The organism is Amycolatopsis sp. NPDC004378 (assembly GCF_053602455.1).
Genome location: NZ_JBSGDR010000018.1, coordinates 1 through 57,671 on the forward strand (window position 1 = coordinate 1; position 57,671 = coordinate 57,671).

At 70.9% G+C, this 57,671-nt stretch carries 47 protein-coding genes (1 of these 47 running past the window's edge); 33 read left to right on the top strand and 14 right to left on the bottom strand.

The window, feature by feature from the left end; all coding sequences use genetic code 11:
- Positions 1-87 precede the first annotated feature (87 nt).
- Positions 88-468 (bottom strand): hypothetical protein, encoded by a 381-nt coding sequence (locus ACWEN0_RS36660; protein WP_451984175.1) that lies wholly within the window; start codon positions 466-468, stop codon positions 88-90.
- Here ACWEN0_RS36660 and ACWEN0_RS36665 point away from each other — a divergent pair.
- From ACWEN0_RS36665 to ACWEN0_RS36675, 3 genes are all read left to right on the top strand, one after another.
- Positions 458-694 carry a hypothetical protein gene (locus tag ACWEN0_RS36665; protein WP_451984177.1) on the top strand — a complete coding sequence of 79 codons (237 nt, stop codon included), beginning with the start codon at positions 458-460 and terminating at the stop codon, positions 692-694. The genes ACWEN0_RS36660 and ACWEN0_RS36665 overlap by 11 nt on opposite strands.
- Before the next feature lie 355 nt (positions 695-1,049).
- Positions 1,050-1,841, top strand: a complete 792-nt coding sequence (locus ACWEN0_RS36670; RefSeq protein WP_451984179.1) for a hypothetical protein — start codon at positions 1,050-1,052, stop codon at positions 1,839-1,841.
- Positions 1,838-3,910: a serine/threonine-protein kinase gene (locus ACWEN0_RS36675; protein WP_451984181.1), complete on the top strand. Its 2,073-nt coding sequence runs from the start codon at positions 1,838-1,840 to the stop codon at positions 3,908-3,910. Before ACWEN0_RS36670 ends, ACWEN0_RS36675 begins: the two co-directional genes overlap by 4 nt.
- Here ACWEN0_RS36675 and ACWEN0_RS36680 read toward each other — a convergent pair.
- Positions 3,888-4,310: a hypothetical protein gene (locus ACWEN0_RS36680; protein ID WP_451984183.1), complete on the bottom strand. Its 423-nt coding sequence runs from the start codon at positions 4,308-4,310 to the stop codon at positions 3,888-3,890. The two genes, ACWEN0_RS36675 and ACWEN0_RS36680, sit on opposite strands and share 23 nt — an antisense overlap.
- Positions 4,311-4,592: 282 nt before the next feature.
- Here ACWEN0_RS36680 and ACWEN0_RS36685 point away from each other — a divergent pair, with 282 nt between their 5' ends.
- From ACWEN0_RS36685 to ACWEN0_RS36725, 9 genes are all read left to right on the top strand, one after another.
- Positions 4,593-5,147, top strand: a complete 555-nt coding sequence (locus ACWEN0_RS36685) for an AAA family ATPase (protein ID WP_451984185.1) — start codon at positions 4,593-4,595, stop codon at positions 5,145-5,147.
- 419 nt (positions 5,148-5,566) lie between these two features.
- On the top strand, positions 5,567-7,336 hold the full coding sequence (locus ACWEN0_RS36690; RefSeq protein ID WP_451984187.1) for a chitinase: 1,770 nt from the start codon (positions 5,567-5,569) through the stop codon (positions 7,334-7,336).
- A gap of 43 nt (positions 7,337-7,379) precedes the next feature.
- Positions 7,380-8,117, top strand: coding sequence for an IclR family transcriptional regulator (locus ACWEN0_RS36695; protein WP_451984189.1), 738 nt, complete (start codon positions 7,380-7,382; stop codon positions 8,115-8,117).
- A gap of 69 nt (positions 8,118-8,186) precedes the next feature.
- Positions 8,187-9,338, top strand: a complete 1,152-nt coding sequence (locus ACWEN0_RS36700; RefSeq protein ID WP_451984191.1) for a 4-hydroxybenzoate 3-monooxygenase — start codon at positions 8,187-8,189, stop codon at positions 9,336-9,338.
- Between the two features lie 270 nt (positions 9,339-9,608).
- Entirely contained in the window at positions 9,609-11,228 is a 1,620-nt protein-coding gene (locus tag ACWEN0_RS36705) for an FAD-dependent oxidoreductase (protein ID WP_451984193.1), read from the top strand.
- A 48-nt stretch (positions 11,229-11,276) separates the two neighbouring features.
- On the top strand, positions 11,277-12,332 hold the full coding sequence (locus ACWEN0_RS36710; RefSeq protein ID WP_451984195.1) for a LacI family DNA-binding transcriptional regulator: 1,056 nt from the start codon (positions 11,277-11,279) through the stop codon (positions 12,330-12,332).
- Between the two features lie 74 nt (positions 12,333-12,406).
- The gene (locus tag ACWEN0_RS36715) at positions 12,407-13,696 is read left to right on the top strand and encodes an ABC transporter substrate-binding protein (protein WP_451984197.1); all 1,290 of its coding nucleotides are present in this window, start codon (positions 12,407-12,409) and stop codon (positions 13,694-13,696) included.
- Positions 13,693-14,577, top strand: coding sequence for a carbohydrate ABC transporter permease (locus ACWEN0_RS36720; protein WP_451984199.1), 885 nt, complete (start codon positions 13,693-13,695; stop codon positions 14,575-14,577). The genes ACWEN0_RS36715 and ACWEN0_RS36720 overlap by 4 nt, the downstream gene beginning before the upstream one ends.
- Positions 14,567-15,394: a carbohydrate ABC transporter permease gene (locus ACWEN0_RS36725; protein WP_451984201.1), complete on the top strand. Its 828-nt coding sequence runs from the start codon at positions 14,567-14,569 to the stop codon at positions 15,392-15,394. Before ACWEN0_RS36720 ends, ACWEN0_RS36725 begins: the two co-directional genes overlap by 11 nt.
- Before the next feature lie 1,743 nt (positions 15,395-17,137).
- On the opposite strand, the gene ACWEN0_RS36730 is transcribed toward ACWEN0_RS36725, so the two are convergent.
- Both ACWEN0_RS36730 and ACWEN0_RS36735 read right to left on the bottom strand, forming a co-directional pair.
- A complete protein-coding gene (locus tag ACWEN0_RS36730) occupies positions 17,138-19,042 on the bottom strand; it encodes a sensor histidine kinase (RefSeq protein WP_451984203.1) in 1,905 nt (634 codons plus the stop codon).
- Positions 19,032-19,727 (bottom strand): response regulator transcription factor, encoded by a 696-nt coding sequence (locus ACWEN0_RS36735; RefSeq protein WP_451984205.1) that lies wholly within the window; start codon positions 19,725-19,727, stop codon positions 19,032-19,034. Before ACWEN0_RS36735 ends, ACWEN0_RS36730 begins: the two co-directional genes overlap by 11 nt.
- Before the next feature lie 156 nt (positions 19,728-19,883).
- On the opposite strand from ACWEN0_RS36735, the gene ACWEN0_RS36740 reads away from it, so the two are divergent.
- On the top strand, positions 19,884-23,018 hold the full coding sequence (locus tag ACWEN0_RS36740) for a GH92 family glycosyl hydrolase (RefSeq protein ID WP_451984207.1): 3,135 nt from the start codon (positions 19,884-19,886) through the stop codon (positions 23,016-23,018).
- 18 nt (positions 23,019-23,036) lie between these two features.
- Here ACWEN0_RS36740 and ACWEN0_RS36745 read toward each other — a convergent pair whose 3' ends face one another.
- Entirely contained in the window at positions 23,037-23,900 is an 864-nt protein-coding gene (locus ACWEN0_RS36745; RefSeq protein ID WP_451984209.1) for an esterase/lipase family protein, read from the bottom strand.
- A 115-nt stretch (positions 23,901-24,015) separates the two neighbouring features.
- Between ACWEN0_RS36745 and ACWEN0_RS36750 the strand changes: the two genes are divergently transcribed.
- From ACWEN0_RS36750 to ACWEN0_RS36760, 3 genes are all read left to right on the top strand, one after another.
- Positions 24,016-25,134: a PucR family transcriptional regulator gene (locus tag ACWEN0_RS36750; protein ID WP_451984211.1), complete on the top strand. Its 1,119-nt coding sequence runs from the start codon at positions 24,016-24,018 to the stop codon at positions 25,132-25,134.
- Between the two features lie 99 nt (positions 25,135-25,233).
- The gene (locus tag ACWEN0_RS36755) at positions 25,234-25,722 is read left to right on the top strand and encodes a hypothetical protein (RefSeq protein ID WP_451984213.1); all 489 of its coding nucleotides are present in this window, start codon (positions 25,234-25,236) and stop codon (positions 25,720-25,722) included.
- Complete coding sequence (locus ACWEN0_RS36760; protein WP_451984215.1) at positions 25,719-26,153, top strand: hypothetical protein; 435 nt, start codon at positions 25,719-25,721, stop codon at positions 26,151-26,153. The genes ACWEN0_RS36755 and ACWEN0_RS36760 overlap by 4 nt, the downstream gene beginning before the upstream one ends.
- On the opposite strand, the gene ACWEN0_RS36765 is transcribed toward ACWEN0_RS36760, so the two are convergent.
- Complete coding sequence (locus ACWEN0_RS36765; RefSeq protein WP_451984217.1) at positions 26,150-27,772, bottom strand: DUF885 domain-containing protein; 1,623 nt, start codon at positions 27,770-27,772, stop codon at positions 26,150-26,152. The two genes, ACWEN0_RS36760 and ACWEN0_RS36765, sit on opposite strands and share 4 nt — an antisense overlap.
- A 102-nt stretch (positions 27,773-27,874) precedes the next feature.
- On the bottom strand, positions 27,875-30,469 hold the full coding sequence (locus tag ACWEN0_RS36770; RefSeq protein WP_451984567.1) for a glycoside hydrolase family 3 protein: 2,595 nt from the start codon (positions 30,467-30,469) through the stop codon (positions 27,875-27,877).
- Positions 30,470-30,997: 528 nt separating this feature from the next.
- Between ACWEN0_RS36770 and ACWEN0_RS36775 the strand changes: the two genes are divergently transcribed.
- Positions 30,998-32,218 (top strand): pentapeptide repeat-containing protein, encoded by a 1,221-nt coding sequence (locus ACWEN0_RS36775; RefSeq protein WP_451984219.1) that lies wholly within the window; start codon positions 30,998-31,000, stop codon positions 32,216-32,218.
- Positions 32,219-32,225: 7 nt separating this feature from the next.
- Here ACWEN0_RS36775 and ACWEN0_RS36780 read toward each other — a convergent pair whose 3' ends face one another.
- Positions 32,226-32,759, bottom strand: coding sequence for an Lrp/AsnC family transcriptional regulator (locus ACWEN0_RS36780; RefSeq protein WP_451984221.1), 534 nt, complete (start codon positions 32,757-32,759; stop codon positions 32,226-32,228).
- A gap of 68 nt (positions 32,760-32,827) precedes the next feature.
- Here ACWEN0_RS36780 and pdhA point away from each other — a divergent pair, with 68 nt between their 5' ends.
- From pdhA to ACWEN0_RS36805, 5 genes are read left to right on the top strand one after another with little or no spacing between them, the layout of a single operon-like run.
- The gene (gene pdhA, locus ACWEN0_RS36785; protein ID WP_451984223.1) at positions 32,828-33,898 is read left to right on the top strand and encodes a pyruvate dehydrogenase (acetyl-transferring) E1 component subunit alpha; all 1,071 of its coding nucleotides are present in this window, start codon (positions 32,828-32,830) and stop codon (positions 33,896-33,898) included.
- Positions 33,898-34,893: an alpha-ketoacid dehydrogenase subunit beta gene (locus ACWEN0_RS36790; RefSeq protein WP_451984225.1), complete on the top strand. Its 996-nt coding sequence runs from the start codon at positions 33,898-33,900 to the stop codon at positions 34,891-34,893. The genes pdhA and ACWEN0_RS36790 overlap by 1 nt, the downstream gene beginning before the upstream one ends.
- A complete protein-coding gene (locus ACWEN0_RS36795) occupies positions 34,886-36,058 on the top strand; it encodes a dihydrolipoamide acetyltransferase family protein (RefSeq protein WP_451984227.1) in 1,173 nt (390 codons plus the stop codon). The genes ACWEN0_RS36790 and ACWEN0_RS36795 overlap by 8 nt, the downstream gene beginning before the upstream one ends.
- Positions 36,059-36,113: 55 nt before the next feature.
- On the top strand, positions 36,114-36,662 hold the full coding sequence (locus ACWEN0_RS36800; protein ID WP_451984229.1) for a hypothetical protein: 549 nt from the start codon (positions 36,114-36,116) through the stop codon (positions 36,660-36,662).
- Positions 36,659-37,645, top strand: coding sequence for a hypothetical protein (locus ACWEN0_RS36805; RefSeq protein ID WP_451984231.1), 987 nt, complete (start codon positions 36,659-36,661; stop codon positions 37,643-37,645). Before ACWEN0_RS36800 ends, ACWEN0_RS36805 begins: the two co-directional genes overlap by 4 nt.
- Before the next feature lie 96 nt (positions 37,646-37,741).
- On the opposite strand, the gene ACWEN0_RS36810 is transcribed toward ACWEN0_RS36805, so the two are convergent.
- The 5 genes from ACWEN0_RS36810 to ACWEN0_RS36830 form a co-directional block, all read right to left on the bottom strand.
- Positions 37,742-38,884, bottom strand: a complete 1,143-nt coding sequence (locus ACWEN0_RS36810) for an NAD(P)/FAD-dependent oxidoreductase (RefSeq protein WP_451984233.1) — start codon at positions 38,882-38,884, stop codon at positions 37,742-37,744.
- Entirely contained in the window at positions 38,881-39,201 is a 321-nt protein-coding gene (locus ACWEN0_RS36815; protein ID WP_451984235.1) for a bifunctional 3-phenylpropionate/cinnamic acid dioxygenase ferredoxin subunit, read from the bottom strand. The genes ACWEN0_RS36810 and ACWEN0_RS36815 overlap by 4 nt, the downstream gene beginning before the upstream one ends.
- 181 nt (positions 39,202-39,382) lie before the next feature.
- Complete coding sequence (gene betA, locus ACWEN0_RS36820; protein ID WP_451984237.1) at positions 39,383-41,041, bottom strand: choline dehydrogenase; 1,659 nt, start codon at positions 41,039-41,041, stop codon at positions 39,383-39,385.
- An 8-nt stretch (positions 41,042-41,049) separates the two neighbouring features.
- Complete coding sequence (locus ACWEN0_RS36825; protein WP_451984239.1) at positions 41,050-42,618, bottom strand: amino acid permease; 1,569 nt, start codon at positions 42,616-42,618, stop codon at positions 41,050-41,052.
- Positions 42,619-42,650: 32 nt separating this feature from the next.
- Complete coding sequence (locus tag ACWEN0_RS36830; protein ID WP_451984241.1) at positions 42,651-44,117, bottom strand: aldehyde dehydrogenase family protein; 1,467 nt, start codon at positions 44,115-44,117, stop codon at positions 42,651-42,653.
- Positions 44,118-44,276: 159 nt separating this feature from the next.
- Between ACWEN0_RS36830 and ACWEN0_RS36835 the strand changes: the two genes are divergently transcribed.
- Both ACWEN0_RS36835 and ACWEN0_RS36840 read left to right on the top strand, forming a co-directional pair.
- A complete protein-coding gene (locus ACWEN0_RS36835; RefSeq protein ID WP_451984243.1) occupies positions 44,277-44,855 on the top strand; it encodes a TetR/AcrR family transcriptional regulator in 579 nt (192 codons plus the stop codon).
- Positions 44,856-45,127: 272 nt separating this feature from the next.
- Positions 45,128-46,249 carry an aromatic ring-hydroxylating oxygenase subunit alpha gene (locus ACWEN0_RS36840; RefSeq protein WP_451984245.1) on the top strand — a complete coding sequence of 374 codons (1,122 nt, stop codon included), beginning with the start codon at positions 45,128-45,130 and terminating at the stop codon, positions 46,247-46,249.
- On the opposite strand, the gene ACWEN0_RS36845 is transcribed toward ACWEN0_RS36840, so the two are convergent.
- Positions 46,246-46,893 carry a GntR family transcriptional regulator gene (locus ACWEN0_RS36845; RefSeq protein ID WP_451984247.1) on the bottom strand — a complete coding sequence of 216 codons (648 nt, stop codon included), beginning with the start codon at positions 46,891-46,893 and terminating at the stop codon, positions 46,246-46,248. The genes ACWEN0_RS36840 and ACWEN0_RS36845 overlap by 4 nt on opposite strands.
- A 57-nt stretch (positions 46,894-46,950) precedes the next feature.
- Here ACWEN0_RS36845 and glyA point away from each other — a divergent pair, with 57 nt between their 5' ends.
- The 9 genes from glyA to ACWEN0_RS36890 all read left to right on the top strand — a co-directional run.
- Complete coding sequence (gene glyA / locus ACWEN0_RS36850; RefSeq protein WP_451984249.1) at positions 46,951-48,225, top strand: serine hydroxymethyltransferase; 1,275 nt, start codon at positions 46,951-46,953, stop codon at positions 48,223-48,225.
- On the top strand, positions 48,222-49,436 hold the full coding sequence (locus tag ACWEN0_RS36855) for a sarcosine oxidase subunit beta family protein (RefSeq protein WP_451984251.1): 1,215 nt from the start codon (positions 48,222-48,224) through the stop codon (positions 49,434-49,436). The genes glyA and ACWEN0_RS36855 overlap by 4 nt, the downstream gene beginning before the upstream one ends.
- 8 nt (positions 49,437-49,444) lie before the next feature.
- A complete protein-coding gene (locus ACWEN0_RS36860; protein ID WP_451984253.1) occupies positions 49,445-49,723 on the top strand; it encodes a sarcosine oxidase subunit delta in 279 nt (92 codons plus the stop codon).
- Positions 49,720-52,293, top strand: coding sequence for a 2Fe-2S iron-sulfur cluster-binding protein (locus ACWEN0_RS36865; protein WP_451984255.1), 2,574 nt, complete (start codon positions 49,720-49,722; stop codon positions 52,291-52,293). The genes ACWEN0_RS36860 and ACWEN0_RS36865 overlap by 4 nt, the downstream gene beginning before the upstream one ends.
- Positions 52,283-52,750, top strand: coding sequence for a sarcosine oxidase subunit gamma (locus tag ACWEN0_RS36870; protein ID WP_451984257.1), 468 nt, complete (start codon positions 52,283-52,285; stop codon positions 52,748-52,750). Before ACWEN0_RS36865 ends, ACWEN0_RS36870 begins: the two co-directional genes overlap by 11 nt.
- The gene (gene purU / locus ACWEN0_RS36875; protein ID WP_451984259.1) at positions 52,747-53,589 is read left to right on the top strand and encodes a formyltetrahydrofolate deformylase; all 843 of its coding nucleotides are present in this window, start codon (positions 52,747-52,749) and stop codon (positions 53,587-53,589) included. Before ACWEN0_RS36870 ends, purU begins: the two co-directional genes overlap by 4 nt.
- A 10-nt stretch (positions 53,590-53,599) precedes the next feature.
- Complete coding sequence (locus ACWEN0_RS36880) at positions 53,600-56,035, top strand: GcvT family protein (RefSeq protein ID WP_451984261.1); 2,436 nt, start codon at positions 53,600-53,602, stop codon at positions 56,033-56,035.
- A 3-nt stretch (positions 56,036-56,038) separates the two neighbouring features.
- Positions 56,039-56,575 carry a cyclodeaminase/cyclohydrolase family protein gene (locus ACWEN0_RS36885; protein ID WP_451984263.1) on the top strand — a complete coding sequence of 179 codons (537 nt, stop codon included), beginning with the start codon at positions 56,039-56,041 and terminating at the stop codon, positions 56,573-56,575.
- A gap of 134 nt (positions 56,576-56,709) precedes the next feature.
- Positions 56,710-57,671 carry the 5' portion of a S1C family serine protease gene (locus ACWEN0_RS36890; protein WP_451984265.1) on the top strand. The gene runs 382 nt beyond the window's last position, so the window shows 962 of its 1,344 coding nt (coding positions 1-962); its start codon is at positions 56,710-56,712; its stop codon lies off the right edge, out of view.

Sequence of the window (57,671 nt, forward strand, 5' to 3'; positions counted from 1 at the left end):
GGCTGGTGAAGAACGGCCGGGAAGAGGAGGCCCGGCGAGGCTGCCTATGCACGATAGGCAGCCAAACGGCTGCATGTCAACCGGGGATCACCGGAAGCGGATCACCGTGATGCCCGCGAGCACGAAGAACACCAGGACGACCAGCGTGCTCGTCTGCCCGCCGGACGACCGCGTCACGACCTGGTCGACGGTCCCGGTCAGCCGCACCCCGCACTCGGCGACGACGGTGTGCCGCCCGGCCTCGATCCGGGTGAACTCGACCGGCGCGGTGAAGGCGCCGGACGCGTCGGTGTAGGCGGAGCCGACCTCCGCGCCGTCGGCGGTCAGGGTGACCATCCGGCTCGGCTCGCAGCCCTTCCCGGAAGCGGAGAGTTCGTCGCCGGGCTGGACGCTCGGCCGGTCGAGCACCAGTTCCCCCGGCTTGGGCTCGGTGCTGGTGGTGGCCGGGGTGCCGGGTGTGGTGGACACGGGAGTGGTGGAGGTCGGCGGCGTGGTCGTGGTGCTCGGCGGGGTGGTGGTCGTGCGGGGCGGGGTCGTGGTGGTGCCGGGCCGGGTCGGCGTGGTGGTCACGACGGGCGGCGTGGTCGTCGGCGGCGGCGGGGTCGTGGTGGTGACCCCGGTGACGGTGAACCGGCTGCTCGCGGTGAGCGGCTGCTTGGTCCGCGCGTTGGTGCACGTGCCGGTGACCGGGTAGGTGCCGGGCTGGGTCCCCGCGGGCACCGTGGCCGCGACCGTGCCGCTGGTCTGCTGGAGGGTCGCGTTCGCCGTCCACATCGGCGTCCCGTTCCAGGAGAAAGTGATCGCAGTGCCGCATGGGTAGAAATTCCAGGAAATGGTGAAGGAACTCCCGGCCTGCCCGCTCGACGGTTTCAAACCAACCGTTGAGGTGTATTGTGCGTTGGCGTTACCCGCGAAGGCCAGAAGGAGCGTCGCTCCCGCCGCCGCTGCCAAAAACAGGCGAACCACGAATCGCATTGGGACGTCCCTCCCCGGTGTGTGCTCGCTGTAGCATTCCGGACCAGTCGGATAACGCAAGTAGGGGATGCCCAATGGGACGTGTCATCGCGGCGGGGGTTGCGTTGGGTTTGTGCGCGGTGGTGCTGGGCGCGCCACCGGCGTCGGCGGCGGATTCCGGCTCGCTCGGCGTGCAGGTCGCCATCGACCGGCAGCCGATCGCGGACGCGACCGTCCCGGTCGATCCGGCCAAGCAGGTCGAGTTGCGGGTCGTGGCCACCAACTCGGGCACCGCGCCGGTGCGGGTGCGCAGCGTGCGGCTCTCCGGCGTCGCGCTCGCCCTCACTTTCTTCGCCTACGACACGACAGCGCCGTTCGACGTGCCCGCGCGGGGCTCGGTCACCCGGACGTTCGTGCTCGACCTCGGCGACCTCGCCGGGCAGGCGACCGGGCTGCTGCCGTCGTCGGTCGAGCTGCTCGACGCCCAGCGCGGCACGCTCGGCGAAGCGACGACCGTCGCGGACGTCCGCGGTTCCTTCTGGTCGGTCTACGGCGTCTTCGGCCTGGCGATGCTCGTGCTCACGGTGCTCGCCTGGCTGACGGCGTTGCTCGCGCTGGCGCGGCACCGGCTGGCGCCCAACCGCTGGCGCCGCGGCCTGCGGTTCCTGCCCGCCGGGTTCGGGACCGGGCTGGTCGCGGTCATCTCGCTGTCCGTCCTGCGGCTGGTGCCGCCGGAGCCGGCGATCGAGATCCCGGTGGTGCTGGGCGCCGCGGCGATCGCGTTCCTGCTCGGCTACCTGACGCCGCACCCGGCGCCGCCGGCTGTCACCAGGAGTGACGAGACCGTGCGGATGGCTGTCCCCTCCACGCAGGAATTCACCCGATGAGCGCACCGGCCGAGCTGGTCGCCGCGCTGCCGCAGTACGACATCGGGGCGGAGATCGGCGAAGGCGGCATGGGGGTCGTCTTCGCGGGCGTGCACCGGTCGCTGGGGCGCAGCGTCGCGATCAAGCAGCTGCCCTGGGACGTGCTCAACCACCAGACGAGCAGCGAGCTGTTCGACCGCGAGGCCCGCGTGCTGGCCAGCCTCGACCACCCGCACATCGTGCCGGTGTACGACTACGTCCGCACCGGCCGCGAGCACCTGCTGGTGATGGAACGGCTCGACGGCGGCACCGTGCACAGCCGTTTCCACGGCGACGGCCTCAGCGGCGAGCAGTCCTGCGCGATCGGCCTGGCGATGCTCGCCGGACTGCACGCGGCGCACCGGGCGGGCGTGCTGCACCTCGACGTCAAGCCGCGGAACCTGCTGTTCAACCTGCAGGGCGTGGTGAAGGTGGCCGACTTCGGGATCGCGCGGGTGATCAGCGAGGGCGCCACGCTCGTCACGCACGGCGGCGAGATCCTCGGCACCCCGGCTTACATCGCGCCGGAGCAGGCGATGGGCAACGCCCTGAGCCCCGCGGCCGACGTCTACGCGGCCGGCACCGTGCTGTACGAGCTGCTGTCCGGCCAGCTGCCGTTCGACAACACACGCGGCGCGATCAGCATGATGCGCCAGCACATGTTCACCGACCCGCGCCCGATTTCCGGCGTGCCGATGCCGATCGCCGGAGTGATCATGCGCGGCTTGGCGCGCGAACTCGACTCGCGCTACCGCGAAGCCGAGTCTTTCGCAGCCGACCTGGCCGCGGCCGCGACGGCGGTGTACGGCCCGGGCTGGCTCGAACGTTCGGGCGTGCCGGTGCTGCACCTGACGCCCCGGGTGATCGCGGGCCTCAACTCGGCGACCGCACCGGCCCCGCCGGAGGAGGCCCGGACGCGCCGTGTCCAGCGACCGTCCGGCCCGAACGCGACGCTGGTCGCGCCGAGCGGCGCGGCGGACACCGCAGGCCCGGGCGGCTGGGGTGTCGGCTCACCCGGAGTTGCGGGCGGTGGTGCGGCTGGCGGCGGTGCCGGGGCCGGTGTGGTGGGCGGTGGCCCGGATTCCGCTTGGCCAAGCGGCAGTGCGGGGGTCGGCGTTGCGGGCGGGGGTGCGACTGGCGGTGGTGCCGGGGCCGGTGGTCCGAATTCCGGCTGGCCGGGGGCCGGTGTGGCGCGCGGTGGCCCGGATTCCGCTTGGCCAGGCGGCGGTGCGGGAGCCGGCGCGGCGAGTGGCGGCTGGGGCCCCGGCGCCGATGCGGCCGGCGGCGGCCCGGGTTCCGGCTGGGCCGGCGACGGTTCCGGCCCGCTCGACCCCGCGTCCCACCAAGCGCGCGGCTCGGCGGCCGTCCTGTGGCTGCGACTCGCCGCGGGGGCGGCCGCGATCGTGCTCGTCGTGCTCGCGCTGCTCAACCCGGCGCGGCTGCCGCACCCGGCGTCGTCCGCGCTGAACCTCGCGGGCTCGCCCGTGTCGTCGCCGGTGGAGGTGGACCTGAGCAAGCCGCTGACCTTGACCGGCGCCGGGAACCCGGGGCACGTCGCGCTTTCGCTGTCCGCGGCCGGCATCCCGCTCGGCTCGGCCGAAACTGACGCGAAACCGGCCGGAAACGGCTTCACCGCGCAGCTCACCCTGCCCGCGCTCGCGCGGTGGATCGTCGGCGGTGCCGTCACCGCGACGGTGCGAACCGGCACCGACACCCGGACCTTCACCCTGCTCACCAGCCAGCACCCGCTGGCCAGCGCGATGGGCGCGGGCAGTCTCATCCTGGCGCTGTTCGCGCTCGCCTACCTCGAGTCCGGGCTGCGGACGATCCGCAACGGCCACCCCTGGCGCGGCGCTTCGGTCGGCGCGCCCGTGCTGGGGCTGCTGTTCGGCGCGGTGGTCTGGTTGTGCGTTTCGGTGCTGCGCGTGCACGAGCCGTCGCCGGGGTTCGGCGCCGGGTGCGCGGTGGCCGGCGCGGTCGCGGCCGGGCTCGTCGTCGCGGCGGCGCGGCGCCGGGCGTCCACTGTGGTCAGTCGACCATCCGGACGGTGACCTGCGGGCTGTAGCTCTTGCGCCGGCTCCACCCGGTTTCGGCGCAGAGGCTCAGCTGGATCGCGCGGTCGGCGGGCGCCCAGTAGCCGGTGCGGACGAAGTAGCCCTCCATCGTGTTCAGCGCGCCGAGGCGCTTGCGGGCGGAGCACATCTCCCAGCCCCACTGGCGTCCGGACTTCTCGACGCCGTTGCGCCGCACGGACAGGCACGGGTTGCCGACGGCGCGGATGTCGGCGTCGCCCTCGGTGACGTAGACGACGCCGTCGATCTTGTAGAACCGGTTGTTGTCGAGCAGCGAGACCTGCCCGGAGAGCGTGACCCCGACCCGGCCGCCTTCGTCACCGGTGAGCGTCCAATCGAGACAGAATTCCTGGACCGGGAGTTCCAGCGACTGGGTCATGACTCGTTCCCCTTGTTCTCACTGTGCGTCCCTTTCAGAAGATAGGGAAAATCCGGACGCCGTGAAGAGGTGCGGACGATCTTCACCCGAAGGGTTCCCGGGCGTTGGATGCCTTGCCGTGCATGGGTTTTCAGGCAACCGGGTGACGTCGGGCACGCGAGGTGAGCACGGCTGCTCTTTCGGGGTGGTGTCCGCCGCACGGACGGGTCCCGCTCGATTTCGATCACGCTGGGTGAGCTGAAGGTAAAGGAACCATTACCTTTGCCGGGACGTTGGCAGGGCATGAGCGAGCCCACTGTCATCGAACTCGGGCCACGCGACATGCTCGTCGTGGCGGGCCTGCCCGGAGCGGGCAAGACGACGATGCTCCGCCACGCGGCGCCGGGCCTCCCGGTGCTGGACTCCGACGAGGTCCGCGCCCGCCTGGCGGCGGCGGTCCCGCGAGTGCCGTACCGCTGCTACCGGCCGGTGGTCCACGCGTGGCACCGGGCGCGAGTGGTCGGCCGCGCGTTGTCGGCGGCCGGGCCACTGGTGGTCCACGAGCCGTCGACGCGCGCTTCGACCCGCGCGCTGCTGGCTTTGGTGGGCGTGGTGAGCGGCCGCCCGGTCCGGCTGTTGTTCCTGGACGTGCCGGCGTCGCAGGCGCTGGCCGGCCAGCGCAGCCGCGGCCGCGTGGTGCGGCCGCGGTCGTTCGCCCGCCACGTCCGGCGGGTGGGCAAGTGGCGGGAGGAGTTGCTCGCTTCTCGGGTGCCGACGGGGTGGCGGAGCGTGCAGGTGATCGACCGCGCCCGGGCGGGCCGCACGCGGGTGGTGGCCAAGCTGCTGGTCGCCTGCTGAGGTCGGCCGCGGGCGGGCGGCGAAAGCCTGGCTCGCCGGGCCGCCGAGACTTGCACGGCGATCTGCCGGAGGCTGTCGAAGCTGCGGGCGGCGAAGGCGCTGAGGCTGGCACGGGTCGCCGAGGCCTGCGCGGCGGTCTGCCGGAGGCTGTCGAAGCTGCGGGCGGCGAAGGCGCTGAGGCTGGCACGGGTCGCCGAGGCCTGCACGGCGATCTGTCGGAGGCCGTCGAAGCTGCGGGCGGCTAACGCACCGAGGCTGGCACGGTCGCCGGTCGAAGGCGGGCCCGCCGAGGCTCGGCCTGTCCGTCACCGCCAGTGGATGCGGCAGGTGCACCACAGCCTTCCATCACTCTCGGTTGGTCTGGACATTTTACATATTGGTCTAGACAATAAGAGGTCTCTCCCCGACTGGAGGACCCGATGAGGCGTTCCAGACTGTCCGCAACCCTCGCCGCCGTTGTGCTGGCGCTCTCCGGTCTGGTGGCCGGGACGCCCGCGCAGGCCGCCAACCTCCTCGCCAACCCCGGCTTCGAAGCCGGCTCGCTCTCCGGCTGGACCTGCGCCAACGCCACCACCGTCAGCACTCCCGTGCACGGCGGCAGCTACGCCCTCGCCGGAACGCCCGTCGGGGCCGACTACGCCCAGTGCTCGCAGACCGTGTCCGTTCAGCCGAACACCACCTACACCGTGTCCGCCTGGGTGCGCGGGAACCCCGTCTACCTCGGGATCACCGGCGGTGCCTCGACCTGGTCCGGCAACTCCGGCGTCTACAACCAGCTCAGCCTCACCTTCACCACCGGCAGCCAGACCTCCGCCCAGCTCTACCTCCACGGCTGGTACGGCGCCGGCACCTACTACGCCGACGACGTCGTCCTCGACGGGCCCGGCGGCAGCACCCCCGGCACCCCCGGCGCGCCCGGGACCCCGGCGACCGGCGGCGTCACGACCAACTCCATCGCCCTGACCTGGGGCGCGAGCGCCGGGACCGTCACCGGGTACCGCGTCTACGAAGGCAGCACCGTCGTCGCGACGACCAGCGGGACCAGCGCCACCGTCAGCGGCCTGGGCGCCTGCACGACCCACAGCTACGCCGTCGCCGCCTACAACGGCGCCGGTGAATCCCCGAAGAGCGCGACCACCAGTGCCACCACCACCGGCTGCGTCGACACCGGCCTGCCGAAACACGCGCTCATCGGCTACCAGCACGCCAGCTTCGCGAACGGCTCCGGCTACATCCGGATGGCGGACGTCCCGGCCGCCTGGGACATCATCGACCTCGCGTTCGGCGAGCCGACGTCCGTCACCTCGGGGGACATCCGCTTCAATCGCTGCTCCGCCACCGAATGCCCGAACGTCGAGAGCGACGCCGACTTCGTCGCCGCGATCAAGGCGAAGCAGGCGCAGGGCAAGAAGGTCCTCATCTCCATCGGCGGCCAGAACGGCCAGGTCCAGCTGACGACGACCGCCGCGCGCGACAAGTTCGTCAGCTCCGTCTCGGCGATCATCGACAAGTGGGGCCTCGACGGCCTCGACGTCGACTTCGAGGGCCACTCGCTGTCGCTCAACGCCGGGGACAACGACTTCCGCAACCCGACCACGCCGGTGATCGTCAACCTGATCTCCGCGCTGAAGTCGCTCAAGGCCAAGTACGGCTCGGGGTTCGTCCTCACGATGGCGCCGGAGACGTTCTTCGTGCAGGTCGGCTACCAGTTCTACGGCGGCACGAGCGCCGGTGACGCGCGGACCGGCGCGTACCTGCCGGTGATCCACGCGCTGCGGGACTCGCTGACCGTGCTGCACGTCCAGGACTACAACTCCGGTCCGGTCATGGGCCTCGACAACCAGTACCACACCATGGGCGGCGCGGACTTCCACATCGCGATGACCGACATGCTCAAGGCCGGCTTCACCGTGGCGAACACCGGGCAGTTCTTCCCCGGGCTGCGGCCGGACCAGATCGCGATCGGCCTGCCCGCGGCGGTCAGCGCCGGCAACGGCTACACCTCGCCCGCGGACGTCCAGACGGCGGTGAACTGCCTGGTCAAGGGCAGTGGCTGCGGCTCGTACACGCTGCGCGGCGGCACGTCGTCGGCGCTGCGCGGGCTGATGACGTGGTCGATCAACTGGGACAGGTACTACAACTGGGAGTTCCAGAACAGCCACGAGCCGTTCCTGAACTCGCTGCCGTGACGCCGGGCGGTGTGCCCCGCCCCGGTGGGGCACACTGCCTGACGTGGTGAAACGCGACTCCGTGCTGACGCGCGTCGTCCGGATCTTCGAGACGTTCGAACCGGACGCGCCCGCGCTGCGCGTCACCGACATCGCGCGGCGCGCCGGCCTGCACGTCGCGACGGCGTCGCGGCTGGTCGAAGAGCTGGTCGGGCACGGCTGGCTGCGGCGCGACCCCGATCGGAGGGTTCGAGTGGGTGTCCGGCTGTGGGAGCTCGCGTCGCGCGCGTCGCCGACGCTCGGGCTGCGCGAGGCGGCGCTGCCGTTCATGGAGGACCTGCACGCCGTCGTCGGGCACCACACGCAGCTCGCCGTGCTGGAGGACCGCGAGGTGCTGTTCGTCGAGCGGCTTTCCGCGCCCGGCGCGGTCGTCAACGTGACGCGGGTGGCCGGGCGGCTGCCGCTGCACGCGTCGTCGTCCGGGCTCGTGCTGCTCGCCCACGCGCCCGCCGACCTGCAGGAACAGGTCCTCGCGGGCCCGCTCGGCGCGTTCCGCCGGACGACGCTGACCGATCCGGCGCGGCTGCGGCGGTTCCTCGCCGACGTCCGGCGCGACGGCTACGCGTACTGCGCCGGCTTCATCGACGAGGAGACGACCGGGATCGCCGTGCCGCTGCGGGGGCCGGGCGGCCGGGTCGTCGCGGCGCTGTCGGTGATCGTGCCCAACGACCGCAACGCGCGGATGCAGATCCCGGCGCTGCGCGCGGCGGCGCGGGGAATCTCGCGGACGCTCTCTCACTGAACGAGAATGTCGTAGAGTGCGGCCCGGTGGGTGGCCCATGCTCGGGCTCTCCGCGTGAAAGGACGTTCCGTGCGCACCCAGGTCGTCATCGTCGGCGCCGGCCCGGCCGGGCTGCTGCTGTCCCACCTGCTCGGGCTCGAAGGCATCGACTCGGTGCTCGTCGAGCGGCAGACCGCCGAGTACGTCCAGGCGCGGATCCGCGCCGGCATGCTCGAGGCGGGCACGGTCGAGCTGCTGCGCTCGGCGGGCCTCGGGACCCGGCTCGACGTCGAAGGCATGGAGCACCGCGGGATCCACCTGCAGTGGCCGGGGGAGCGTCACCACCTGGACTTCGTCGACCTCGTCGGGCGGTCGGTGACGATCTACGGGCAGACCGAGGTGACCAAGGACCTGATGGCGGCGCGGGAAAAGGCGGGCCGCCCGGCGTTCTACTCGGCGTCGGACGTCACCCTGCACGACGTCACGGGCTCGCCACACGTGACCTTTGTGGACTCTTCGGGGGCGGCTCGGCGGGTCGACGCCGACGTCGTCGTCGGGTGCGACGGGTTCCACGGGCCGAGCCGCTCGTCGATCCCCGCGCCGCAGCTCTGGGAGCGGACGTACCCGTTCGCGTGGCTGGGCGTGCTGGCCGATGTCGCGCCGTCGGCGGACGAGCTGATCTACGCCTGGCACCCGGACGGCTTCGCGATGCACAGCATGCGGTCGCCGCACGTGAGCCGGTTCTACCTGCAGGTCGCGCCGGACGAGGACATCGCCGAGTGGAGCGACGACCGGATCTGGACGGCGCTCTCGACGCGTCTCGCCCACTCGGGCTGGACGCTCGAGACGGGCACGATCACGGAGAAGAGCGTCCTGCCGATGCGGAGCTTCGTCGCGACGCCGATGCGGCACGGAAACCTTTACCTGGCCGGGGATGCGGCGCACATCGTGCCGCCGACGGGCGCGAAGGGCCTGAACCTCGCGGTCGCCGACGTCTCCCTGCTGGCGCGCGCGTTGACGGCGTCGTTCCGCGGCGACGACCGGCTCGCGGAGGCCTATTCGGAGACGGCGTTGAAGCGCGTCTGGCGGTGCACGCACTTCTCGTGGTGGATGACGTCGATGCTGCACCGCCACGGCGACGACTTCGACGCCCAGCTCCAGCTCTCCCAGCTCCGCCGCACCGCGAGTTCGACGGCCGCGAAGACCGAACTGGCCGACAACTACGCAGGCCTGCCCCTGTAACCCCGTGACGGGAGGGGCATCACGCGTGATCAGAAAGGCATCACGCGTGTCTGGAGGGGCATCACCTGTGATTGGCAGGGCATCAGCGTGATGCCCCGCCAATCACAGGTGATGCCTGCTCAATCACGGGTGATGCCTGCTCAATCACGGGTGATGCCTGCTCAATCACGGGTGATGCCTCTTGGTGCACGAGCCTGGGCTTGACGTCTTGGCCTCGTACGGCGCACCATACCTGCGTAGTAATTCGAATTATCAGTGCGGGAAGGCTTTATGAGGGAACTGGACACGGAGATTCTGGTGGTCGGCGGGGGGCTGGGCGGGGTGGCCGCCGCGCTGGCCGCGGCGTCCCACGGCCGCCGGGTCGTGCTCACCGAGGAGACCGGCTGGGTCGGCGGGCAGCTGACCGCCCAGGCCGTGCCGCCGGACGAAAACCCCTGGATCGAACGGTTCGGGTCCACCCGCACCTACCGCGACCTGCGCGCGGGCATCCGCGACCACTACCGCCGGCACTACCCGCTGCGCGCCGAAGCCGCGAAGCACCCGGAGCTGAACCCCGGCGCGGGGCGGGTCAGCAAGCTCTGCCACGAACCCCGGGTCGCGTTGGCCGTCCTCGAGGCCATGCTCGCGCCGCACGTCAGTGCCGGGCGGATCGACGTCCTCCGCCACCACCGCCCGGTCGGGGCGCACACCACCGGCGACCGCGTCGACGCCGTGACGCTCGAGAACGGCGAAGACCGCGTCACCGTCAAGGCCCGGTACGTCCTCGACGCCACCGAGAACGGCGACCTCCTGCCGCTCACCGGCACCGAACACGTCACCGGCGCCGAATCCCGGGCGGAGCACGGCGAACCGAACGCCCCCGAGCAGGCCGACCCCGCCAACCTCCAGGGCATCACGTACTGCTTCGCGGTTTCCCACCACGAAGGCGAAAACCACGTCATCGACAAGCCGGAGACGTACGGCTTCTGGCGCGACTACCAGCCGGACTTCTGGCCCGGCCCGCTGCTCGGCTTCGTCGCGCCCGACCCCCGGACGCTCGAGCCGGTCAAACGCACCTTCGTCCCGAACCCGCCGGGCGACCCGCTCGCCGTGAGCGCAGACCAGAGCGCCGACGCCGGTGACAAGGAACTGTGGGCCTTCCGCCGCATCCTCGCCCGCAACCTCCACACCGACGGCGCCTTCGACTCCGACATCACCCTGGTCAACTGGCCCCTCAACGACTACTGGCTCAAGCCGGCGCTGACCATCCCCGGCCACACGACCGAGGCGGACGTCGCGAAAGCGCACGAAGAAGCCAAGCAGCTCAGCCTGTCCGTGCTGTACTGGCTGCAGACCGAGGCGCCCCGCGCGGACGGCGGCACCGGCTTCCCCGGCCTCCGGCTGCGCCCCGACGTCACCGGCACGAAGGACGGCCTCGCGAAGTCGGCGTACGTGCGCGAAGCGAGGCGCATCAAGGCCGTCACGACCGTCACCGAGCACGACGTCTCGGCGGAGATCCTCGGCGTCGACGGCCGGGTCCGCCGCGAGGACGCCGTCGGGGTCGGGAGCTACCGGATCGACCTGCATCCCTCGACCGGCGGGGACAACTACATCGACGTCGCCAGCGTGCCGTACGAGATCCCGCTGGGTGCCCTGCTGCCGATCAGCAAGACCAATCTTCTGCCCGCGGGCAAGAACATCGGCACCACGCACATCACGAACGGCTGCTTCCGGCTGCACCCCGTGGAGTGGAACATCGGCGAGGTCGCCGGACTGCTCGCCGCGTTCGCGCTCGGCGAGGGTGCCGAGCCGCGAGACGTCAGAACCGACAGCAGGCTCTTCGAGGACTTCGCGCGTGTGCTGGACGCCGCCGGGGTGGAACGCCGGTGGCCGGAAGTGCGGGGGTACTGATCGTGCTGCCGGTAAGGTCCCGGACAGTCGCGCGGGAGGGAGTCACGGATGACCGCGGGTTCGGGCCGCGTCACGCAGGCCCAGGTGGCACGCCTGGCCGGCGTCTCGCAGGCCGTCGTGTCGATGGTGCTGAACGGCTCCGACAGCCTGCGCATCACGCCGGAGACCCGCGACCGCGTGCAGCAGGTGCTCCGCGAAACCGGGTACACCGTGGACATCATGGGCCGGCGCCTGCGCGGCGGGTCCAACCAGATCCTCGGCGTGTTCACCTACGAGTCGGTGTTCCCGTCCGGGGTGGCCGACTTCTACCGGCCGTTCCTGCTCGGCATCGAGGAGGAGGCCGAGGCGCAGGGGTTCGACCTGCTGCTGTTCACCAGCGGTGGCCGCCGCGACGGGCGCCGCCGGATCTACGAGGCGGGCACGAACCGGCTCCGCATCGCCGACGGCTCGATCCTGCTCGGCCGCCACAACGACCCGCAGGAGCTCGCGCAGCTCGTCGAGGAGCAGTTCCCGTTCGTGTTCGTCGGCCGCCGCGAGTCGCCGACCGGGCCGATCAGCTACGTCGGCGCGGACTACGTCGCGGCCACCCGTGAGGTCCACGAGTGGCTGTGGGGGCTCGGGCACCGCCGGATCGGGCTGCTCAGCGTGACCGAGGAGAACGAGCCGACGCTCGACCGCCGCGCCGGGTACGAAGCCGCGGCGCGCCGGCACCGCCGGACGCCGCTGGTGTTCCTGGAGGAAGACCCGGCCGTCGCGCTGCGACAGGCACGCGAAGAAGGTGTCACGGCGTTGCTCGTCGAGAGTTCGGCGATGGCGGACGCCATCCTGGCCTGCGCGCACGAGCTCGGCTTGGGCGTGCCCGAAGACCTGTCCATCGTGGTGCTCGGGGACGCCGACCCGTCGCAGCAGCCGCACGCGCACGCCGTGCCGAGCACCGGCACGGACTGGTCGATGTTCCGCATCCCGCGCCACGAAATGGGCGGGCACGCCGTGCGCGTGCTCGTCGGGCTGCTGAAGAACCCCAAGCCCCGCCAACTGCTCCTGCCGTGCACGATCCACGAGGGCGCCACCACGGCGAGACCCTCCACACCAGACTCCCGCTGAGGCCCGAGCGGCCTGTTGACAGCACTGGCGGCGGCACTTACCGTCGCTGATAATTCGAATAACCAGGAGGCATCGTGGCCTACCGGAGAATCCGGCTGCTCGCCGCGGCCCTGTCCGCCGTCGCACTGGCCTCGACGGCGTGCTCGGGCGGCGCCGGCGACGACAAGGACATCGCCCTGCGCATGACCGTCTGGACGACGGACAAGAACCAGCTCGCCCTCTTCGACTCCATCGCCGCCGAATACCGCGCGGCGCACCCGGAGGTCACGTCGGTCAAGTTCGACGTCGTCCCGGGGGACACCAGCGCCTACTCGGCCGCGCTCACCACCCAGCTCTCCGGCGGCAACCCGCCCGACCTGGCGTGGATCCTCGAGCGCGACGCGCCGGACTTCGTCCAATCCGGAGCGCTCACGAACCTCAAGCCCACTTTGGACGCTGCCGCCGGGTACAACGCGGGCGAACTGGTGCCGTCCGCGACCAAGCTGTGGACCAAGGACGACGGCCTGTACGCCTACCCGTTCTCGACCTCGCCGTTCGGCATGTTCTACAACAAGAACCTGTTGACCCAGGCGGGGATCACCGAAACGCCGGACCAGTTGCTCGCGAGCGGACGGTGGACCTGGGACGCGGCCAGGCAGATCGCCACCCAGGTCGCCGCGAAGGACACCGGCAAGGCCGGCCTGGTCATCCGCGAGTTCGAGTACAAGCAGTGGGTGCTGCTCGCCTCGGTCTGGCGGGGCTTCGGCGCCGACGCCTGGGGCCCGGACGGCAGGTCCTGCGGGTTCACCTCGCCGGAGATGACGTCCGCGATGACGTTCCTGCACCAGGCGATCTTCACCGACAAGGCGCTGCCCGGCCCGGGCACGACGGCGGACTTCTTCGCGGGGGAAAGCGGCCTGACCATCGCCCAGATCAGCCGGGCCGGGCTGCTGAAGAGCAAGCCGTTCGACTGGGGCATCGTCCCGCTGCCCGCCGGGCCGAAGGCGAACGCGCAGGTCATCGGCCAGGCCGGGATCGGCGTGCCGGTGAAGGGCAAGAACGCCAAGGCCGCGGCGGACTTCCTCGCGTTCTTCACCAACCCGGCCAACTCGGCGAAGCTCGGCCAGTACTTCCCGCCGGCTCGCGACAGCCTGCTGAACGCGGCGGCACTCGCCAAGGCGAACCCGCTCTTCAGCCAGGAGCAGCTGCAGAACGTCGTGGTGAACGGGATCAAGACCGGCGCGGTGCTGCCGTCGCACACCGGGAGCGCGCGGATCGCGTCGCTCGTCCAGTCCGCTTTGGACCCGATGTGGAGGCCGGACGCGAACGTGCCCGCCGCGCTGGCCGGTGTCTGCCAGGCCATCGACCCGGCGCTGAGCCGATGACGTGGACGACGAAGAAGCGTGACGAGCTGGCGGGGTGGCTCTTCGTCGCCCCGCAGGCCCTCGGGTTCCTCGCCTTCGTCGTCGCGCCGCTGGTCGCGGTGGTCTGGTACAGCTTCCAGGACGTCAACCTGCTGGCCGGGACGTCGTCGTTCGCGGGCGCGGGCAACTACGCGAAGCTCTTCGACGACCCGACCGCGCCGAAGGTAGCGCGCGCCACGGCGATCTTCTGCGTCGGCCTGGTCGTGCTCAACCTCGCGCTGGCGTTGTCGCTCGCGTTGCTGCTCAACCTGAAGCTGCGCGGCACCACGGTGTTCCGGACGGTCTTCTTCTCGCCGGTCGTCATCACGCTCGTCGCGTGGACGATCGTCTGGAACTTCCTCCTGCAGGACAACGGCGGGATCAACTCGCTGCTGCAGGCGATCGGCCTCGACGGCCCGAACTGGCTGCGCGGCAACGGCACCGCGATGCTGTCGGTGGTCGTGGTGCAGGTGCTGAAGAACGTCGGCCTCAACATGGTGCTGTTCCTGGCCGCGCTGCAGGGCATCCCGCAGTCCATTGTGGAGGCGTCCCAGCTGGACGGCGCCGGGCCGTGGCGCCGGTTCCGCTCGGTCACCCTGCCGATGATCAGCCCGACGACGTTGCTCACCGCGATCATCACCGTCGCCGGCGCGCTGCAGGTGTTCGCGCAGATCCAGGTGCTGACCCTCGGCGGGCCCGCGGACAGCACCAACGTGCTGGTGTTCTACTTCTACCAGCAGGCCTTCGCCAACCACGACCTCGGCTACGGCTCCGCGCTGGCCGTCGTGCTGTTCCTGGTGATCCTCGTGCTCACGCTGCTGCAGTGGCGGATGCGGAAGCGGTGGGTGTTCCATGAGTCGTAGGGCGAAGATCGCCTGCTACGCCGTGATGGTCGTGCTGGCCGTGCCGTTCGTGTTCCCCACCTGGTGGATGATCACGGCGTCACTGCTGCCGGCCAACGAGGTGCTCGCGTACCCGCCGAAGCTGTTCCCGGACCAGCCGCAGTGGGAGAACTACCGGGCCGCGTTCGCGGACTTCCCGTTGGCGCAGCAGTACTTCAACAGCCTCTACATCGCCGTGCTCGTCACGCTCGGCACGATGTTCTTCTCCTCGCTCGCCGGGTACGCGTTCGCGCGCATCCGGTTCCGCGGCGAGAAGCTGTTCGCGGTGATCCTCATCGGACTGATGGTGCCGAGCGAGGTCACGATCATCCCGCTGTTCCGGGTGGTCGACGACCTCGGCCTGACCAACACGCACTGGCCGCTCATCGTCGTCCCGGTCTTCGGGGCGCCGAGCGTGCTGGCGACGTTCGTGATGCGGCAGTTCTTCATCGCGATCCCGGGCGAGCTCGAAGAAGCCGGCCGGCTCGACGGCCTTTCGCGCTTCGGGCTCTACCGGCGCGTCGCCCTGCCGATCGCGAAGCCCGCGCTGGCCGCGGTCGCCATCTTCACGTTCCTCAACACGTGGAACTTCTTCCTGGAACCGCTGGTCTACCTGACCGACAAGAGCATGTTCACCCTGCCGGTGGCGCTGACGCAGTACGTCGACGTCTACGGCGGCCACCTCTGGAACGTCCAGCTCGCCGCCGCGACCACGACGGTCGTGCCGGTGCTGGTCGTGTTCGTCATCGCGCAACGCCAGTTCGTCGAAGGGCTCGCCCAAAGCGGCCTGAAAGGCTAGGAGGCAGTCGTGCTCGATCGCAGAACCTTCCTCGGCGGAGCCACGGCCGCCACGGTGCTCGGCCTCGTCGGCGCCCGCACGGCGGCCGCGGCGGTGCCACCCCCGGCCGGTCCGTACCCGCCGCTCGCCCCGCTCCCGGCCGGGGCGCCCGACCGGCGGCTCTTCACGCCCGAGGAGCAGCGCTTCGCGCCCTACCTCGCCATCTTGCCGGGCATTGTCAACGATGTCAGCACGGATCCGGGCCCCCTGGGGTTCTTCGGCGGCGGCTGGTGGCGCACGCCGAGCCAGCCGTACAACGCCCGCGTCCAGGAGCACGTCCACACGCTGAGCTGGTTCTACGCGAACCGGCGCCCGTGGAACCCGTATTACCTGGATCCCGCGCTGCGGAACCGGCTCGAAGCCGCGATCGTGCACTACCTGAACCTGCAGCACGCCGACGGGTCGTGGCCGGAGTACTCGGTCGACGAGAAGTCCAAGGCGGCCACCGGTTTCGGCATGGGCTACCTCGCGAAGACCCTGGCCAACCTGCGCCGGGTCAACGCGCTGCCCGCCCGGCGCGCCGAACTGGAAGCCGCGCTGCACCGGGGCATGACGTGGTTCCTGAACCCGGCCAACCCGATCTGGGCGCACCCGATCGAATTCGCCAACCAGAACACGTCCGGGCTTTCGTCGTCGCAGCTCGCCTTGACCCTGACACCCGACGCCACGCTGAGCCGGCAGCTGGCCGACCGGATCGAGTTCCTCGCCGCGAACGGCCAGAGCCCGGCCGGGTTCTTCTACGAACCGACCGGGATGGACGTCAACTACAACTTCGAGGTCATGCTCCCGGAGCTGGCCGAGATCCACGCGCTGACCCGCGACCGCACGGTCGTCGGGATGGCCCGGAAGTTCGCGGACTGGTTCGGCTACAACGTCGTGCGCGAACCGGACGGCTCGGGCTCGCTGACCTACGTCGCCACGTCGAGCCGCACGCACGTGACCTGCTACGACGACGTGATCCCGGACCCCGACCGGACCAACCTCGGTTCGCTGTTCGTGCCGGAGGTGCCGGACCTGGCCGCGTTCTTCACCACGCGCGAGGACCGAGCCGAAACGCGCAGGCAGTGGGCGAAGGTACCCGGCCCGGCGATCGGACCGGCCAAACAGGACACTTCACCGCGCATCCTCGCGCACGTCTCCTACGGCGAGGCGTTCCCGTCGCGCGGGGAGAAGCAGGCCTCGATCCGGCAGCTCCCGTACCTGCGTTCGAACGACTTCGCCGTCCAGCGCCGGGATGACGAGCTGAACCAGACCTACTGCTACGTCCGGCGCCCGCAGCTGTACCTCGCCGGGTTCTGGGGCACACGGGCATCGACCTACGTCCGGGGCGCGCAGGGCCTGCTCTGGCACCCCCGGGCGGGCATGGTCGTGGACTCGCAGCAGGACGACACCCAGTGCTGGGCCAGCGTTCTGCCCGGCGGCAGCCCGGACGCCCGCGGCCTCCTCGACGCGGAGTTCTTCATCGGCGACCGCCCGTGGGACGGCAGCCGCAAGGTGCCCGGTTCGGCCCCGGTCGTCGTCCGGTACACCTTGGACAGTCGCATCCGGACCGACTTGACGAACACGCGCGACACCGTCACCCGGGCCGTGCGGGGGACGACTCCGCTCACCGAGCAGATCCCCCTGGTCCTGCACCCGGGCGACGACGTGCGGTTCGCCGACGGCACCCCGGTCACCCCCGGCGCCGACGCGCACGCGACGGCGTCAGGGCTGACGATCCGCCGCGGGGGCACGACGATCGCCATCGGCTGGGGCACGGCCCTGGCCGCGACCGTCACGGCCACCGCCGTCACCTTCCTCCGCGACGGCGCGCGGCGGCTGCACGTCCTGCGCGTCCCGCACCCCGGCGTCCTCACCACCGGGATCCGGCTTCGGTAGCCGGACGGTGAACGTCGAGCCGACGTCCACTTCGGACTCGACGGTCACCGTGCCGCCGTGCGCCGACACCAGGTGCCGCACGATGGCGAGGCCGAGCCCGCTGCCGCCGGTCTGGCGGCTGCGGGACTTCTCGGCCCGCCAGAACCGGTCGAACACGTGCGGCAGGTCTTCGGCGGCGATCCCGGCGCCGGTGTCCGCCACGGCGAGCGTCACCGCGTCCACGGTGGACCGGACGTGCACGGTCACCCGGCCGCCGGGCGGGGTGTGCCGGATCGCGTTGGTCACCAGGTTGCCGGCGACCTGGCGCAGCCGGACCGGGTCGGCGTCGAGCCCGGCCGAGCCGATGGCCTCGACGGAGAGCGTGACGCCCGCTGCGGCGGCCCGGTCGGCGTGCGCGGCGGCGACGTGGCCGGCGAGCTCGGCCGCGTCGAGCGGCTCGGGGTGCAGCCGCAGGTGCCCGGCGTCGGCCGCGGCGAGGTCCTGCAGGTCGTCCACGATGTGCTGCAGCAGCACGGTTTCCTCGAGCAGCGACGCGGACAGGGCCCGGTCGAACGGCAGGTGCCCGTCCTCGGCGGCCTCCAGCCGGCCGCGGATGACGTTGAGCGGGTTGCGCAGCTCGTGGGCGATGTCGCTGACCATCGCCTTGCGCTGCTCCTCGATGCGTTCGCGGCGGGCGGTGAGGTCGTTGAACGCGGCGGCGAGGTAGCCGACTTCGTCGCGGGTCTTCACCGGTGCCGGCCGGTCCTGCTTCGCCGCCTCGGTCAGCGCGCGCAGCGGCCGGGACAGCCGCCGCGCGACGAGCACGGTGATCAGCGCGGCCAGCACCAGCACGCCGCCGGTCACCGCGAGGATCCGGGTGAGGTTCTCCCGCGAGAGCGTGAACGTCGGCAGCTGCGACCCGCCCGGGCCGAGCGTGAACAGCAACGCCGGCGGCGCGACGAACGGCGTCAGCTGCGCGCGGCGCGCGGAGTCGACGCAGGCCCGGCTGGGTCCCTGGTCCGCGACGCCGAGGGCGTCGAAGTCGAGGCCGAGCTTCACCGGCTCCGCGCCCTGGGCCTGCAGGCAGCGGTTCACGGCCTCGTCGAGGCTGTCGAGCGCGGCCTGCTCGGTCGGCGTCGGCTCGGCCAGCTCGTAGAGGCCGCACTTGGCCGCGAAGTAGCGGGCGGCCAGCGGGTCGAGGGCGGTGAGCTGGGCGCGGCCGCTCGCGCCGTCGCGCACCTGGCTGGGGAAGCCGAGCGCGGTGAGGCAGGCGGCCGCCTTCTGCGCGAGCGAGCCCAGGTCGGCGCGTTCCTTGGGCGGCAGCCGGAACGGGCCGGCCGCGCGCGGGTCGATGCCGCTCGTCCCGGCCTGGGGCAGCAGGACCGGGTCGACGTGCAGCGGGTCGACCGACGCCGTCGCCTTCACCGGCAGCGTGACCGGCGCGCCGCCGGAGTCGCCGAGGACGCGGCGGTCCAGGGTGGTCAGCACGATCCGGCGGCCGGTCTGCTCGGACAGCGCCTTCACCTTCGGCCCGACCTGCTCCCAGGTGTGGTTGGCCGCCGCGAAGCCGATCAGCTCGGTGTAGATCGTCGCGTCGCCCGAGAGCGCCTGGCCCTGCTCCTGCTGGATCGCGTGGGTGGTGGTCTGCACGGCGAGCCACGCGGTCGCGGCGATCGAGCCGAGCGCGATCAGCAGCGAGACGGCCGTCAGCCGGACGACCAGGCTGCGTCTGCGGGGGAAGCTACGCGTCATCTTCCGCCGTCAGCTTGTAGCCCACGCCGAACACGGTCCGCAGGTAGACGGGCTTCTGCGGGTCGGGCTCCAGCTTCTTGCGCAGGTTGAGGACGTGGACGTCGATGATCCGGGTGCTGACGAACCGGTCGTCGCCGCGGGTGAGCTCCAGCAGCTGACGGCGGGTGAACACCCGGCCGGGCTGCCGGATCAGCGTCTCCAGCAGCTGGAACTCGCCGGGCGTCGTCTCCACCGGGCGGCCGTCGATCGACACCTCGTGCCGCACCGGGTCGAGCCGCAGCGCGCCGGCGCGCAACGCCGTGTCGGGCGGTTCGTTCCGGGACGCCGTCCGCCGCAGCAGGGTCCGGACGCGGGCCATCAGCTCGCGGGGGCTGTACGGCTTGGTCAGGTAGTCGTCGGCGCCGAGGTCGAGGCCGAGGAGCAGGTCGTCCTCGGTCGCGCGGGCGGTCAGCATCAGCACCGCGACGTCGGACTCGCCGCGCAGGATCCGGCAGACGTCCAGGCCGTCGACCTTGGGCATCATCACGTCCAGGACCAGCAGGTCGGGCCGGTCGCGGCGGGCCTCGTCGAGGGCCGCGCGGCCGTCCGGGGCCAGCACCACGGTGTGACCTTCGCTCTCGAGGTAGAGCCGGAGGACCTCGGCCTGCTTCTCGTCGTCCTCGGCGACCAGTACACGTGCGCACACGGCGTCGAGGTTAGGCGTCCTGACAGCGCCGCCACCCGATCCTGACCGGATCTTCATACCTCCGGGCACGAGCCAGGTCTTTGTCAAAGTGTTGACCCGGGGGCCGGGCGCAGGCAAAGGTCGGATGACAAGGCTGTCAGCTCTGGGAGGCTCCGGGTGCGGTACAGGTTCATGGCGGCGCTGGTCGCGACGGCGGTGATCGGGGTGCCCACGGTCGCTTCGGCGGCGCCGACAACGATGTCATCGCTGGTCGGCGACCCTTCGGCGTACGTCGACCCGCTGATCGGCACCGGCCGGGGCGGCAGCTCGGTCGGCGAGATCAACAACTTCCCCGGCCCGGCGGCGCCGTTCGGGATGATGCAGTTCTCGCCGGACACCCAGGGCGCGTACGCCGGCTACCAGTACCACTCCGACCAGATCCGAGGTTTCAGCCTCGACCACGCGTCGGTCGGCTGCAACGCGTTCGGGGACGTGCCGCTCCTGCCGGTGACCGGCGACGTCGGCAGCGCGCCGTGGGACCGCACCGAGCACTTCAGCCACGACGGCGAGCAGGCCGAGCCGGGCTACTACGCCGTGACGCTCGCCGACTCGAAGGTCCGGGCCGAGCTGACCGCGACCACGCGCACCGGGCTCGCCACGTTCACCTACCCCGCCGGCTCGACGCCGCAGGTGCTGGTCAAGGGCGGCGCCAGCCTCGCCGGGAACTCCGCTGCCACACTGAAGATCACCGGCGACCGCGAAGTCAGCGGCTCGGCCACCACCGGCAACTTCTGCGGCAAGGGCAACAAGTACACCGTCTACTACGCCATCACGTTCGACCAGCCGTTCACCGCGCACGGCACGTGGGACGGCTCCAGCGTCAAACCCGGCACCGACAGCGTCGACTCGCCGCGGGCGGGCGCGTACCTGACGTTCGGTTCCTCGACCGTGCACGCGAAGGTGTCGATGTCCTATGTGGGCGTCGAGGGCGCGAAAGCCAATGCCGCCGCGGAAGTCCCGGGCTTCGACTTCGCCGCCGTCCGGAAGTCCACCCGGGACCAGTGGACGCAGGCGCTGGGCAAGATCCGCGTCGCGGGCCGCGATACCGCGCAGCTCAAGACGTTCTACACGTCGCTCTACCACTCGCTGATGCACCCCAACACCTTCGACGACGCCGACGGGCGGTACATCGGCTTCGACAACCAGGTCCGGACCCTGCCGAAGGGCCGGCACCAGTACGCGAACTTCTCCGACTGGGACACCTACCGCTCGCTCGCGCCGTTGCACGCCATGCTGTTCCCGAAGGAAGCCAGCGACATGGCGCAGTCGCTGACCAACGACGCCGTGCAGGGCGGCTGGTGGCCGCGCTGGCCGATGGCGAACGGCTACACCGGGCAGATGACCGGCGACAGCTCGGTCGCGCTGATCTCGAACCTGTACGCGTTCGGCGCGCGGGACTTCGACGTCAAGACGGCGCTGAAGTACCTGGTCAAGGGGGCTACTTCGGTCGACGACACACCTGGCGCGTATCAGGAACGCCGGGGCGTCGCCGACTACGTCGCCCGCGGGTACATGCCGAACAACGACGCCTCCCGCGGCGACCACGCGCGCGTCGGCGCGTCGATCACCCTGGAATGGGCGATCGACGACTTCGCCATCGCGCAGTTCGCGCAGGGGATCGGCGACCGCGACGTCGCCCGCGAGTTCACCCGGCGCGGCCAGAACTGGCAGAACATCTTCAACCCCCTGACGGGGTACCTGCAGCCGCGCGCGCAGGACGGCCGCTTCCCGGACGGCCCGGCCTACGTCCCGCCGCCGCCCGGCAAGTTCGGCCAGGACGGCTTCGACGAGGGCAACGCGGCGCAGTACACCTGGCTCGTCCCGCAGGACCCGGCCGGTCTCGTGACGGCGATGGGCGGGCCCGCGGCGGTTTCGTCCCGGTTGGACACCTTCTTCCAGAAGCTGAACGTCGGCCCGAACGAGCCGAACATGTGGGCCGGCAACGAACCCGACTTCGGCGTGCCGTTCCTGTACAACCACGTCGGGCAGCCGTGGAAGACGCAGCAGGTGGTCCGCGAGATCGCGACGACGTTGTTCAGCGCCACCCCGGACGGCGAGCCGGGCAACGACGACCTCGGCGCGCAGTCGTCGTGGTACGTCTGGGCCGCGCTCGGCATCTACCCGGCAACCCCGGGCACGCCGGACCTGGTCGTGGCCAGCCCGCTGTTCGAACGCGCGGTGCTGTCCCTCCCCAATGGCCGGACGATCGACATCCACGCGCCGAACGCGCCGGCGACGTACGTGCACGACCTGTCGCTGAACGGCCACGACTGGGAGCGCACGTACCTGCCCGCGAACACCGCGCGCGACGGCGGGCGGCTGGACTTCTCGCTCGCGTCCACTCCGGACCGGCGCTGGGCCGCGGACGCCGAGCCGCCGTCCTATCGCGACAGTGAAAAGCCGTTCCTGGCGTCGGCGACCAACCAGGTCGCCGTCGCGCCCGGGAGCGGCGGATCCGTCACGGTCAGCGGACAACGGCTCGGCGGGCACGATCGCTCTCTGGACGTGACGACGACGGCACCGGCCGGGGTGCGGGTGACCGGCCCGCGGCAGCTGCGGCTCGACGACCGGACCGGCAGTGGCACGGCCAACCTGAGCGTTTCCGTGGCCGCCGGGACGCCCGAGGGCTACTACCAGGTGCCGGTGACCGTCCGCGGCGGCGCGACGACGGTGTCGTCGTCGGTGATCGTGCTGGTCGCGCCCCCGGGCGGGCCGGCGGCCGCGTACTCGAACGTCGGCATCTCCGACGACGGCGACACCGGGTCGGCCGACATCGACGGCGCCGGGAACAGCCTCTCGCGCCAGGCCCTGGCCGCGGCCGGGCTCGTCGGCGGCAAGCCGTCGCAGGCCGCGGGCACGACGTTCACCTGGCCCGCCGCGCCGGCGGGCCGGCCGGACAACGTCGTCCCGGCCGGCCAGACGATCCAGGTGTCCGGGACCCGGCTGTCGTTCATCGGCACGGCGTCGAACGGCGACCACCAGGCCAAGGCGACGGTGACGTTCACCGACGGCACCACGGGCCAGGCCGACCTGTCGTTCGGCGACTGGGTCTTCCCGGGCGGCGGCACGGACCCGGTGTTCGGCAACACCCTGGTCGCGCGCACCGACCACCGCAACCAGCCGGGTGGCCCGGGTGGCGGGGCGTCGGTGTACGCGACGGCGCCGTTCGACGCCCCGGCCGGGAAGCGGATCGCCTCGGTGACCCTGCCCGCCGACGCGAACCTGCACGTCTTCGCGATCGGCCTCGCCTGACAACCCGCGGCAAACCCCTCAGCCCGGCGAACCCACCGCGCAGACCGCGATCGGGGTGGCGTTCGCCGGGTCCAGGGCGTTGCGGACCAGGTGCCAGACGTTGAGGTCGTAGGCCTCGCCGATGTGGCCGACCGGGTCGAACGGGCACGAGTCCTGGACGTAGCGGTTGTGCACGCCCGGCTCGCGGACGAACGACGTCTCCGTCGGCGTGACCAGTTCGTCGTAGCGGGACGTGATGATCGTGTAGTCGATGCCGGGCTGGGCGACCGGGCCGGTGTTGAGCGCGACGATCGCCGCGCCGCCGTCCAGCTCGTCGGCGAAGATCGGCAGGCCGATCGTCTTCACGATGCTGTCCCACGTCGACTTGCCGAGCAGCTTGTAGGCCAGTGTCAGGAGCCCGGACGCGTTGGCGCCGTGGGTCGGCGGGGCGATCGCGACGACCTTGCCGATCTCGCTCTGGATGCCCTGCATCTTGGCCAGGTAGATCGACTGGAGGCCGCCTTCGGAGTGCCCGACGACGTCGACCTGGGCGGCGCCGGTGGCCGCGCGGACCTTCTCGACGAAGTCCTTGATCTCCGAGGACGACTCCGCGACCGGCTTCAGCCCGCCGACGAACGGGAACTGCGGGTAGGCGCCGTAGGTGAGCGAGAACGTGCAGTAGCCGCGGGCGGCCAGGTCGGCCTGGAGGAAGTTGAGGTCCTCGTAATAGGTCGCGAAGGTGCCGTGGAGCAGCACGACCGGGTTGGGGTGGGCCGCACCGGGGCGGCAGCCGAAGTCGTTGTTCCCGCCGCTCGGCGCCGCCTGCGCCGGCGTCGCCGCGCTCAGGGCGAGCGCGCCCGCCAGGCCGATCGCGGCCAGCCACCGTTTCGTTCCCCGCGCCATTGCCGAGTCCCTTCGTCTGGTTGGTATGCACAGCATGCGCCGCTTGATCAACGCTGTCTGCTGGCAAAACGCGCAGAAACTTGCCGCGGCCGTTTGTGCATGGTGACAATGTGGCATGGATCCCGTGGCCGAGCTGTTCCCTCGATCGGGTGAGATCGCGGCCGCGATGATGGCCCGCTGCGCGGCCGAGATCCCGGCGTACCGGCTGCTGCCGGCCACCGTCCTGGAGGGCGACCTGGTCGCGAACGCGCGGGCCGTGTTCGAGCTGTTCCTGACCACCGTCGCCGAGGACCGGCGGCCGACCGAGGACGAGCTCGCGCTGCCGATCGCCTGGGGTGCCGAACGGGCCCGCGACGGCCTGCCGCTCGAAGCCGTCCTGAAGATCTACCCGCTCGCCGCGAGCGTCGCGTGGGAGCGGCTGGACGGCGACCGCGCGCTGCTCGGCGCGCGGATGCTGGACTTCCTCGGCGAGGTGGTGCCGCGCGTCGCCGAGGCGTACCTGGCCGAGCGGGACGACCTCGACTGGGAGCAGCGCGAGGACCGGCAGAACCTCGCCGCGAGCCTGCTCGCCGGCCGTCCGGTGCGCCACCGCGAGCTGCCCGAGAGCTACGACGTCGTGGTGTTCCCGCTGCCGTCGCGGCCCGCCTCCGCCGGACCCCGGGCGGCGACGGACCTCTTCCGCGCCGTTCGGTCCGATTTGGACAGTCAGCCCGGGGTCCTGGTGACGTTCAAGGGCGACGGCGGGGTGCTGCTGGTCCCGGACGGCACGCACGCCGACGCCGTCGCCGCCCGGGTCGACCGGGTCTGCGGGCGTCGCGGCACCGCCGCCGCGGCCCGCGCCGAGACGCACGCGGACATCCCGGCGGCGCATGCCGAGGCCGTCGAAATCCTTGCCCTGGCGGAAAACCTGCGCCGTCCGGCCCGGCTCTACCGGCTCGCCGACCTGGCCATCGAGTACCAGCTCGCCCGGCCGGGCCCGGCGCGGGAAGCACTCGCCGCGGTGCTGGCGCCGCTCGAGGACCACCCGCACCTGATCGACGCCCTGCGCGCGTTCGTGACGGCGGACTACAACCGCGGCGAAGCGGCGACGGCGTTGAACATCCACCGCAACACGCTGACCTACCGGCTGGGCCGGATCCAGCTGATCACCGGCTACGACGCGACGCGTCCCGAGGACGCCCGCCACCTGGCCGCCGCGATGACGGCTTACGACATCGCCGTGCGGAACGGGTGAATTCCACGGGATAACGCTTGGATCGCGATTCCCCGGATCCGGTGCGCTTCCGCACGTCCGCCCGATTCCTGAAGGCGGACACGGAAGAAGTTGATTCCCATGAAAGCAGCCGGAATTCTCGTCGCCGCCCTGATCGCACTGGGCGTCACCGCCTGCGGAACGCCCGTGGTGGGCGTGCCGGTCGCCGTGACGCTCGCCCCGGCGCCGACCACCAGCACGGCCGTGGTCGCCGTGCCCCAAGCGCCTCAGACGGTGTACGTGCAGCAGCCGCCCGCGTACGTCGCACCGGCGGACACCGCGGAGGCGCGCACGGTCATCGCCTACTACGACGCGATCAACCGCCGCGACTTCGCCACGGCGTGGTCGCTCGGCGGCAGCCGCATCGCGGGCGGCGGCGGATACACCAAGTACGTCAACGGTTTCACGACGACGTCGTGGGACACGCTGACCGTCACCGACGTCCGCGGGAGCACGGTCTCGGTGGTGCTGTCGGCCGTCCAGACCGACGGCAGCACCCGGACCTTCTCCGGCACCTACACCGTTTCCGGTGGCGTCATCACCGGCAGCCACATCACCCGGACGAAATGAGCCCGACCGTGCGCCTTTTCCGCGTCACCGCCGCCCTTTCCGCCGTGCTCGCGCTCGCCGCGTGCGGCCTGCCGCGCCTGAACCCCGGGAGCGCGACGCCGGCGGCGACGGTGACCACCACCCTGCCGAGCACGCCGACCGTCACCGCGCAACCGCCCGCCGTCGTCGTCCAGCCGCCGCAGACCGTGACCGTCGCACCGAAGGGGGTCGCGGCGTCGAGCCAGTGGTACGCCCAGTTCAGCTGGATCAACGCCCAGCCGTGGATCACCATCACGCCTTCGGCCGGGCAGACGCCGTGCCAGTGGCTGCACGCGAGCGGCTACAGCTACGCCCAGGCGTACGCGGCCTGGGCGCAGAACGGGTACCCGGCCAGCTGGTCGGCCACGAACGACGGCTACCCGTGCCAGAAGTCCTACGGCATGCAGCACTAGCCCGCCCAGGCGCGGACGGCGTCGGCCAGCACGGCGAGCGGCACCGGGCCGCCGCCGAGCACGACGTCGTGGAAGTCCTTGATGTCGAAGGAATCCCCGAGCCGCTCCTCGGCGAACCGGCGCAGGCGCAGGATTTCCAGCCGGCCGGTCATGTAGGCCAGTGCCTGGCCCGGGCACTCGACGTACCGGTCCGTTTCGGACTGGACCTCGACCTCGCTCATCACGGTGTGCGTGCGGAGGAATTCGACGCACTGGTCCCGCGTCCAGCGCAGGGCGTGCAGGCCGGTGTCGACCACCAGCCGCGCGGCGCGCACCGAGTCCTCGGCCACCATGCCCAGGCGCATCAGATCGCTGGAGAACAGCCCCATCTCGTCGGCGAGCCGTTCCGCGTAGAGGCCCCAGCCTTCGCTGTAGGCGGTCACCGGCGCGATCCGCCGCAGCTGGGGCAGGTCCGTCAGCTCCAGGGCCAGCGAGACCTCGAAGTGGTGGCCCGGAACGGCTTCGTGGAACGCCACGGTCTCGGCGATGAACCGGTCGCGCGTGCGCACTTCGTGGGTGTTGGTGAAGTACGTGCCCGGGCGCGACCCGTCGGCGGCGGGCGGCAGGTAGTACGCCGGTGCGGCGACCGGCGCGTCGGCCTCGGGCACCGCCCGGACGACGCACCCGGCCCGGGGCAGCCGGTGGAACCAGCCGGGCGCGGCGGCGGTCGCGCGGGCGACGGCGGCGCGGGCGGTCTCGAGCATCTCCTCGGCGTCACGCCAGCGGAGGCTGTCGTCGGTCCGGAGCCGGCGGCGCACCTCGGCGGGTTCGGTCAGCCCGAACTCCCGGCCGCCGATCTCGGCGTACTCGGCTTCGAGCCGGGCGAGTACGTCGAGGCCGAGCTGGTGCAGCTCTTCCGGCGTGCGGTCGGTCGTGGTGTGCATGCGCGCCAAGGCCGCGTAGTGCGCTTCGCCGTCTTCGAGCCAGCAAAGCCCCGGCCGGTCGTCGGGACGGCCGTGTCCGGCGACCTCGGTGGCGAGGAACTCGCGGTAGCGCGTCAACGCCGGCCGGATCACGTCGGCGACCAGCCGGTCGCGGCGCTCGCCGCGGGTGCCCGTCAGCGGCTGGGGGAACAGCTTCTCCTGCGCGAGGTACCGGTCGAGGAACGCGACCGCGTTGCGCGCGTTGCGGTCCACCGGCGTCCGCCCGGCGCGCAGGCCGTCCCGTTGGCGCGTCGCCAATGCGCCGTAGAACGCGGGGAGCGCGGCCAGCCGCGTCAGATAGTCCTCCTCGGCCTGTTCTCCGGACGGGGTGAGCTGCGGCAGGAAGGCGAGGTGGCTGATGCCGGTCGCGAACATCGGGTCGGCGAGGGTGAACTCGACGACGCGCGCGTCGAGCTGGGTCACCACGGCTTCGGCCTGCTGGACGACGACGCCGAGCGTCACCCGGTCGGGATCATCCGACGCCCGGGCCCGCGCGAGGATGCCGGCGGCCCGCTCCCGCAACCGCTGCTGGGCCGCCTCGCCGGGATCGGTCAGCTCGGCGTCGTGCCCGGCGATGCCCACCATGGTCGCTTCGAGCGGCACCCAGGTGCCCAGTAAGTCCAGGAGTTCGTCAGCGAGCGCGGTGGCGGAGGTCATCTCCCCATTCTGTCGGCGCCGCTCGGCCCCGATCCAGGGGATTTCGCACCCGGGCGTGAAACGGGACCGGGCCGGGAGCGTGGCTCCCGGCCCGGCCGGCGATCAGGTCAAACTCGAACAGGGTCTCGCGTCGGGATCCTTGGCCCCGCCGGGCACCCACCGCACGTTCGCGAAGGACGCCTGGAACGGGCCGTCGGTGTAGACGAGGAACGGGGTGTTGATGTTCTCGAAGTCCAGCCCGTTGTTGAAGCAGGACAACGGGATCTTGACCGTCGTCTTGCCCTGGCCCTGGAGGTCCGTGAACAGCTTCGTCGCGTTCACCTCCGAGAAGCACGGGTACACGCAGTGCATGCTGACCACCGTGCGGTTGGTCGGGGCCTGCTGCACGATCGTGTCGAACTCCAGTGCGCCGTCGGCGTTGAGGTAACTGCGGAGATCGTTCGTGCCCGCCGGGTTCTGGAGGTAGATCTGGGCGGCGCCGGCGCCGGTCCAGGTCGTCTTCAGGCCGTCGCCCTGCACGTTGACGTCCGTCGGGACGACGTTGATCTCGCTGTGCGCCGCCGTGCCGTCCGGGCCGATCTCGGTGCCGCCCCAGTTCTCCGCCGAACCGATGAAGCTCTTGTACGGCGCGACGTCGGTGCGGTCGAAGATCGACAGGTCCTCGGTCGCCGTGCCGCCGCCACCGGTCGAGGTGCACGACGCCGGGCCTTCGGTCTCGTCGAGCTTCCCGATGGTGACGCGCTGGCCGGTCTTGAGGCCGTAGCCGAGCTTGAACAGCGGGTCGTAGTCCGGCGACCACGGGTTGAGCGGCGACTGGCACGCGCTCTTCGGCCACGAGTAGGACAGCGTGGCGGTGTAGCCGCCGTTGACGTCCTTGCCCTTGACCATCAGGTCCGCGACGCCGCCGCCCTCGCTGCCGGGCAGCCAGGCCGCGACGAACGCGTCGGAGCGGTTGATCTCCTTGTTCATGTACAGCGGGCGGCCGCCGACGTAGACGGTGGCGACCGGGGTGCCCTTGCCGCTGACCTTGTCCAGCACGGCCAGGTCCTCGGGGTAGAGCTTCGACGCCTCGAGGGTCTTGCGGGTGAGGTCGCCGACGCCCTCGGCGTACGGCGTCTCGCCGATGACCGCGATGACCGCGTCGTAACCCTTCGGGTCCGTGTTGCCGGTGGGGTCGAAGGTGACGTTCGCGTCGCCGAGGTCCTGCTTGAGCCCGGCGAGGATCGACGTGGCGTTCGGGAAGTCGGCGTTGGTGTTGCCGGTGCCCTGCCAGCTCAGCGTCCAGCCGCCGGTCTGGTTCTGGATGCTGTCGGCGCTCTTGCCGACCACCAGCACCTTGGACTTCGGCTTCAGCGGCAGCACGTTGCCGTTGTTCTTCAGCAGCACCTGCGACTCGCGCGCGGCGGCGCGGGCCAGCTGGTGGTCGGTCAGGGCCTCGTCCGACTCGGCGAACGAGCGGTCCGACGGCGCCTGGGCCTCGAACAGCCCGTCACGCAGCTTGACGCGCAGGATGCGGGTGACCGCGTCGTCGATCCGCGACATCGGGATCTGGCCGCTCCGCACCTGGGCGACGGTGTTGGTGATGAACGCCTTCCAGTCGGCGGGCACCATCACGATGTCGATGCCGGCGTTGATCGCCTGCGGGCACGAGGAGTTGGTGCAGCCGGTGACCTGGCCGATGCCGTTCCAGTCGGACACGACCAGGCCGTCGAAGCCCATCTTGCCCTTGAGGATCTGGTTCAGCGCCTTGTCGCTGCCGTGCAGCTTGCCCTCGTTGATGCCGAGGTCGGTGTTGGTCCAGCTGTTGAACGACACCATCACGGTCTGGGTGCCGGCGGCGAGCGCGCCGTAGTAGCCCTGGCCGTGGATGTTGATCATGTCGGCTTCGGACGACGGGTTGACGCCCTGGTCCTGGCCCTTCATCGTGCCGCCGTCGCCGATGAAGTGCTTGGCGGTGGCGATCACGCCGCTGGAGCCGATGCGCTTGGTGGCCTCGTCCTGGAGGCCGTCGATGGCCTCGTAGCCGTAGGCGCGGGTGATGTGCGGGTCCTCGGAGAAGCCTTCGTAGGTGCGGCCCCAGCGGTCGTCCTGGACGACGGCGAGCGTCGGCGAGAACGCCCAGTCCTGCCCGGTGGCGCGGATCTGCCGCGCGGTGGCGGCGGCGACGTCGCGGACCAGGCACGGGTCGTGCGCCGCGCCGAGGCCGATGTTGTGCGGGAAGACGGTGGCGCCGTAGACGTTGTTGTTGCCGTGCACGGCGTCGATGCCCCAGATGACGGGGATCTTCGTGCGGCTCGACTTCGAGGCGTACCAGTAGGAGTCGGCGAGGTTCAGCCAGTCCTGCTGGGTGGCGTGCTTGTTGCCGCCGGGCCACGCGCCGCCGCCGTTGAGGACGGAGCCGATGGCGTACTGCTTGACCTCGTCGGCGGTGATCGAGGTGATCTCGGGCTGCGTCATCTGCCCGACCTTCTCCTCCAGGGTCATCCCCTTGAGGATCTGGGCGATGCGCGCCTCGTCACCGGCCTTGCCCTTGAACCGGCTGTCGACCTTGGGCCAGTCCGCGAGGGTGGGCAGGTTCGGCTCGATCTTGGCGCAGCCGTCCTTGTCCTTGGCGGGCTGCCCGATCACGGGCTGTGGCGGCTCGGCGGCTTGGGCCGGAATCGCCTGCGCGACCCCGCCCAGCAGGCTCAGGCTCAGCAAGGTGACGAGCGAACTTCGGCGCGCACGGGACCACGCGCGGGATCTTCTGGCCATGGTCTGGTCCATTCTGCGAGAACGGCGGACCGGCCGATCCTCACCGGGCGCAGCGACGGCGTCAATAGGTTTCGGGCTCGTTATTTCTCGACATAAAATAAGAGTCGCCCGTCGACCCGGCCACCCTTAGCCGCCACCGCGGTGCAGGTCAAGGGCACTGCGGGGCAAGGCTTCTGCCCGACGGTCGCGGGGTGCGTCCGTGCGGGTGATTCTCGTGTGGACGTTCGGCTGAGCGCACCGCCGTGTCGACCCTCGGATCACGCGTGTCGACCCTTCGGTCACGCGGCCGGGCGGGCCGGGTGTGATCGGGAAGTCGACACGCGTGATTGGGAGGTCGACACGGCGGCGTCGCAGAACCGAGGTTGCCAAGGTGCGGCCGATTGCCCACATCCATGTGTGCGCTGCGTAGGCGGCCCCAGGCCGACCGGGTGAACTTCTCGGAGGCACCGGAAAAGCTGCGATCCTGGAACGATGGGGGAAGGTCAGAGGGGTACCCGGCTGCTCTCGGATCGGACGATTGCCCTGTCGGCGGGCATCTTGATCTTCTTCGCTGCCGTTGCTTGCTGGTTGTTGCTGTCGCTCTACGGCCGGGGAACCGACGCGGACAAGGCGCGGCTGGAGAGCGTCCGGACGGTCGGCACGATCGTGCTCGGCGCGGGTGGGTTCTTTGCGCTCCTGCTGGCTGCTCGTCGGCAGCAGACGGCGGAGCAGGACTTGGACACGAAGCGCAACGACCTGCTCCTGCGTGAGCAAGCCAACGAGGACGTCCGCCACGACGCCGCGGAGCGGCGGATCAGCGATCTCTACCTCAAGGCGGCCGAGCAGCTCGGCGCGGAGAAGGCGCCGGTCCGGCTGGCCGGCCTTTACGCGCTGGAGAGGCTGGCCCAGGACAACCCGGCCCACCGGCAGACCATCGTGAACGTGATCAGCGCTTATCTGCGAATGCCGTACGAGCCGCGGGCCGACAGCGAGCATCACCGTGCGTGTCTGGAGGAGCGGGAGGTGCGGATGACCGCGCAGCAGATCCTGACCGGTCACCTGGCGCCGGCCGGTGCCGACCGAACACGGTTCTGGGTGGACCTCGATCTCGACCTCGGTGGCGCCGTGCTCATCGACCTGAAGTTCCACGACTGCTCGCTGCGGAACGCGAACTTCGCTCGCGCCCGGTTCCTCGGGCAGACGTCCCTGCTGGGCATCGAGTTCCGGGGGAGCACGAGGTTCGACGACGCGGTCTTCGAGGGCGAAGCCTGGTTTGCGCAGGCTGAATTCACCGACAGCACGCGGTTCGACGGTGCCGTGTTCCTGGCCGACGCGAGGTTCGACGAAGCCACGTTCTTCGGCGCGACGGTGTTCCGCCGGGCCCGGTTCCAGGGCGACGCGCGGTTCGAGAAGACCAAGTTCGCGGGCAAAGTCATCTTCAGCGAGGCGGCGTTCAACGGCAGCGCCGACTTCGCGCGCGCCAGCTTTGCCGATGAGGCCTACCTGCCCGGGGTCGACTTCGGGCGGGACGCGCGATTCGTCGAGGTGACGTTCGCCAGGGACGGGTGGTTCATCAACGTCGAGTTCGGTGGGAACACCGACTTCAAAGACGTGACTTTCAGCGAGGACGTCCGGTTCACCGGCTGCACGCTGGACGGCGTTCCGTACGTCCCACCGGAATGGACGCCCCGGCCGCAGGACGACTTCGACTGAGCCGGCGTCAGTGCAGGACCGAGCCCGGCAGTTCCTCGAAGATCAGCCACGTCCGCGTCGAGCGGACGCCCTCCAGGGCCTGCAGGCGCTCCAGGACCACGTCGCGCAGGGTCTGGTTGTCCGGGGTGCGGACCAGCAGGAGGATGTCGAAGTCGCCGCCGACCAGGGCTACGTGGTCGACGTACGGGATGTCGTGCAGGTCCGTCGCCATCGTGCGCCAGGACGTCTGCTCCACCGTCACCATGATGTACGCCGACGTCCCCAGCCCCGCGCGGCGCGGGTCGATCCGGGCGCCGAAGCCCGTGATCACCCCCTCCGCCATCAGGCGCTCCAGGCGCGCGTACGCGTTCGTGCGCGAGATGTGCAGCTTCTCGGCCAGAGCGCGGACCGCGAGACGGCCGTCCGCGGACAGTTCGGCCAGCATCGCCCGGTCGACGTCGTCCAGGGCCGGGGCCGTTCGTCCCGGAAGCCCGCCGACGGCCGTGGTCGCGGAAGACGTTTGGTCACCAGGAGGGGCCGTGGAAGACCGTTTGTCGCTCATTTCGCCGAACCCTTGAACAGACGACCAGCAAGAACCACCATTCCAGCATCATATGTCTGCGAGAGGTGGTGTCCGTGGATACCCTGCTGCCGTCCGCGTCGCCGGTGCGGTTCGTCGCCGAGGACGGGACGCCCGTCGACCGCCACGGTGACTACGCGAAACCCGCCGAAGGCCGGCTCAAGGCCGCCTATCGGCTGATGGTCCTGGGCCGCCGCTTCGACGTCCAGGCGACCGCGCTCACCAAGCAGGGCCGCCTCGCCGTCTACCCCTCCAGCGCCGGCCAGGAGGCCTGCCAGGTCGCCGCCGCGCTCGCCCTGCAGAAGAACGACTGGCTGTTCCCCACCTACCGCGACTCGGTCGCCCTCGTCGCGCGCGGCCTGAAGCCCGGCGAAGTCCTGACGCTCCTTCGCGGCGACGCGCACTGCGGCTACAACCCCGCCGAGACGCGCGTAGCGCCCCAGTGCACTCCGCTCGCTACGCAGACTCTCCACGCCGCCGGTCTCGCACACGCGATGCAGCGACGCGGCGAAGACGCCGTCGCGCTCGCTCTCATCGGCGACGGCGCTACCAGCGAAGGCGACTTCCACGAAGCGCTCAACTTCGCCGCCGTCTTCAAGGCGCCTGTAGTGTTCTTCGTACAGAACAACCGCTACGCCATCTCCGTCCCCTTCGAGAAGCAGAGCGCCGCGCCCGCGTTGGCGTACAAGGGGATCGGTTACGGCATGCGCTCCGAGCAGGTCGACGGCAACGACGCCGTCGCGGTCCTCGCCGTCCTCGACGACGCCGTGAAGCACGCGCGCGAAGGCAACGGCCCGGTGCTCGTCGAGGCGCACACCTACCGCATCGACGCCCACACCAACGCCGACGACGCCACCCGCTACCGCGACGACGGCGAAGTCGCGAAGTGGCGCGAAGCGGATCCGATCAAGAGGCTCGAGGCCTACCTCGGGGACGCCCTCACCCAGCACGAAATCGCGCAGCATCGGGAAGAGGCCGAGGAGTTCGCGCAGTCCGTCCGCGACACCCTCAACGCCGACGCCGAGCTCGACCCGATGTCGCTGTTCGACCACGTCTACGCCGAGCCGACCCGCCAGCTGGAGCGCCAGCGGGCCGCCCTGCAAGCCGAACTGGAGGCCTGATGACGACCACGATGGCGCAGGCGCTCAACGCGGCCCTGCGCGACGCGCTCAAGGACGACGACCGCGTGCTCGTCTTCGGCGAGGACGTCGGCACGCTCGGCGGCGTCTTCCGGGTCACCGACGGCATCACCGCCGACTTCGGCGAGGACCGCTGCTTCGACACGCCGCTGGCGGAGTCCGGCATCGTCGGGTTCGCCGTCGGGATGGCGATGGGCGGCTTCCGCCCGGTCGTCGAGATGCAGTTCGACGCCTTCGCCTACCCGGCGTTCGAGCAGATCACCTCGCACGTCGCGAAGCTGCGCAACCGCACCCGCGGCGCGCTGGAGCTGCCGATGGTCATCCGGATCCCCTACGCCGGCGGCATCGGCGGCGTCGAGCACCACTGCGACTCCAGCGAGGTCTACTACACGCACACGCCCGGCCTGCGCGTCGTCACACCGGGCACCGCGCAGGACGCCTACGACCTGCTCCGCGACGCCATCGACTCGCCGGACCCGGTCGTCTTCCTCGAGCCGAAGGCCCGCTACTGGTCCGGCGAAGAGGTCTCGTTCACCCGTAACGGCCCGGCCATGGACCGGGCCGTGGTGCGCAAGAGCGGCAAGGACGTCACGCTCATCGCGTACGGCCCGATGGTCGCCACGGCCATGGAGACCGCCGAAGCCGCGAAGGACGAGGGCTGGGACGTCGAGGTCGTCGACCTGCGCTCGCTGTCGCCGTTCGACGACGAGACCGTGACGGCGTCCGTGCGCCGCACCGGGCGTGCCGTCGTCGTGCACGAGGCCGCCGGCTTCGGTGGCTACGGCGCCGAGGTCGTTGCTCGCGTCACAGAGCAGTGCTTCCACCAGCTGCACGCGCCGGTGCTGCGCGTGACCGGGCTCGACATCCCGTACCCGGCGCCGAAGCTCGAGCGCCACATGCTGCCGGACGTCGACCGGATCCTGGACACCATGGCGCGCCTGCAGTGGGCCGACACCCCGGTGGTGGCCGGTGCCTGACTTCCTGCTTCCGGACCTCGGCGAGGGCCTGACCGAGGCGGCGATCCTGAACTGGCACGTCGGCGTCGGTGACACGGTCGAGGTCGACCAGATCGTCGTCGAGGTCGAGACGGCGAAGGCGGCGGTCGAGGTGCCCGTGCCGTTCGCCGGCGTCGTGTCCGCGCTGCACGGCGAGCCGGGCCAGCTGCTGCCGGTCGGCGCGCCGCTGCTGAGCGTCGGCGGCTTCGCCGAACCTGGTGTGACGACGTCGAGCGGCAGCGGCAACGTCCTCATCGGGTACGGCACCGCGCCGACGACGCGGCGCAAGCGCGCTCGCCGCGTCGAACCGAAGGTGGTCGTGAAGACGCCCGGCGTCATCTCGCCGTTCGTCCGGAAACTGGCTTCGGACAACGGGATCGACCTCGCCCGGCTCACCCCGAGCGGCCCGGACGGGATCATCCGGCGTGCCGACGTCGAGGCGGCGCTGAAGAAGCCCGTCACGAAGGGCAAGCGGATCCCGCTGACCGGTGTCCGCAAGGCCGTCGCCGACAAGCTCACGGCGTCCCGGCGCGAGATCCCCGAGGCCACGGTCTGGGTGGACGTCGACGCGACCGGGCTGGTCGCCGCGCGGACGGCCCTGAACGCCAAGACGGACCGGCCGGTCAGCCTCCTCGGGCTGATCGCGCGGTTCGCCGTCGCGGGGCTTCGCAAGTACCCGGAGCTGAACTCGCGCGTCGAAGGCGACGAGATCGTGCTGCTGGACGAGATCAACCTCGGGTTCGCCGCGCAGACCGACCGCGGCCTGGTCGTGCCGGTCGTGCGGGACGCGGGGGAGCTGTCGACCCGCGACCTGTCGGCGGCGATCGGCGACCGTGCCCGCACCGCGCGCGAGGGCAAGCTCGCGCCCGCCGACCTCACCGGCGGCACCTTCACGGTCAACAACTACGGCGTCTTCGGCGTCGACGGCTCGGCGGCGATCATCAACCACCCCGAGGCCGCGATCCTCGGCATCGGCCGGATCATCGACCGGCCGTGGGTGGTCGACGGCGCGCTGGGCGTGCGGAAGGTCTGCGAGCTGACCCTGGCGTTCGACCACCGCGTCTGCGACGGCGGCACGGCCGGCGGGTTCCTGCGGTTCGTCGCGGACTGCGTGGAGTCGCCGGTCACGGCGCTGGGCGACCTCTGACGACTCACCGGCCGCGTTGGCCGGTTGTGACGGTCGTGGCACTTAAAGTGTTCGCGTGACGACTCCAGCCCAGCACGACCGCGACCTCGCGGAAGGGCGCGTGGCGCGGCTCAAGCAGGACCTTCGCGACGGGCTGGCGACCCCGCCCGAAGACGTCGAGGCGATGGACGACCTCGTCGCGACGGCCCACCGGCTGCTCGACGCCGAGGTCGCGTTCGACGACGCGAAGCACCGGCTCGCCAACGCCGAGCTCGAGTCCCGGCACGCGGCGACGCAGCGTGCGGTCGTGTACCTCGCGGCCGCCCCGGTGCTGGTGCCGTTGGTGGCCGCGGCGCTGGTGCTGTTCGAGGTGCTCTCGCCGGTGTGGCTGCTGGCCCTGGTCCCGCTGTTCGCCGCGGGCCTGTGGATCGGCTTCGGCCCGGTCCGCCGCGTCGGCGACGTCATCCGCGAGCGGACGCGCGCGGCGTGGGCGGGGAGCGTGACGGCCGCGGTGCTGGTGCTCGCGCTGGTTTCCTGGCCGGGGACGGTGGTGTGCACGATCCTGACGGCGCTGGGCGTCGCGGGCACGTGCGGCCTGCTGTGGCGGGAAAGCCGGATCCCGTGAGCCACGGCTACGCGACCTACGGCGACGATCCGGAGTTCTCGGAGCAGTACGAGGAGCCCGTCGACCCGACGCGGCGCGACCTCGACGAGCTGTTCGCGGCGGTCGACGGCCTGCGCGCGGCCGTCGAGGAGACCGACGACCGCCGCCGGCAGGACGTCGCCGACCTGACCGAGCGGCTCGAATCCGGCACCGCGCACCGCCAGGAGGACCGGCTCGACCTGCTCGGCAGGCGGCTGGACCGGCTGCAGCAGCAGGTGCAGGCCCTGGAGCGCGCGGTCCGCGTGTCCGACGGCGTGCCGCAGGTGAACCTCGACGACGTCGGCGCGGAGACGCGCGCGCTCGCGGCGGAGGCGGCGCGCTGGGACGACCTGCACAAGGAGCTGGTGACGAAGGAGCAGCGGGCGCGGCACGAGCAGGAGATCGAACGCCTGTCGTCGGTGCGGTCCGCGCTGGAGCGCTGCGACGCCGACCTGCTCGGCGTGATCGGAGTCCTGGCTTCCACCGATCGGGGCTCCCGCGCCCGCGGGGACGCGGAGTCGTCGTTGCGCGCGTTGTCGACGCGGCGCCGGACGTTGCTGGACGAGGAGATCCCGGCGGCCGTCGCGGCGGCGGACCAGGCCCGGCTGGCGTTGCGCGAGGCGGACGCGGTGGAGGCGCGCGTGGTGCCGCAGCTGGAGCGGGCCGAGCGCGCGTGGCACGACCTGCAGGTGCGGCTGCGGACCCGGATCACGGACGCGCTGGGCTCGAACGCCCTGCTGCCGACGTGGTTCGGGCACGCACTGGGCGTGGCCCCGCCGTCGGGCGCTTCGGGTGACGCGTGGATCCGGACGGCCGCGTCGGTGCTGGCGTACCGGGTGACGTTCCGGATCGCCGATCCGACGCTGCCGCTGGGCCCGCCGCCGGGCGAGGACGCGGACAAGACCGAGCGCCGCTGGACCTGGCGAGCACGGCTGGAGACCGACCTCGACGACCTGGCTTTGTAGGTCTGCCGCGGTGCCGAGGGGGCGGCCCAGGTTCCCCGGGCGTCAAAGCCCGGGGTTCGGGAAGAGTCGGCTCGATGTGGGTGAAGCGTTGGACTTTCAGACGACCGCCGGCCGCCGGAGGGGGCGGCGCAGGCGGTTGAACAACTTCGCGTTGTTCAACGCGAACACGCCCACCGTCGAGCCGTCGCGTTCATAGGTCGCCACGAACGACGACGCCGACGGATCGCCGTCCACGAACGTCAGCTTGTCGGTCGGCAACGGGTGCCCCGCCAGCTGCAGCGTGCCCGCGTACTGGTCCGACCACACGTATCCGCTCGGCACGTACGTCCGCGAAGTGTGCCCGGCGAGCAGGTTCGCGACCGCGACCGGTGCCTGCTCCGACGCGTTCGTCCAGTGCTCGTGCCGCCGGCCCTCGCCGGAAACGTGGTAGCGCGCGACGTCGCCCACCGCGACCACCTGGGGCAACGACGTCACCAGCCCGGCGTCGGTGTGGACGCCGTTGCCGACCTCCAACCCCGAGCCCGCCAGCCAGTCGGTCGACGGGGTCATGCCGACGCCCGTCACGACCACGTCGGCCGGGACCAGCTCACCGGAGGCCAGCTCGACGCCGGCGGGCGAGAGTCCCGAAACCTGAACCCCGCACCGCAGATCCGTGCCGTGGTCGGTGTGCAACCGGGCGCACACCGCGGCCAGCTCGGGGCCCAGCAGGGGCGCGAGCGGCGCCGGCAACGCCTCCAGGACCGTCACCTCGAGCCCCAGCGAGCGGCACGTCGAGGCCACCTCGGCCCCGATGAACCCGGCCCCGACGATGGCCACCCGCGCGCCGGGCACCAGGGCCGAGCGCAACGCCACCGCGTCGTCGAGGGTCCGCAGCGTGTGGGCGCCCTCGAAGCCCGGCAGCGTGCGTGCCCGGCCGCCGGTCGCGATGACGACGCCGTCCGCGTGCACCGAGCCGCCGTCCGACAGCAGCACCCGGCGCGCGGCCGGGTCCAAGCCCGTCGCCCGCACACCCAGCCGGAAGTCGAGCGCCAGCGAGGCGAGGTCCCCGGCGTCAAGCAGCTCCAGCGACGCGGGCGACGCCGTTCCGGCCAGGAAGGCCTTGGACAGCGGTGGCCGGTCGTAGGGCAGGTGCCGCTCCTCGCCGATCAGCACGATCCCGCCGTCGTAGCCCTGCGCGCGCAGCTCCTGCGCCGCGCGGACCCCGGCGAGCGAGGCGCCGACGACCGCGACGCGCTTCACGCCGCGTCTTCCTGGGCCGTGCCCTGGACGTAGATGACGCCGTCTTCGACGAGGACCGGGTACGTGCGCACCGGGTCCTTCGCCGGCAGGCAGCTCGGCATGCCGGTGCGCAGGTCGAACAGCGCCGCGTGCAGCGGGCACTCGACGAAGCAGCCTTCGAGCCAGCCGTCGGCCAGGGAGGCGTCCTGGTGCGTGCACGTGTCGTCGATGGCGTACAGCTCGCCGTCCTCGGTGTTGAACACCGCGATGGCGGGGGCCCCGGGAATCCGGACGGACTCGCCGGGGGGCAGCTCGTCGACGGTGCACGCGCGAATCATGGGTCCTCCGAGACTGTTGCGCATTGGGGAACATCGACTGCGATCCGCAACAAGTGTGAAGACGGCACCGAGCGCCGTCAAGGGGGTACGCCCCGGTAGTTTTCGTTACCCGCTAACGGATAATCCGGGCACGCCGGAGGCCCGTACCGAGGATGGCGGTACGGGCGCTCGTGCGTCCGGGCTAGTTCTCCCCGTGCCGGTAGAACGGCAGCTTGATCGGGGCGAGCGGGGTGTTGCCGAGGATGAGGTCGGCGGCCTTCTCGGCCGTCATCATCACCGGCGCGTAGATGTTGCCGTTGGTGATGTAGGGCATCACGGACGCGTCGACGACGCGCAGGCCCTCGGTGCCGTGCACCCGCATGCTCTGCGGGTCGACGACGGACAGCTCGTCCACGCCCATCTTGGCCGTGCACGACGGGTGCAGCGCGGTTTCGGCGTCCTTCGCGACCCAGTCCAGGATCTCCTCGTCGGTCTCCACCGACGGCCCCGGCGAGATCTCCCCGCCGTTGTACGGGTCGAGCGCGGACTGGTTGAGGATCTTCCGCGCCACCCGCACGGCTTCGACCCACTCGCGACGGTCGTTCTCCGTCGACAGGTAGTTGAACTTGATCGCCGGGTGCTGCCGCGGGTCGGTCGAAGTGACCTTCACCGAGCCGCGGGTGTCGGCGTACATCGGGCCGACGTGCACCTGGTAGCCGTGGCCTTCCGTGGGCGCCGACCCGTCGTAGCGGATCGCCACCGGCAGGAAGTGGAACATCAGGTTCGGGTACTTCACCTCGTCGTTGGACCGGACGAACCCGCCGCCTTCGAAGTGGTTCGTCGCGGCCGGCCCGGAGCGCAGGAACAGCCACTGCGCGCCGATGTAGGGGCGCTTCCACTTCGCCAGCGACGGCTGCATCGACACCGGCTGCTTGCAGGAGTACTGGATGTACACCTCCAGGTGGTCCTGCAGGTTTTCGCCGACGCCCGGCAGGTCCTTCACGACGTCGATGCCGAGCTTCTCCAGCTCGGCCGCGTTGCCGACGCCGGAAAGCTGCAGCAGCTGCGGGCTGTTGATCGCGCCGCCGCAGAGGATGATCTCCTTGCCGTACACCTCGCCCGGGGCACCGCGGCCTTCGGCGTACTCGACGCCGATCGCGCGGGTGCCGTCGAAGAGGATCTGCGACACGAACGCGTGCGTCTTCACGGTCAGGTTCGGCCGGTCCATGACCGGGTGCAGGTACGCGCGCGCCGCCGACAGCCGCCGTCCCTTGCGGACGTTGCGGTCGAACGCCGCGAAGCCCTCCTGGCGGTAGCCGTTGACGTCGTCGGTGCGCGGGTAGCCCGCCTGCTCGGCGGCGTCGAAGAAGGCCTGGAACAACGGGTTCGACGCCGGGCCGCGCTCCAGCGCCAGGGGACCGTCGTGGCCGCGCCACTTCCCGTCCGGGGCGTCCGCGAGGCAGTTCTCCATGCGGTTGAAGTACGGCAGGCAGTGCGCGTAGTCCCAAGTGGACATCCCGGGGTCGGCGCCCCAGCGTTCGTAGTCCATCGGGTTGCCGCGCTGGAAGATCATCCCGTTGATGCTGGACGACCCGCCGAGCACCTTGCCGCGCGCGTGGTAGATGCGACGGCGGTTCATGTACGGCTCGGGTTCGCTGCGGTAGCCCCAGTCGTAGAACTTCGACCCGATCGGGAACGTCAGCGCGGCCGGCATGTGGATGAAGACGTCCCACTTGTAGTCGGACCGCCCGGCCTCCAGCACGAGGACCTTGTTCGACGGGTCGGCGGAAAGCCGGTTCGCCAGCGCGCAGCCCGCCGAGCCACCGCCGACGATGACGAAGTCGTAGGAATCGGAACTCATGGCGTCTCCTAGCCGGGCAGGGTGTCCGGTGCGTTGTCGGGCATGTGCTCGGGGCTCGTGTGCGACGAACCCCAGGTGCGGCGCCGGACGTACAGCATGATCGCACCGATGATCACGATCAGCCCGGTGACGATCACCGCGCCCCACTGGAAGTACCAGTGGTCGGTGCCGTAGACCTCGGCCCGCGGCCAGATCAGGTTGACCGTCATCGCGGCGCCGTAGAGCACCGCGACCAGGTTCACCAGCGTGCCCCAGCGGCCGAGCTTGAAGTACGGGCCGTGCTCCGGCCGCGGCCAGCCGCCGCGCAGGCGCCGGACGAGCATCGGGCCGGTGACCATCAGGTAGGGGATGTAGAACAGGACGATCGCGGTCGAGGTCAGGATGAAGAACGCCCGCTGGTTGCCGAGGTTGATCAGCAGCACCACGATCGTGAGGCCGCCGGTCAGCAGCGCCGGCAGCACCGGCGTCTTCGACCGCGGCGACACCTTCGCCATCGCGCGGCTGAACGGGAGCCGCCCGTCGCGGGCCATCGCCCACGTCATCCGGATGGCCGCGGTCTGCACGGCCAGGCAGCACACGGTGATCGCGATCGCCGAGCAGATCAGGAAGGCGTCGCCCAGACCGTCGCCGAGCGTGCTCTTGAGCAGGTACGGCATGCCGGACGTGCTGAGCTCGTCGGCGTTCAGGTTGCCGACGGCCATCATGCCGAACAGCATGATCAGGCCGCCCACGATGAACGCCGCGGTGAGGGCGCGCAGGATCGCGCGCGGCGCGTGCCGGCGCGGCTGGGTGGTTTCCTCGGCCAGCGAGCCCGCGGTGTCGAAGCCGTAGAAGACGTACGCGCTCATCAGCGACGCCACCAGGAAGGCCCCGAAGTACCCCCACGACTGGCCTTCGCCGGTGCCGTGGGTGTCGAAGACGAGGCCCGGGCCGCGCTTGATGTGGATGGCCAGCGCGATCACGAGCAGGATGCTCGCGCCGAGCTCCACCGCGACGCCGAAGTTGTTGATCCGCGCCATCAGCTTGACGCCGATGATGTTCACGACCGTGGCGAACACGACCAGGATGAGCGCCAGGATGATGGCGTTCTGCGCGCCGCCGGGCGTCGAGGTCAGGCCCGCGTCGGAGTCGCTGCCGACGATCTGGAACGCGGTCGAGACCTGCGGCAGGATGATCTGGTAGGCCACCGCGACGGCGGCCGCCGTCACGATCGCGCCGATGATCATGATCCAGCCGGCCAGCCACGACGTCGCGGGCTTCGCGATCTGCTTGGCCCACTGGTAAACGGACCCGGCGAGCGGGAACTGGCCGGCGAGCTCGGCGAAGCACAGCGCGACGGCGAGCTGGCCGAGGAAGACCAGCGGCCACGTCCAGATGAAGGCCGGGCCCCCCGACCCGAAGCCGAAGAAGAAGAGCTGGAACACGCCGGTCAGGATCGAGATGTAGCTGAACCCGGCGGCGAAGCTGGAGAACGAGCCGAGCGAGCGCTCGAGCTCCTGGCGGTAGCCGAACTTTTCGAGTTCGGAGCTGTCGTCGGCAGCAGGCCCCCCGCCCGCCGGCTTTTCCTGGGTGGTCATGGCAACGTCCTCACGTGGTGGGGGAGGGGAATTCAGCCTTTGAACCAGTGCTGCGGAACGGGCTCGATGTTCTGGTAGATGTGCTTGCTCTCCTGGTACTCCGCCAGCCCGGACGGTCCGAGCTCGCGGCCGATGCCGGATCTCCCGAACCCGCCCCACTCCGCCTGCGGCAGGTAGGGGTGGTAGTCGTTGATCCACACGGTGCCGTGGCGCAGGGCCCCGGCGACTCGCTGGGCGCGGGACGCGTCCGACGTCCACACGGCCCCGGCGAGCCCGTACTCGGTGTCGTTGGCCAGCGCGATCGCGTCGGCCTCTTCGGTGAAGCGTTCCACGGTGACGACCGGGCCGAAGACCTCTTCCCGGACGATCGCCATGTCCCTGGTGCAGTCGGAAAACACGGTCGGGCGCAGGAAGAAACCGCTTTCGTACTCCCGGCCTTCCGGCCGGCTGCCGCCCGCCCGGAGCGTCGCGCCGGCTTCGATCGCGCCCGCGATGTACCCCTCGACCTTGGCGCGGTGCTGCGCCGAGACGAGCGGGCCCGTCTCGGTCGCGGGGTCGAGGCCGTCGCCGACCCGGATCCGGTCGGCACGCGCGGCGAGGTCCGCCACGAACCGGTCATGGATCCCATCCTGGACGATCAGGCGCGCGCCCGCCGAGCAGACCTGTCCCGAATGGACGAACGCCGCCATCAGGGCGTAGTCGAGCGCGGTGTCGTAGTCGGCGTCGGCGAAGACCATGTTCGGGTTCTTGCCGCCGAGCTCCAGCGCGACGCGCCGGACGCCCTTCGCGGCGGCCGTCATGATCTTCTCGCCCGTCGCGTAGCCGCCGGTGAAGGAGACCAGGTCGACGGCCGGGTGCTCGACCATCGTGGCGCCGACCCGGCCGTCGCCGAGCAGGAGGTTGACGACCCCGTGCGGCACGCCGGCCTCTTCCAGCAGGGCGACGAGCTTGATCGTCGTCAGCGGCGTGACCTCGCTGGGCTTGAGCACGACGGTGTTGCCCGCGGCCAGCGCGGGCGCGACCTTCCACGACATCTGCAGCAGCGGGTAGTTCCACGGCGCGATCAGCGCGCAGACGCCGACCGGCTCGTGCACGATCCGGCTGACGACGCTCGCGCTGCCCGCGTCGACCAGGCGGCCGGCGTCCTTGTCGGCGAGGTCGGCGTAGTAGCGGAAGACGTTGGTGACGTCGTCGATGTCGATGCCGCCTTCGCCCAGCGTCTTGCCGGTGTCGAGGCTCTCGGTGCGGGCGAGTTCTTCGCGGTCGCGGACCAGCAGGTCGGCGGTGCGCCGGAGGAGCGCGCCGCGTTCGGTGGCGGTGGTGCGTCGCCACGGGCCCTCGTCGAAGGCCCGCCTGGCGGCTCTGACAGCGGCGTCGACCTCCGCGGCGCCCGCTTCGGCGACGGTCACGATGACCTCGCCGGTGGCGGGATTCAGCACGTCGGAGCGCGTCCCGGTGGACGCGTCCAACCAGATTCCGTCGATGTGGAGGTCCTTCACGCCACGTCCTTCCCCGGATCGGTGGTGGCTGTGCGGCGTCCTGAGTGCGTACATTTGTACGCGATAGGTGTACAGATGTCCACAACTGGGTTTTCACGAGGTGACGTGCGACGATCCGGTTCGTCGCGCACACCGGCACGAAGGGGCGGCACGACACCGATGTCGAAGAACGACTCCACGGCCACGCGCCGCCGGGGCCCGAACGACCCCGAACGGCGGGCGCGGATCGCCGAGGCGGCGATCGAGGTCGTCGCCCAGCGGGGCATCGACGGGCTCACCCACCGGGCGGTCGCGGCCGCCGCGGGCGTCCCGCTCGGCTCGACGACCTACCACTTCGCGACCCTGGACGACCTCCTGGAGGTCGCGCTGGTCGAGGCCGCCGAGAAGAACGTCCACGCGCTGAAGGAGTGGGAAGCCGCGCTGCCGCCGGAGGCCGACTTCGCCGCGGCGCTCGCCGACCTCGTCATGGGCTACATCAACGAGCAGTACCGGGCGACGGTCGTCGAGTACGACCTGTACGTCGCGGCGTTGCACCGCCCCCGGCTCCGCAAGGCGAGCGCGGCCTGGGACGACGCGCTCGTCGCGTTCTTCGGCTCCCGCACGGACGCGCTGACCGGCCGTCTGCTGGCCGGCCTGTTCTGCGGCCTGCTGATGCAGGCGGCCCTGGCCGACCCCCGCCCGACCCGCGAAGAGATCGAAACCCTCTTCCGCCGCGCCATCCACGGCCCAGCCATGTGACCGAGCGGGCATCACGCGTGATTGAGGAGGCATCACCCGTGATTGAGGAGGCATCACCCGTGATTGGACGGGCATCGGCGTGATGCCCCGGCAATCACGCGTGATGCCCGCTCAATCACGCGTGATGCCCGAAACGTGCCGGAAATCTGGTGCGGGGCCGTGAAAAACGTGGGTTGACATGGGTCTGGGTGGCAGTCACTCTGTTCCGGAGTGAGCAACATGACGCGTCTTCCGCAACTACTCCCGAACTGATCGCGGAGAGGACCCACGCCGTGACCACTACCGATCTCCCGCCGAGCCTGCTCGCCACGCTGCCCGGCTCCGCCTACACCGACCCGACGGTCTTCGCGCTGGAGCAGGCGAAGATCTTCGAGGCGGACTGGTTCTGCGCCGTGCGCGGCGCGGACCTGCCGACGCCGGGGTCGTTCGAGACCGTCCAGGTCGGCAAGGAGAGCGTCCTGATCTCGCGGGGGCGGGACGGGAAGCTCAACGCCTTCCTCAACGTCTGCCGCCACCGCGGCGCGCGGCTCTGCACGGCCGAAACCGGTACCGTCAAGCGGTCCTTCCAGTGCCCGTACCACGCCTGGACGTACGGCCTCGACGGCAAGCTCATCGCCGCGCCGAACCTCACCGGGATGCCCGACGTCGACCGCACCGAGTTCGGCCTCACGAGGGTGCACCTGCGCGAGTGGCTCGGCTACGCCTGGGTCTGCCTGGCCGACGAGCCGCCGTCGTTCGAGGAGACCGTGGTCGGCGCCGTCACCGAACGCCTCGGCGGGCCCACCGAGATCGACGCCTACGGCATCGACGGCCTGGCGCTGGGCAAGCGCATCGAGTACGACGTGAAGGCGAACTGGAAGCAGATCATCGAGAACTTCATGGAGTGCTACCACTGCGCGACGATCCACCCGGAGCTCACCGAGGTCCTCCCGGAGTTCGCCGACGGCTACGCCGCGCAGTACTACGTCGGCCACGGCGCCGAGTTCGGCGGCGAGATCCAGGGCTTCACCATCGACGGCTCCGCGGGCGTCGACCGCCTCCCCGGTGTCACCGAAGCGCAGGACCGCAAGTACTACGCCATCACGATCAAGCCGGGGGTGTTCGTCAACCTCGTCCCGGACCACGTGATCTTCCACCGGATGTTCCCGCTGGCCCCCGACCGGACGCTGGTGCGCTGCGACTGGCTGTACCTGCCCGAGGTCGTCGAATCCGGGAAGGACCTGAGCCGGTCGGTCGAGCTGTTCCACCGCGTCAACCTGCAGGACTTCGAGGCCTGCGAACGCTGTCAGCTCGCCATGGACTCGCGCTCGTACGCCAACGGCGGCGTGCTCGTGCCCAGTGAGCACCACATCGGCGCCTTCCACGACTGGGTTCGTGCCCGGCTGGCGGTCTAGATCAACGCGCGGATGGCGGCCTCGAAGCCGGTGACGTGCTCGAGCGTCAACGCGGCCGCCTTCTCGGCGTCGCCCTCGATGATTGCGGTGAGGAGCGGGACGTGTTCGTCGACGTGGCCGGCCATCCCGGACAGCCGGGGCACGAACACGCACCAGATCCGCGTCGCGAGGTTGTCGTACCGGATCAGCGTGTCTTCGAGGAACGGGTTGTGCACGCACCGGTAGATCGCCCGGTGCAGGGCGAGGTCGGTGCGCAGCAGCTCGGCGTTGTCCCCGGCGGGGACGCCGGCGTCGAGCTGCGCGCGCAGCCCGGTCAGGACGTCCCGGTCCGCCGTCGTCGCGCGCTCGGCGGCGGCGGCCGTGGCCATCGGCTCCAGCGTCCGCCGTACTTCGGAGATGTGCGCGAGGTCGGAGATGTGGACGTCGGTGGCGAACGTGCCCCGCCGCGGGTAAGCGACGACCAGGTGTTCGGACTCAAGCCGCTTCAGCGCTTCGCGGATCGGCGTGCGGCCCATGCCGAGCGTGGTACCGAGCCACTCCTCGTTGATGGGGTCGCCGGGCCGGATGTCGAGCATGACCAGCTGGTCGCGGACGAACAGGTACGCCTGTTCGGCCAGCGACGGGGGATTGACCTGCGGGTGCATGGCGCTTAGCCTACATCGACGATTGATATATCAGAAGTCGACCAGACGGAGCTTTGGATGACCTCGACGATCGACCCAGTGCTCAACCGGTCCCTGACCGAGTACGACCCGGCGGTGGCCGAGGCGATCGGCGCCGAGCTGCGCCGCCAGCGGACGACGCTCGAGATGATCGCCAGCGAGAACTTCGCCCCGCTGAGCGTGCTGCAGGCCCAGGGCTCGGTGCTCACCAACAAGTACGCCGAGGGCTACCCCGGACGCCGGTACTACGGCGGCTGCGAGCACGTCGACGTGCTCGAGCAGCTGGCCATCGACCGCGTCAAGGCGCTGTTCGGCGCCGGGTTCGCCAACGTCCAGCCGCACTCGGGCGCCCAGGCCAACGCCGCCGCGATGGCCGCCCTCCTCAAGCCCGGCGACAAGATCCTCGGCCTCTCGCTGGCCCACGGCGGCCACCTGACGCACGGCATGCGGATCAACTTCTCCGGCCTGCTCTACGACGTCGCCGCGTATGAAGTGTCCGAAAAGGACTTCCGCGTCGACATGGACGAGGTCGCCCGGCTCGCGCGGGAACACCGGCCGAAGCTGATCATCGCCGGCTGGTCGGCCTACCCGCGTCAGCTGGACTTCGCCCGCTTCCGCGAGATCGCCGACGAGGTCGGCGCGTACCTCATGGTCGACATGGCCCACTTCGCCGGGCTGGTCGCCGCGGGCCTGCACCCGTCGCCGGTGCCGCACGCGCACGTCACGACGACCACCACGCACAAGACGCTCGGCGGCCCGCGCGGCGGCGTCGTGCTGACCGATGATCCGGCCTTGGCCAAGAAGGTCAACTCCGCGGTGTTCCCCGGCCAGCAGGGCGGCCCGCTGGAGCACGTCATCGCCGCCAAGGCCGTCGCGTTCAAGATGGCTTCCGAACCCGCGTTCGTCGAACGCCAGCAACGGACCCTGCGTGGGGCGAAGCTGTTGGCCGAACGGCTGGTGACCGAACCGGACATCTCCGTGCTGACCGGCGGCACCGACGTCCACCTCGTGCTCGTCGACCTGCGGAACTCCGAGCTGGACGGCAAGCAGGCCGAAGACCGGCTGCACGAGGCCGGCATCACCGTGAACCGCAACGCCGTCCCGTTCGACCCGCGGCCACCGATGGTCACGTCCGGCCTGCGGATCGGGACGCCGGCCCTGGCCACGCGCGGCTTCGGCGACGTCGAGTTCCGCGAAGCCGCCGACGTCATCGCCGAAGCGCTCAGGCCCGGCTACGACGTCGAGAAGCTGCGGGCCCGCGTCACCGCGCTGGCCGAGGCGTTCCCGCTGTACCCCGGGGAGGAGACCCGATGACCGACCTGCCGGAGCACCCGGACTTCCTCTGGGACAACCCGGAACCGAAGAAGGCCTACGACGTCATCGTCGTGGGCGGCGGTGGGCACGGCCTCGCCACCGCGTACTACCTGGCCAAGGTGCACGGCATCACGAACGTCGCCGTGCTCGAGAAGGGCTGGCTCGCCGGCGGGAACATGGCCCGCAACACGACGATCATCCGCTCCAACTACCTCTGGGACGAGAGTTCCGGCATCTACGAGCACTCCCTCAAGCTGTGGGAAGGCCTCGAAGAGGACCTCGGCTACCCGATCCTGTTCAGCCAGCGCGGCGTGCTGAACCTCGCGCACAGCCTGCAGGACGTCCGCGACAGCGTGCGGCGCGTCGAGGCCAACAAGCTCAACGGCATCGACGCCGAGTGGGTGGACGCGGTCGGCGTCAAGGAGATCTGCCCGATCGTCAACACCTCGCCGGACGTCCGCTACCCGGTGCTCGGCGCGACCTTCCAACCGCGCGCGGGCATCGCGAAGCACGACTACGTCGCCTGGGGCTTCGCCCGGGCCGCGCACGAACTGGGCGTCGACCTCATCCAGAACTGCGAGGTCACCGGCATCACCACGAGCGGTGGCCGCGTCACCGGCGTCGAGACGTCACGGGGCCGGATCGCCGCGAACAAGGTCGCGCTGTGCGCGGCCGGGCACACGTCGGTGCTGGCTCGCATGGTCGGTCTCGACCTGCCGCTGACGTCCCACCCGTTGCAGGCGCTGGTGTCGGAGCTGCTGGAGCCCATCCACCCGACGGTCGTCATGTCGAACGCCGTGCACGTCTACGTCTCCCAGGCGCACAAGGGCGAACTCGTGATGGGCGCGGGCATCGACAGCTACAACGGCTACGGCCAGCGCGGCTCGTTCCACATCATCGAGCAGCAGATGGCCGCCGCGCTGGAGCTGTTCCCGGTGTTCGCGCGGGCGCACCTGCTGCGGACGTGGGCGGGCATCGTCGACGTCAGCCCGGACGCGTCGCCGATCATCGGCCTCACCCCGGTGGAGAACCTGTTCCTCAACTGCGGCTGGGGGACCGGTGGCTTCAAGGCCACGCCGGGCGTCGGCGACGTCTACGCGGACACCATCGCGCGCGGCAAGCCGCACGAGTACGCCGAGCCCTTCGCCCTCGACCGGTTCACCACCGGCGCCCTCGTCGACGAGCACGGCGCCGCCGCCGTCGCGCATTAGGAGCGTTCATGCAGCTGATCCGATGCCCGTTCTGCGGGCCGCGCGAGGAAGCCGAGTTCCACTACGGCGGCCAGGCGCACGTCGCGTATCCCGAGGATCCGTCGGCGCTGTCCGACGAGGAGTGGGCGAAGTTCGTCTTCTTCCGCGAGAACCCGAGCGGGCCGTTCGCCGAGCGCTGGAGCCACTCCGCGGGCTGCCGCCGCTGGTTCAACGCCGTTCGCGACACCCGCACCCACGACCTCCTGGCGGTCTACCGCCTCGACGAGCCCAGGCCGGTGATCCCATGACCCGACTGTCCGGAGTGCCGCTCAAGTTCACCTTCGACGGCCGCGAGCTGACCGGCTACCTCGGCGACACCCTCGCCTCCGCGTTGCTGGCCAACGGCGTCCACCACGTCGCGACGAGCATCAAGTACGGACGGCCGCGCGGGATCTTCGGCGCCGGTGTCGAAGACTCGAACGCCTTGGTGCAGATCGAAAAGCCGTTCCCCGAGCCGGTGCTGAGCGCGACCACCGTCGAGCTTTACGACGGCCTGGAGGCCCGTGGTTTGCGAGGTCAGGGGCGGCTGGCCACCGAGCCGGACCCGGCGCGGTACGACGCCAAGCACGCCCACTGCGACGTCCTGGTCATCGGCGCCGGACCCGCGGGCCTGGCGGCGGCGCGGGCCGCGGAAGGCCGGGTCCTGCTCGTGGACGACCAACCCGGCGGCGAAGCTCCCGAGGGGGTCCGGTTCCTCCCGCGCACCACGGCGTTCGGCATCTACGACGACGGCTTCGTGCTGGCCCTGGAACGCCGGGGCGAGCCCGCCGCGCCCGAACGGATTTCGCGGCAGCGCGTCTGGCGGATCCGCGCGAAGCGGATCGTCATCGCGACCGGCGCGCACGAGCGGCCGATCGTGTTCCCGGACAACGACCGTCCGGGCATCATGCTCGCCTCCGCCGCGCGCACGTACCTGAACCGCTACGGCGTGCTCGCCGGGAAGCGCGTGGTCGTGTTCACCACCAACGACAGCGCGTACGACGCCGCGTTCGACCTCGCCGCGGCGGGCGCCGAGATCGCGATGATCATCGACGCGCGGGACCACGCGCCCGACAGCCGCGGCATCGAAGTCCGCACCGGAAGCGGGGTCTACGGGACCGACGGCGACACCCACCTCACCGGGGTGCACGTCGCCCCGCTGGGCGAGACGGACGGCGTGCGCGTCGAGTGCGACCTGCTGCTCGTGTCCGGCGGTTGGAACCCGGCCGTGCACCTCTACAGCCAGGCCCGCGGCACCCTGCGGTACTCCTCGGACCTCGGTGCGTACGTCCCGGCCGGTGACCTGCCGAACGTGGGCGTCGTCGGCGCCGCCGCGGGCGAAGGCCTGCCGGAGACCGAGGTGCTGTGGCAGGTGCCCGCGCCGGAGTCCGAAATGGACACCCGGTTCGTCGACCAGCAGCGTGACGCGACGGTGTCCGACGTCCTGCGCGCCACCGGCGCCGGGCTCGTCTCGCTGGAGCACGTCAAGCGGTACACGACCATCGGCACCGCGCACGACCAGGGCAAGACGTCCGGCATGCTCGCCGCGGGCATCACCGCGGACGCCCTCGGCGTCGACCTCGCCGACCGGCGCCCGACGACGTTTCGGCCGCCCTACACGCCGGTGGCGTTCGCCGCGCTGGCCGGCCGCGACCGCGGTGAGCTGCACGACCCCGTGCGCGTCACGACCATTCACCCGTGGCACGTCGAGCACGGCGCCGAGTTCGAGAACGTCGGCCAGTGGAAGCGGCCGTGGTACTACCCGCGGCCCGGCGAGTCGATGCACGACGCCGTGAAGCGCGAATGCCGCGCCGCCCGCAACGACGTCGCGCTGATGGACGGGTCCACGCTGGGCAAGATCGACGTCCAGGGCCCGGACGCCGGCTGGTTCCTCGACATGCTCTACACGAACATGATGAGCACCCTGCGCGTCGGCCGGATCCGCTACGGCGTGATGTGCGGTGTCGACGGCATGGTCATCGACGACGGCACGGTCATCCGCGTCGCCGAGGACCGCTTCCTCGTCACCACCACGACCGGCAACGCGGCCATGGTCCTGGAGTGGATGGAGGAGTGGCTGCAGACGGAGTGGCCGCACCTGCGCGTCTACGCCACGTCGGTCACCGAGCACTGGGCCACGATTCCGCTCGTCGGCCCCCGTTCCCGGGAGGTACTGGGCCGCCTGGCGCCCGGCCTCGACGTCTCCAACGACGCCTTCGGGTTCATGACCTGGCAGGACACCGAGGTCGCCGGGACCCCGGCCCGGGTCTGCCGGATCAGCTTCTCCGGCGAGCTGGCCTACGAGATCAACGTCCGCTCGTGGCACGGGACGCACGTCTGGCAGTCCATAGTGGATGAAGGAGCCACGCCGTACGGCACCGAGACCATGCACGTCCTGCGCGCCGAGAAGGGCTACCCGATCATCGGCCAGGACACCGACGGCACGGTCACCCCGCAGGACCTCGGCATGTCCTGGGCGGTGTCGAAGAAGAAGGCCGACTTCATCGGCAAGCGTTCGTTCGCCCGCGCCGAGAACAACCGGCCCGACCGCAAGCAGTTCGTCGGGTTGCTCCCGGTCGATCCCTCGGTGCTGCTGCCGGAGGGTTCGCAGATCATCGAGTCCGAGACGGTGCCCGAACCGCCGGTGCGGATGCTCGGCCACGTCACCTCCAGCTACGACAGCGCCGCCCTCGGCCGGACGTTCGCGCTGGCCCTGGTGCGCTCCGGACGTGAGCGCGTCGGCGAGACGCTGTACGTCCCAGTCGGCGACCAGGTCGTGCCGGTGACCGTGACCGAATCCGTGCTCTTCGACAAGGAAGGAGCCCGCCGTGACGGCTGAAGCGGTCGAAGAAAAGCTCCGCACCCAGCTCACCGTCCGCCTCCGCGGGGGCGACACCCTCCTCGGCGTCGCCCTGCCGGACCCGTGCACCTTCACCAGCGGCAACGGCGTCGACATCCTCTGGATGGGCCCCGACGAGTACCTCGTGCTCGCCGAACCCGGCCGCGAAACCGAGCTGGAAGCGTCACTTTCCCGGGAAAGTGACGCCGTCGTGGACGTGTCGGCGCAGCGGAACGTCGTGCGGTTGACCGGGGAGCACGCGGCCGACGTGCTCGCGCACGGGTGCTCGATCGACCTGGAGACGGCGACGCCGGGTACGTGCGTGCAGACGTTGCTCGCCCGGACCGGGATCGTGCTCATGGTCCGGGAAGAGGGCTTCACGATCCTCGTGCGACAGTCCTTTTCGGACTACTTCCACGCGTGGCTGGCCGACGCGAGCTTGGAGTACGCCTCGTGACCTTCACCCTGACGCTCAAGTGCCCGGAACGCGCGGGCATCGTGCACGCCGTCACGACGTTCCTCGTCGGGCAGGGCTGCGACATCGTCGAGCACCAGCAGTTCGACGACGACGTCCGCGGCTCCCTGTTCCTGCGCACGTCGTTCAAGTGCGCCGAAGAGCACACTGTGGACGATCTGACGCGCGCGTTCTCGCCGGTGGCCGGGGACTTCGGCATGGAGTTCGGGTTCTCCGACGGGACGCCGCCGCGGGTTCTCGTGATGGTGTCGAAGTTCGGGCACTGCCTCAACGACCTGCTGTTCCGCTGGCGCGCGGGCGGCCTCGGCGCGGAGATCGCCGTCGTGGTCTCCAACCACGAGGACCTGCGGCCGATGGCCGAAGCGGCCGGCGTCCCGTTCGTGCACGTCCCGGTGACGCCGGAGACCAAGCCGGAGGCCGAGCAGCGGCTCCTCGACCTGGTCGGCGAGTACGAAGCGGATCTGGTGGTGCTCGCGCGGTACATGCAGGTGCTGTCCAACGAGCTGTGCCAGAAGCTCGAAGGCCGCGCGATCAACATCCACCACTCGTTCCTGCCCGGCTTCAAGGGCGCCAAGCCCTACCACCAGGCCTACGACCGGGGCGTGAAGTACGTCGGCGCGACCGCGCACTACGTCACGCCCGACCTCGACGAGGGCCCGATCATCGAGCAGGAGGTCCAGCGCGTCGACCACACGTACTCGCCGCGCGAGCTCGTGACCGTCGGCCGCGACGCCGAAGCCCTCGCCCTGTCCCGCGCGGTCCGCTGGCACTGCGAACGCCGCGTCCTGCTCAACGGCAACAGCACCGTCGTCTTCCGTTAGGAGTTCCGCCATGACCGCACCGCGAGTAGTCATCATCGGCGCCGGCATCGTCGGCGCGAACCTGGCCGACGAGCTGACCGCCCGCGGCTGGGCCGACGTCACCGTGCTCGACCAGGGCCCGCTGCCGCGCACCGGCGGGTCGACGTCCCACGCGCCCGGCCTGGTGTTCCAGACGAACGCGTCCAAGTCCATGACCGACTTCGCGCGCTACACCGTCGAGAAGCTCCTCGACCTGGACTGCTTCCTCCAGGTCGGCGGCATGGAGGTCGCGACCACCCCGGCGCGCTGGGAGGACCTCAAGCGCAAGCACGGCTGGGCGCAGTCCTGGGGCGTGCCGGGCTCGCTCATCGACGCCGGCGAGTGCGTCTCGCGCTGGCCGCTGCTCGACGGGTCGCAGGTCTTCGGCGCGCTGCACACCCCGACCGACGGCCTGGCGCGGGCCGCGAAGGCCGTGGCCGTGCTCGCCGACCGGGCCACCTCGCGCGGTGCGCGGTTCGTCGGCTCGACGAAGGTGACCGACGTCCTGCAGGAAGGCGGGCGCGTCACGGGCGTCCGGACCGACCAGGGCGACTTCCCGGCCGACGTCGTCGTGTCGTGCGCCGGGTTCTGGGGCCGCGAGATCGGCGCGATGGTCGGCATGGACGTCCCGCTGCTGCCGCTGGCGCACCAGTACGTGAAGACCGGGCAGGTCGCGGAACTCGTCGGGCGCAACACCGAAGAGGTCGAGGCGAGCCTGCCGATCCTGCGGCACCAGGACCAGGACCTGTACTTCCGCGAGCACGTCGACCGCATCGGCATCGGCTCCTACGCGCACCGGCCGATGCCGGTCGAGGAGTCCACTTTGGATCCGACGGTCAGCGGGACGGCCATGCCGTCGATGCTGCCCTTCACCGAGGACGACTTCGCGCCGTCGTGGGAAGAAAGCAAGCTGCTGCTGCCCGCGCTGCGGCAGACGAAGGTCGAAGAGGGCTTCAACGGGATCTTCTCGTTCACCCCGGACGGCCAGTCGCTGGTCGGCGAGTCACCCGACGTCCGCGGCTTCTGGATCGCCGAGGCGATCTGGGTGACGCACTCCGCGGGCATCGCCAAGGCCGTCGCCGAGGTGCTCGTCGAGGGACACTCCGAAGTGGACCTGCACGAGGTCGACGTCCACCGCTTCGAGGACGTCCAGCTCGCCCCGTCGTACGTGCACGAGACGGCGCAGCAGAACTTCGTCGAGGTCTACGACGTTCTGCACCCGTTGCAGCCCAAGCTTTCCCCGCGCAACCTGCGCGTGACACCGTTCCACACGCGGCAGCGCGAGCTGGGCGCGGTGTTCCTGGAGGCGGGCGGCTGGGAGCGGCCGCACTGGTTCGAGGCCAACGCGCCGCTGCTGAAGAAGCTGCCGTTCGACGCGTTGCCGCCGGCGCGCGACGCGTGGTCGGCGCAGTTCCACTCGCCCATCGCGGCGGCCGAGGCGTGGCACACGCGGAACAAGGTCGCGATGTACGACATGACGCCGTTGAAGCGCGTCGAGGTCAGCGGGCCGGGTTCGCTGGAGTTCCTGCAGTCGCTGACGACCAACCAGCTCGACAAGTCGGTCGGTTCGGTGACCTACACGCTGATGCTGGACAACGCCGGGGGCGTCCGCAGCGACGTCACGGTGGCGCGGCTCGGGCCGGAGCTGTTCCAGGCCGGGATCAACGGCACGATCGACGTCGACCACCTCGTGAAGCACGCGCCCGCGGGGGTGCAGGTCCGGGACATCACGGGCGGGACCTGCTGCATCGGCGTCTGGGGCCCGCTGGCCCGGGACCTCGTGCAGCCGCTGACGCAGGAGGACTTCTCGCACACGGCGTTGAAGTACTTCCGCGCGAAGCGGGCGCGGATCGCCGGGGTGCCCGTTGTCGCGATGCGACTGTCCTATGTGGGCGAACTCGGCTGGGAGATCTACACCGGCGCGGACAACGGCCTGCGGCTGTGGGACGCGCTGTGGGCGGCCGGGCAGCAGCACGGCGTCATCGCGGCCGGGCGGGCGGCGTTCAACAGCCTTCGGCTCGAAAAGGGCTACCGGCTGTGGGGCACCGACATGACGACCGAGCACGACCCGTACGAGGCCGGCCTGGCGTTCGCGGTGCGGCCGGCGAAGGGCGATTTCCTTGGCCTGGACGCCATCGAGGGCCGCAGTGAGGAAACGGCGTCGCGGCGGCTGCGGTGCCTGACGATCGACGACGGCCGGACCGTCGTGCTGGGCAAGGAACCGGTGTTCGTCGACGGCGTCGCGTCGGGCTACGTCACGAGCGCGGCGTACGGGTACACCATCGGCCGGCCGATCGCGTACGCGTGGCTGCCGGCTTCGGCGGACGTCGGAAGCAGTGTCGAGATCGAGTACTTCGGCCGCCGGGTCGCGGCCACCGTGGCCGCCGAGCCGCTGGTCGACCCCGGCATGGAACGAATCAGGCGGTGAGTCATGCGTGACCAGATCCTGAGCGACTACCTGAAGTCCCTGGCGTCGGAGGGGTCCCCCGGCGGCGGCGCGACGGCGGCGCTGCACGTCTCCCAGGCCGCGGCTCTGGTGGCCCACTGCGCCGAGGACCGCGAGGTGGTGGCCGAGGCGGAGGCGCTGAGCATGCACGCGCTGCGGCTGGCGGAGAAGGAGGCGCACGCGGCCCGGACGGTCGTCCGCGCCCGCCGTCAGCCACCCGGTGACCTGCGCGACCGCGCCCTGGCCGACGCCCGGCGAGGCGCGTGCGTGCCCCCGTCGGACGTCATCGCCGCGGCGTCCGTGGTCCTGGACCTGGCGTCGCGCCTGGCGCCGGACCCGGACCTGGCGGCGGCGGTCGAAGCCGCCCGCGCCGCGGCGTCGACCGCCCGGGTGACCATCGAGGTCCACCTGGCGGGACTGCCGGACGACGCCGCCTTGCGTGAAGTCGTGGCGGGCGTGGGCGCGCTCCACGCCCGTGCGGACGCGCTGACGGCGGCTATCAGGGAAGCGGTGGTGGCGTAACGTCGATCACGGAGGTATGTCCGGCGCTCGCGGCGGGTACATCCACAGCAAGTCCATGGAAGCGCGCCAGGAAATTCTCAGGAAAGCGGCGTTTCCTGGAACGGCCGGAGGCTTGTCGAGGGCTGGAGCTGTGCATGAGCGAGTACGACCGAGGGCCGCAGGGCGGCGGCGAGTACCCGTACGGCTACGGCCAGGGCTACTACCAGCAGCCGTACGACCACCAGTACGGGCAGCCCCGCGACCAGTGGGGCAACCCGTATCCCCAGCAGCACCCCTACACCCAGCCGTACGGCCACCAAGGGTACGGCCAAGAGGGTGCTCCTTACGGCTACGGATACCCGCCACCGGTGCCACCCCCGCCGCGGAAACGGCACCCCTTCCGGGCGCTGACCGTCGCGATCGTCGCCGTCGCGCTCGCCGTCGTCGCAGGACTCGGGATCGGGCACCTCATCTCGGCCTCGAACGCCCCGGCCGCGAGCGGCAACCAGAACTTCGGCTTCTCCGGGCAGCCCAGCGCCTCGAACACCACCACGCTCGACGCCGCCGCCGTGGCCGAGAAGGTCAAGCCGGCCATCGTCAACGTCAACACCGAGCTCGGCCTGCAGGGCGCGGCCGCGGCGGGCACCGGCATCGTGCTCACCCCCGACGGCGAGGTCCTGACGAACAACCACGTCGTCGCGGGCGCGACCAGCATCAAGGTGACCAGTATCGGCACCGGGGACACGTACAAGGCGCACGTCGTCGGCTACGACCGCGGCGACGACGTCGCCGTGATCCAGCTCGAGGGTGCCTCCGGGCTGACGGCCGCGTCCATCGGGGACTCGTCCACGGTCAAGGTCGGCGACCAGATCCTCGGGCTCGGCAACGCGGGCGGCAAGGGCGGCGACCCGGTCCCCGCGGCCGGCACGGTGGCCGCGCTCGACCAGTCGATCACCGCCTCCGACGAGTCCAGCGGGTCGTCCGAGCAGCTCACCGGGCTGATCCAGGTCCGCGCGAACATCGAGTCCGGCGACTCCGGCGGCCCGCTCGTCAACGCGAACGCGCAGGTCATCGGCGTCGACACGGCCGCGTCCACCGGCTACCAGCTCAACGGCCG

Coding starts and splice junctions, on each gene's coding strand:
- glyA (WP_451984249.1), top strand. CDS start 46,951: ATGACCTCGACGATCGACCCAGTGCTCAACCGGTCCCTGACCGAGTAC.
- ACWEN0_RS36720 (WP_451984199.1), top strand. CDS start 13,693: ATGACGTGGACGACGAAGAAGCGTGACGAGCTGGCGGGGTGGCTCTTC.
- betA (WP_451984237.1), bottom strand. CDS start 41,041: ATGAGTTCCGATTCCTACGACTTCGTCATCGTCGGCGGTGGCTCGGCG.
- ACWEN0_RS36815 (WP_451984235.1), bottom strand. CDS start 39,201: ATGATTCGCGCGTGCACCGTCGACGAGCTGCCCCCCGGCGAGTCCGTC.
- ACWEN0_RS36865 (WP_451984255.1), top strand. CDS start 49,720: ATGACCCGACTGTCCGGAGTGCCGCTCAAGTTCACCTTCGACGGCCGC.
- ACWEN0_RS36745 (WP_451984209.1), bottom strand. CDS start 23,900: ATGGCGCGGGGAACGAAACGGTGGCTGGCCGCGATCGGCCTGGCGGGC.
- ACWEN0_RS36680 (WP_451984183.1), bottom strand. CDS start 4,310: ATGACCCAGTCGCTGGAACTCCCGGTCCAGGAATTCTGTCTCGATTGG.
- ACWEN0_RS36755 (WP_451984213.1), top strand. CDS start 25,234: ATGAAAGCAGCCGGAATTCTCGTCGCCGCCCTGATCGCACTGGGCGTC.
- ACWEN0_RS36725 (WP_451984201.1), top strand. CDS start 14,567: ATGAGTCGTAGGGCGAAGATCGCCTGCTACGCCGTGATGGTCGTGCTG.
- ACWEN0_RS36775 (WP_451984219.1), top strand. CDS start 30,998: ATGGGGGAAGGTCAGAGGGGTACCCGGCTGCTCTCGGATCGGACGATT.
- ACWEN0_RS36835 (WP_451984243.1), top strand. CDS start 44,277: ATGTCGAAGAACGACTCCACGGCCACGCGCCGCCGGGGCCCGAACGAC.
- ACWEN0_RS36690 (WP_451984187.1), top strand. CDS start 5,567: ATGAGGCGTTCCAGACTGTCCGCAACCCTCGCCGCCGTTGTGCTGGCG.
- ACWEN0_RS36760 (WP_451984215.1), top strand. CDS start 25,719: ATGAGCCCGACCGTGCGCCTTTTCCGCGTCACCGCCGCCCTTTCCGCC.
- ACWEN0_RS36825 (WP_451984239.1), bottom strand. CDS start 42,618: ATGACCACCCAGGAAAAGCCGGCGGGCGGGGGGCCTGCTGCCGACGAC.
- ACWEN0_RS36885 (WP_451984263.1), top strand. CDS start 56,039: ATGCGTGACCAGATCCTGAGCGACTACCTGAAGTCCCTGGCGTCGGAG.
- ACWEN0_RS36765 (WP_451984217.1), bottom strand. CDS start 27,772: ATGACCTCCGCCACCGCGCTCGCTGACGAACTCCTGGACTTACTGGGC.
- ACWEN0_RS36750 (WP_451984211.1), top strand. CDS start 24,016: ATGGATCCCGTGGCCGAGCTGTTCCCTCGATCGGGTGAGATCGCGGCC.
- ACWEN0_RS36675 (WP_451984181.1), top strand. CDS start 1,838: ATGAGCGCACCGGCCGAGCTGGTCGCCGCGCTGCCGCAGTACGACATC.
- ACWEN0_RS36790 (WP_451984225.1), top strand. CDS start 33,898: ATGACGACCACGATGGCGCAGGCGCTCAACGCGGCCCTGCGCGACGCG.
- ACWEN0_RS36685 (WP_451984185.1), top strand. CDS start 4,593: ATGAGCGAGCCCACTGTCATCGAACTCGGGCCACGCGACATGCTCGTC.
- ACWEN0_RS36705 (WP_451984193.1), top strand. CDS start 9,609: ATGAGGGAACTGGACACGGAGATTCTGGTGGTCGGCGGGGGGCTGGGC.
- ACWEN0_RS36780 (WP_451984221.1), bottom strand. CDS start 32,759: ATGAGCGACAAACGGTCTTCCACGGCCCCTCCTGGTGACCAAACGTCT.
- ACWEN0_RS36730 (WP_451984203.1), bottom strand. CDS start 19,042: ATGACGCGTAGCTTCCCCCGCAGACGCAGCCTGGTCGTCCGGCTGACG.
- ACWEN0_RS36855 (WP_451984251.1), top strand. CDS start 48,222: ATGACCGACCTGCCGGAGCACCCGGACTTCCTCTGGGACAACCCGGAA.
- ACWEN0_RS36880 (WP_451984261.1), top strand. CDS start 53,600: ATGACCGCACCGCGAGTAGTCATCATCGGCGCCGGCATCGTCGGCGCG.
- ACWEN0_RS36845 (WP_451984247.1), bottom strand. CDS start 46,893: ATGCACCCGCAGGTCAATCCCCCGTCGCTGGCCGAACAGGCGTACCTG.
- ACWEN0_RS36710 (WP_451984195.1), top strand. CDS start 11,277: ATGACCGCGGGTTCGGGCCGCGTCACGCAGGCCCAGGTGGCACGCCTG.
- ACWEN0_RS36670 (WP_451984179.1), top strand. CDS start 1,050: ATGGGACGTGTCATCGCGGCGGGGGTTGCGTTGGGTTTGTGCGCGGTG.
- ACWEN0_RS36860 (WP_451984253.1), top strand. CDS start 49,445: ATGCAGCTGATCCGATGCCCGTTCTGCGGGCCGCGCGAGGAAGCCGAG.